The organism is Burkholderia sp. AU6039, assembly GCF_002223365.1.
Classification (GTDB): Bacteria; Pseudomonadota; Gammaproteobacteria; order Burkholderiales; family Burkholderiaceae; genus Burkholderia.
This window is the reverse complement of sequence record NZ_NKFK01000005.1, coordinates 2,398,494-2,454,833: the sequence shown is the minus strand read 5'-3', so window position 1 is coordinate 2,454,833 and position 56,340 is coordinate 2,398,494. Positions and strand designations below refer to the sequence as shown.

The 56,340-nt window shown below is 68.8% G+C and carries 52 protein-coding genes and 1 tRNA gene (2 of these 53 running past the window's edge); 24 read left to right on the top strand and 29 right to left on the bottom strand.

Going from position 1 to position 56,340, the window contains the following annotated elements; all coding sequences use genetic code 11:
• The 8 genes from CFB39_RS28755 to CFB39_RS28720 form a co-directional block, all read left to right on the top strand.
• A protein-coding gene (locus tag CFB39_RS28755; RefSeq protein ID WP_089475374.1) for a non-ribosomal peptide synthetase crosses the window boundary here: on the top strand, positions 1–3,151 show its 3' portion. The gene continues 2,324 nt to the left of window position 1, outside the view; only the last 3,151 of its 5,475 coding nucleotides appear in the window; its start codon lies beyond the left edge, outside the window; the stop codon is at positions 3,149–3,151.
• Positions 3,148–4,200: a Gfo/Idh/MocA family oxidoreductase gene (locus CFB39_RS28750; RefSeq protein ID WP_089475373.1), complete on the top strand. Its 1,053-nt coding sequence runs from the start codon at positions 3,148–3,150 to the stop codon at positions 4,198–4,200. Before CFB39_RS28755 ends, CFB39_RS28750 begins: the two co-directional genes overlap by 4 nt.
• On the top strand, positions 4,197–5,918 hold the full coding sequence (locus CFB39_RS28745) for an ABC transporter ATP-binding protein (protein WP_089475372.1): 1,722 nt from the start codon (positions 4,197–4,199) through the stop codon (positions 5,916–5,918). Before CFB39_RS28750 ends, CFB39_RS28745 begins: the two co-directional genes overlap by 4 nt.
• Complete coding sequence (locus CFB39_RS28740) at positions 5,915–7,681, top strand: ABC transporter ATP-binding protein (RefSeq protein ID WP_144030331.1); 1,767 nt, start codon at positions 5,915–5,917, stop codon at positions 7,679–7,681. The genes CFB39_RS28745 and CFB39_RS28740 overlap by 4 nt, the downstream gene beginning before the upstream one ends.
• Before the next feature lie 113 nt (positions 7,682–7,794).
• On the top strand, positions 7,795–10,032 hold the full coding sequence (locus CFB39_RS28735; protein ID WP_089475371.1) for a TonB-dependent siderophore receptor: 2,238 nt from the start codon (positions 7,795–7,797) through the stop codon (positions 10,030–10,032).
• The gene (locus tag CFB39_RS28730) at positions 10,032–10,295 is read left to right on the top strand and encodes a hypothetical protein (protein ID WP_089475370.1); all 264 of its coding nucleotides are present in this window, start codon (positions 10,032–10,034) and stop codon (positions 10,293–10,295) included. Before CFB39_RS28735 ends, CFB39_RS28730 begins: the two co-directional genes overlap by 1 nt.
• Before the next feature lies 1 nt (position 10,296).
• Positions 10,297–11,808, top strand: coding sequence for a PepSY domain-containing protein (locus tag CFB39_RS28725; protein ID WP_089475369.1), 1,512 nt, complete (start codon positions 10,297–10,299; stop codon positions 11,806–11,808).
• A 22-nt stretch (positions 11,809–11,830) separates the two neighbouring features.
• Positions 11,831–13,078 (top strand): RhtX/FptX family siderophore transporter, encoded by a 1,248-nt coding sequence (locus CFB39_RS28720; protein WP_089463504.1) that lies wholly within the window; start codon positions 11,831–11,833, stop codon positions 13,076–13,078.
• Between the two features lie 194 nt (positions 13,079–13,272).
• Here CFB39_RS28720 and CFB39_RS28715 read toward each other — a convergent pair.
• A tRNA-Leu gene (locus CFB39_RS28715) sits at positions 13,273–13,357 on the bottom strand.
• A 141-nt stretch (positions 13,358–13,498) separates the two neighbouring features.
• On the opposite strand from CFB39_RS28715, the gene CFB39_RS28710 reads away from it, so the two are divergent.
• Positions 13,499–14,824, top strand: coding sequence for a leucine-rich repeat-containing protein kinase family protein (locus tag CFB39_RS28710; RefSeq protein ID WP_089475368.1), 1,326 nt, complete (start codon positions 13,499–13,501; stop codon positions 14,822–14,824).
• 15 nt (positions 14,825–14,839) lie between these two features.
• Here the strand turns inward: CFB39_RS28710 and CFB39_RS28705 are convergent, their stop codons facing one another.
• The 8 genes from CFB39_RS28705 to CFB39_RS28675 all read right to left on the bottom strand — a co-directional run bounded on the left by CFB39_RS28705 (position 14,840) and on the right by CFB39_RS28675 (position 20,286).
• A complete protein-coding gene (locus CFB39_RS28705; protein ID WP_089475367.1) occupies positions 14,840–15,469 on the bottom strand; it encodes a LysE family translocator in 630 nt (209 codons plus the stop codon).
• A gap of 99 nt (positions 15,470–15,568) precedes the next feature.
• Positions 15,569–15,742 (bottom strand): hypothetical protein, encoded by a 174-nt coding sequence (locus CFB39_RS40380; RefSeq protein ID WP_179257740.1) that lies wholly within the window; start codon positions 15,740–15,742, stop codon positions 15,569–15,571.
• 31 nt (positions 15,743–15,773) lie between these two features.
• Positions 15,774–16,220 (bottom strand): copper chaperone PCu(A)C, encoded by a 447-nt coding sequence (locus CFB39_RS28700; RefSeq protein WP_089475366.1) that lies wholly within the window; start codon positions 16,218–16,220, stop codon positions 15,774–15,776.
• Between the two features lie 80 nt (positions 16,221–16,300).
• Complete coding sequence (gene copC, locus CFB39_RS28695) at positions 16,301–16,666, bottom strand: copper homeostasis periplasmic binding protein CopC (RefSeq protein WP_089475365.1); 366 nt, start codon at positions 16,664–16,666, stop codon at positions 16,301–16,303.
• 94 nt (positions 16,667–16,760) lie between these two features.
• A complete protein-coding gene (locus CFB39_RS28690) occupies positions 16,761–17,345 on the bottom strand; it encodes a DUF2946 domain-containing protein (protein WP_089475364.1) in 585 nt (194 codons plus the stop codon).
• Between the two features lie 92 nt (positions 17,346–17,437).
• Positions 17,438–17,932 (bottom strand): SRPBCC family protein, encoded by a 495-nt coding sequence (locus tag CFB39_RS28685; RefSeq protein ID WP_089475363.1) that lies wholly within the window; start codon positions 17,930–17,932, stop codon positions 17,438–17,440.
• 58 nt (positions 17,933–17,990) lie between these two features.
• Positions 17,991–18,293 carry a 2Fe-2S iron-sulfur cluster-binding protein gene (locus CFB39_RS28680; RefSeq protein WP_089426933.1) on the bottom strand — a complete coding sequence of 101 codons (303 nt, stop codon included), beginning with the start codon at positions 18,291–18,293 and terminating at the stop codon, positions 17,991–17,993.
• 88 nt (positions 18,294–18,381) lie between these two features.
• Positions 18,382–20,286, bottom strand: coding sequence for a sigma-54-dependent Fis family transcriptional regulator (locus CFB39_RS28675; RefSeq protein WP_089475362.1), 1,905 nt, complete (start codon positions 20,284–20,286; stop codon positions 18,382–18,384).
• 385 nt (positions 20,287–20,671) lie between these two features.
• On the opposite strand from CFB39_RS28675, the gene CFB39_RS40960 reads away from it, so the two are divergent.
• Both CFB39_RS40960 and CFB39_RS28665 read left to right on the top strand, forming a co-directional pair.
• The gene (locus CFB39_RS40960) at positions 20,672–20,947 is read left to right on the top strand and encodes a DUF2964 domain-containing protein (protein ID WP_264163869.1); all 276 of its coding nucleotides are present in this window, start codon (positions 20,672–20,674) and stop codon (positions 20,945–20,947) included.
• A gap of 240 nt (positions 20,948–21,187) precedes the next feature.
• The gene (locus CFB39_RS28665) at positions 21,188–21,475 is read left to right on the top strand and encodes a DUF1488 domain-containing protein (RefSeq protein ID WP_011354308.1); all 288 of its coding nucleotides are present in this window, start codon (positions 21,188–21,190) and stop codon (positions 21,473–21,475) included.
• Between the two features lie 249 nt (positions 21,476–21,724).
• Here the strand turns inward: CFB39_RS28665 and CFB39_RS28655 are convergent, their stop codons facing one another.
• Positions 21,725–23,026, bottom strand: a complete 1,302-nt coding sequence (locus tag CFB39_RS28655) for an NCS2 family permease (protein ID WP_089426935.1) — start codon at positions 23,024–23,026, stop codon at positions 21,725–21,727.
• Positions 23,027–23,815: 789 nt separating this feature from the next.
• Between CFB39_RS28655 and CFB39_RS28640 the strand changes: the two genes are divergently transcribed.
• Positions 23,816–24,094 carry a hypothetical protein gene (locus CFB39_RS28640; protein ID WP_011354312.1) on the top strand — a complete coding sequence of 93 codons (279 nt, stop codon included), beginning with the start codon at positions 23,816–23,818 and terminating at the stop codon, positions 24,092–24,094.
• A gap of 125 nt (positions 24,095–24,219) precedes the next feature.
• Here CFB39_RS28640 and CFB39_RS28635 read toward each other — a convergent pair whose 3' ends face one another.
• The 6 genes from CFB39_RS28635 to CFB39_RS28615 form a co-directional block, all read right to left on the bottom strand.
• On the bottom strand, positions 24,220–24,810 hold the full coding sequence (locus CFB39_RS28635) for a DsbC family protein (protein WP_089475361.1): 591 nt from the start codon (positions 24,808–24,810) through the stop codon (positions 24,220–24,222).
• 154 nt (positions 24,811–24,964) lie between these two features.
• Positions 24,965–25,123 (bottom strand): hypothetical protein, encoded by a 159-nt coding sequence (locus CFB39_RS40375; protein ID WP_175240184.1) that lies wholly within the window; start codon positions 25,121–25,123, stop codon positions 24,965–24,967.
• A 455-nt stretch (positions 25,124–25,578) separates the two neighbouring features.
• On the bottom strand, positions 25,579–25,866 hold the full coding sequence (locus CFB39_RS28630) for a hypothetical protein (RefSeq protein ID WP_089426937.1): 288 nt from the start codon (positions 25,864–25,866) through the stop codon (positions 25,579–25,581).
• Between the two features lie 78 nt (positions 25,867–25,944).
• Positions 25,945–26,850, bottom strand: coding sequence for a metal-dependent hydrolase (locus CFB39_RS28625; protein WP_089426938.1), 906 nt, complete (start codon positions 26,848–26,850; stop codon positions 25,945–25,947).
• A 30-nt stretch (positions 26,851–26,880) separates the two neighbouring features.
• A complete protein-coding gene (locus CFB39_RS28620) occupies positions 26,881–28,668 on the bottom strand; it encodes an SDR family oxidoreductase (protein ID WP_089475360.1) in 1,788 nt (595 codons plus the stop codon).
• A gap of 45 nt (positions 28,669–28,713) precedes the next feature.
• Positions 28,714–29,613 (bottom strand): M24 family metallopeptidase, encoded by a 900-nt coding sequence (locus tag CFB39_RS28615; RefSeq protein ID WP_089475359.1) that lies wholly within the window; start codon positions 29,611–29,613, stop codon positions 28,714–28,716.
• A 466-nt stretch (positions 29,614–30,079) separates the two neighbouring features.
• Here CFB39_RS28615 and CFB39_RS39710 point away from each other — a divergent pair, with 466 nt between their 5' ends.
• A complete protein-coding gene (locus CFB39_RS39710; protein WP_144030330.1) occupies positions 30,080–30,847 on the top strand; it encodes a hypothetical protein in 768 nt (255 codons plus the stop codon).
• Between the two features lie 8 nt (positions 30,848–30,855).
• Positions 30,856–31,086, top strand: a complete 231-nt coding sequence (locus CFB39_RS28605) for a hypothetical protein (RefSeq protein ID WP_244115396.1) — start codon at positions 30,856–30,858, stop codon at positions 31,084–31,086.
• Between the two features lie 34 nt (positions 31,087–31,120).
• On the opposite strand, the gene CFB39_RS28600 is transcribed toward CFB39_RS28605, so the two are convergent.
• The 3 genes from CFB39_RS28600 to CFB39_RS28590 form a co-directional block, all read right to left on the bottom strand.
• Entirely contained in the window at positions 31,121–31,894 is a 774-nt protein-coding gene (locus tag CFB39_RS28600) for a slipin family protein (RefSeq protein ID WP_089475357.1), read from the bottom strand.
• Positions 31,891–33,468, bottom strand: coding sequence for a nodulation protein NfeD (locus CFB39_RS28595; RefSeq protein WP_089475356.1), 1,578 nt, complete (start codon positions 33,466–33,468; stop codon positions 31,891–31,893). Before CFB39_RS28595 ends, CFB39_RS28600 begins: the two co-directional genes overlap by 4 nt.
• 121 nt (positions 33,469–33,589) lie before the next feature.
• On the bottom strand, positions 33,590–34,624 hold the full coding sequence (locus tag CFB39_RS28590) for an AraC family transcriptional regulator (RefSeq protein ID WP_089475355.1): 1,035 nt from the start codon (positions 34,622–34,624) through the stop codon (positions 33,590–33,592).
• 137 nt (positions 34,625–34,761) lie between these two features.
• Here CFB39_RS28590 and CFB39_RS28585 point away from each other — a divergent pair, with 137 nt between their 5' ends.
• The 6 genes from CFB39_RS28585 to CFB39_RS28560 all read left to right on the top strand — a co-directional run bounded on the left by CFB39_RS28585 (position 34,762) and on the right by CFB39_RS28560 (position 42,231).
• Positions 34,762–35,895: an acyl-CoA dehydrogenase family protein gene (locus CFB39_RS28585; protein ID WP_089429048.1), complete on the top strand. Its 1,134-nt coding sequence runs from the start codon at positions 34,762–34,764 to the stop codon at positions 35,893–35,895.
• 159 nt (positions 35,896–36,054) lie between these two features.
• Positions 36,055–37,761, top strand: coding sequence for an AMP-binding protein (locus CFB39_RS28580; RefSeq protein ID WP_089475354.1), 1,707 nt, complete (start codon positions 36,055–36,057; stop codon positions 37,759–37,761).
• Between the two features lie 110 nt (positions 37,762–37,871).
• Positions 37,872–39,386 carry a CoA-acylating methylmalonate-semialdehyde dehydrogenase gene (locus CFB39_RS28575; RefSeq protein ID WP_089433054.1) on the top strand — a complete coding sequence of 505 codons (1,515 nt, stop codon included), beginning with the start codon at positions 37,872–37,874 and terminating at the stop codon, positions 39,384–39,386.
• 18 nt (positions 39,387–39,404) lie between these two features.
• Positions 39,405–40,307: a 3-hydroxyisobutyrate dehydrogenase gene (mmsB, locus tag CFB39_RS28570; RefSeq protein ID WP_089475353.1), complete on the top strand. Its 903-nt coding sequence runs from the start codon at positions 39,405–39,407 to the stop codon at positions 40,305–40,307.
• Positions 40,304–41,095 carry an enoyl-CoA hydratase gene (locus CFB39_RS28565; protein WP_089475352.1) on the top strand — a complete coding sequence of 264 codons (792 nt, stop codon included), beginning with the start codon at positions 40,304–40,306 and terminating at the stop codon, positions 41,093–41,095. The genes mmsB and CFB39_RS28565 overlap by 4 nt, the downstream gene beginning before the upstream one ends.
• The gene (locus tag CFB39_RS28560; protein ID WP_039366432.1) at positions 41,092–42,231 is read left to right on the top strand and encodes an enoyl-CoA hydratase/isomerase family protein; all 1,140 of its coding nucleotides are present in this window, start codon (positions 41,092–41,094) and stop codon (positions 42,229–42,231) included. The genes CFB39_RS28565 and CFB39_RS28560 overlap by 4 nt, the downstream gene beginning before the upstream one ends.
• A 56-nt stretch (positions 42,232–42,287) precedes the next feature.
• On the opposite strand, the gene CFB39_RS28555 is transcribed toward CFB39_RS28560, so the two are convergent.
• A complete protein-coding gene (locus CFB39_RS28555) occupies positions 42,288–43,193 on the bottom strand; it encodes a LysR family transcriptional regulator (RefSeq protein ID WP_089475351.1) in 906 nt (301 codons plus the stop codon).
• Positions 43,194–43,364: 171 nt separating this feature from the next.
• Here CFB39_RS28555 and CFB39_RS28550 point away from each other — a divergent pair, with 171 nt between their 5' ends.
• Positions 43,365–44,903, top strand: coding sequence for an MFS transporter (locus CFB39_RS28550; RefSeq protein ID WP_089475350.1), 1,539 nt, complete (start codon positions 43,365–43,367; stop codon positions 44,901–44,903).
• A gap of 42 nt (positions 44,904–44,945) precedes the next feature.
• Here CFB39_RS28550 and CFB39_RS28545 read toward each other — a convergent pair whose 3' ends face one another.
• The 8 genes from CFB39_RS28545 to CFB39_RS28510 all read right to left on the bottom strand — a co-directional run bounded on the left by CFB39_RS28545 (position 44,946) and on the right by CFB39_RS28510 (position 52,905).
• On the bottom strand, positions 44,946–46,319 hold the full coding sequence (locus CFB39_RS28545; protein WP_089475349.1) for an efflux transporter outer membrane subunit: 1,374 nt from the start codon (positions 46,317–46,319) through the stop codon (positions 44,946–44,948).
• 13 nt (positions 46,320–46,332) lie between these two features.
• Positions 46,333–48,384: a MacB family efflux pump subunit gene (locus CFB39_RS28540; RefSeq protein WP_089475348.1), complete on the bottom strand. Its 2,052-nt coding sequence runs from the start codon at positions 48,382–48,384 to the stop codon at positions 46,333–46,335.
• 2 nt (positions 48,385–48,386) lie between these two features.
• Positions 48,387–49,580, bottom strand: a complete 1,194-nt coding sequence (locus CFB39_RS28535; protein ID WP_089475347.1) for an efflux RND transporter periplasmic adaptor subunit — start codon at positions 49,578–49,580, stop codon at positions 48,387–48,389.
• Positions 49,581–49,876: 296 nt separating this feature from the next.
• The gene (locus tag CFB39_RS28530; protein ID WP_089475346.1) at positions 49,877–50,605 is read right to left on the bottom strand and encodes a bifunctional 2-polyprenyl-6-hydroxyphenol methylase/3-demethylubiquinol 3-O-methyltransferase UbiG; all 729 of its coding nucleotides are present in this window, start codon (positions 50,603–50,605) and stop codon (positions 49,877–49,879) included.
• Positions 50,606–50,660: 55 nt separating this feature from the next.
• A complete protein-coding gene (locus CFB39_RS28525) occupies positions 50,661–51,242 on the bottom strand; it encodes an HD domain-containing protein (protein WP_089475345.1) in 582 nt (193 codons plus the stop codon).
• A 96-nt stretch (positions 51,243–51,338) separates the two neighbouring features.
• Entirely contained in the window at positions 51,339–51,665 is a 327-nt protein-coding gene (locus CFB39_RS28520) for a hypothetical protein (protein ID WP_089475344.1), read from the bottom strand.
• On the bottom strand, positions 51,666–52,232 hold the full coding sequence (locus CFB39_RS28515) for a helix-turn-helix transcriptional regulator (RefSeq protein ID WP_089475343.1): 567 nt from the start codon (positions 52,230–52,232) through the stop codon (positions 51,666–51,668).
• A gap of 34 nt (positions 52,233–52,266) precedes the next feature.
• Positions 52,267–52,905, bottom strand: a complete 639-nt coding sequence (locus CFB39_RS28510) for a hypothetical protein (RefSeq protein ID WP_089475342.1) — start codon at positions 52,903–52,905, stop codon at positions 52,267–52,269.
• A 346-nt stretch (positions 52,906–53,251) separates the two neighbouring features.
• Between CFB39_RS28510 and CFB39_RS28505 the strand changes: the two genes are divergently transcribed.
• The gene (locus tag CFB39_RS28505; protein WP_089475341.1) at positions 53,252–54,655 is read left to right on the top strand and encodes an HdeD family acid-resistance protein; all 1,404 of its coding nucleotides are present in this window, start codon (positions 53,252–53,254) and stop codon (positions 54,653–54,655) included.
• A 97-nt stretch (positions 54,656–54,752) separates the two neighbouring features.
• Positions 54,753–55,331: a hypothetical protein gene (locus CFB39_RS28500; protein ID WP_089475340.1), complete on the top strand. Its 579-nt coding sequence runs from the start codon at positions 54,753–54,755 to the stop codon at positions 55,329–55,331.
• A gap of 68 nt (positions 55,332–55,399) precedes the next feature.
• Here the strand turns inward: CFB39_RS28500 and CFB39_RS28495 are convergent, their stop codons facing one another.
• The gene (locus CFB39_RS28495; RefSeq protein ID WP_089475339.1) at positions 55,400–55,789 is read right to left on the bottom strand and encodes an OsmC family protein; all 390 of its coding nucleotides are present in this window, start codon (positions 55,787–55,789) and stop codon (positions 55,400–55,402) included.
• Between the two features lie 282 nt (positions 55,790–56,071).
• Between CFB39_RS28495 and CFB39_RS28490 the strand changes: the two genes are divergently transcribed.
• A protein-coding gene (locus tag CFB39_RS28490) for a ribonuclease T2 (RefSeq protein ID WP_089475338.1) crosses the window boundary here: on the top strand, positions 56,072–56,340 show its 5' end (the start). It continues 463 nt past the right edge of the window; 269 of the gene's 732 nt are visible here — the first part of the coding sequence; its start codon is at positions 56,072–56,074; its stop codon lies beyond the right edge, outside the window.

Below are 56,340 nucleotides of genomic sequence, written 5' to 3'. Positions count from 1 at the left end.
GGGCCCGCGCCGCGTGCTGTGGTCGGGCGACTGGATTCCGGTGACGCTACCCGCGCGCTGGTGGCGGCGCTGGCCCGACAGCGCGTTGTTCAGCCTGGGCGGCGCGACCGAGGCGTCGATCTGGTCGATCGAGCATCCGATCCGTGCGGCGGACACGCGGCTTGCCAGCATTCCGTACGGCCGTGCGCTGGCCGGGCAGACGATGGAAGTGCTCGACGCACTCGGCCGGCCGTGCCCGCCCGGCGTGCGCGGCGAGATCCATATCGGCGGGGTGGGGCTCGCGACGGGTTACGCGAACGATCCCGTGCGCACGGCCGAACGTTTCATCCGTCATCGCGACGGGCGCAGGCTGTATCGCACCGGCGATCTTGGCCGCGTGCGCGCCGACGGTTCGCTCGAATTCCTCGGGCGGCAGGACGATCAGGTGAAAATCCGCGGCTACCGGATCGAGCTGGCCGAGATCGATGCGGCGCTGACCGCGCATCCGCTCGTCGGCGCGGCTGCAACGATCGTGCTCGGCGAAGGCGCGGAGCGCCGGCTCGCGAGCTTCGCTTCGCTGCAGAGCGTGGAATCGGCACCGAACGCACAGGACGACGCGCTGCACGAGATCGTGAAGCATGTGCGTACTGTGTTCGACGCCGCGCGCTGGCCCGCGCATGCGGACGTGGTGAAGTCGGTCGCCCAGCTCGAAGCGGCCTGCGTCGCGTCGCTGGCCGCGTGGATCGTGCCGGCAGGCGAGCTGATCGAGGAGGCTGCGACGGATTTCGCGACGTTGTGTGAGCGGTTGCGCGTGCCGGCGGCGCGACAGCATCTGCTGCGTCACTGGCTCGCGATGCTCGACAAGCATGGCGTGCTGCACGCGGATGCCGAAGCAGGAGGCTGGCGTCTGCGGCCCGATACCCGTATCGCCGATGCTCACGCGTGCTGGGATGCGTTTGCGCAGCACGCATCGCCCGAACTGTGGCCGGCCGTCCTCGTCGACTACTTCCGCGACAGCGCGGGATGCCTCGACGCGCAGGTGGACGGCAGTGTGTCGCCCGCCGGCCTGATGTTCCCGGAAGGCGCATCGCATATCGCCGACGCGATGTACAGCGAAGGCGAACATGCGCACGCACTGCACGACGGGATGGCGCAGGCCGTGCGCGCGATCGTCGCACGCGAGCCGCAGCGTCCGTGGCGCATCCTAGAGATTGGCGCAGGAACGGCCGCGGCGACGCGCTCGATCGTCGACGCCCTTGCGCCGCTGGTCGAAGCCGGCGCGCGGATCGACTACCTGTTCAGCGACGTGTCGAGCTATTTCCTTGCCGCGGCGCGCGAGCGCTTCGCCGCGTATCCGTGGATGCGGTTCGTGCGGTTCGACATGAACGCGCCGTCCGACGCGCAGGGCATCGCGCCGCATTCGATCGACGTCACGATCAGCTCCGGCGCGCTGAACAATGCGCGTGACACGGTCGCGCTGGTCGCCGGGCTGCGGGCGCTGTCGTCGGCCGATGCGTGGTGGGTGATCCAGGAACTGACGACCGAGCATCCGGAGATCAGCATCAGCCAGGGGCTGATGATGGAAACGCCGAACGACGCGCGTGCCGAGTCGGCGCGATTGTTCGTGCCGCGCGTGCAGTGGCTCGAATGGCTGCAGTCGGACGGCGGCGATCGTGCGCTCGGTTGCGTGGCGCCCGGCACGCCGCTCGACGCGCTCGGCTACGACATCCTGCTTGCGCACGTGAAGCGCGGCGCGGCGCGCATCGCGCCGGACGCGCTGCTGGCGTTCGTCGCGGAGCGCGTGCCGGGCTACATGGTGCCGTCGCAACTGCGCGTGCTCGACCGTCTGCCGGTGACGTCGAACGGCAAGATCGATCGCCGTACGCTGGCCGGCATCGCCGACATCCGCGAACCGGAGCCGGCGGCCGCGCGACCCGTCCACACGCAGACCGCCGCCGATCCGTTGCTGGCCCGGTTGATCGGCTTGTGGGAAGCGGTGCTCGATACGCGTAACGTCACGCCGGATCAGGACTTCTTCGCGGCGGGCGGCGATTCGCTGCTGATCGCGCAGCTCGTGTCGCGGCTGCGTGGCGAGGAACCGCTTGCACAAGCGCATCCGTTCGACCGGCTGCTGCGCTGGGTGCTCGCGCAACCGACGCCGGCTGCGTTCGCGCAGTGCCTGCGCGATGCGGGCGAGCAGCAGGCGGCCGCGACATCGCCTGCTGTCCCGCGCACGACTCACGCGTCGGCGGTCATCCACGCACCTGCGCCACGCGTGCGTGCCGACGTACGCCCGATTCCGCTCGCACCGGGCGACGGCGTGCCGCGCGTGATCGTCCACGAAGGGCTCGGCACCGTGCATGCGTATCGTCCGGTCATGCCGGCGCTCGCGCGGCTTGGCCCGGTGCTCGGCTTCGCGGTGCGCGACGCGCAGGACTATCTCGAGGTGCCGGCGCGCCACCTGAACGCGACGCTCGGCCGGCGCTATGCCGATGCGTTGTGGCGCGCCGGCGTGCGCGAAGTCGACGTGCTCGGCTACTGCTCGGGCGGGCTGGTCGCGCTCGAAATGGCGAAGTCGCTGGTGCAGCTCGGCGTCGACGTGCGCACGCTGGACATCGTGTCGAGCTACCGGATTCCGTACCTGATCGAAGACGAACGGCTCGTGCTGTTCAACTTCGCGGCGACGCTCGGGCTGCCGCTCGACGCGCTCGGGTTTCCGGAAACGTACGTGCTGGCCGACGCGCTCGCCGACGCATTGAAGGCCGACCCCGCGCGTCTCGCGCCCGGCAGCCTGCAGGCACAGCTGGAAATCTTCGGCGATCGCTGCGAGCCGCTCGACGCGTTGCGCCGCCGCGTGCTGCGCGCGGCGGCCGGATTGTCGATGCAGGATGCGGTCGCGCATCCGCTGCTCGACGAACGCGAACGGCTGTACCGGCTCTTCATGCATTCGGTGCAGGCGAGCCACTGGGCCGGCGACGCGCCGTATGCGGGCGCGCTGCGGCTGTTCGTGCCGGAGCGCTGCAACCCGCTGATTCCGCAGCAGCGCGCGGCGCTCACCGAATACTGGACGGCGCAGGCGCTCGGCGGCATCACGGCCGTCGATATCCCCGGTGGTCATTTCGACTGCCTGAATACCGCGTTCGTCGACACCCGCCTGAAGGAGGCGCAATGAAGGTCCATCCGCTGCCGGTCGTCGTGGCCGGCTCACGCTTCGGCCAGTTCTATGCGGCGGGCCTCGCGGCGTCCAGCGCGTATCGTGTCGCGGGCATCCTGGGGCAGGGCAGCGCACGCACTGCCGCGCTGGCCGCGCGTGTCGGCGCACCCGTGTTCGATGCGCCTGAATCACTGCCCGAGGACGTGCGGGTCGCGTGCGTCGCGGTCGGCGGCGCGGCGCGCGGTGCCGACGGGGCCGGGCTCGCGTGCCGGCTGCTCGAACGCGGGATCGATGTCGTGATCGAGCATCCGCTGCTGCCCGACGAATGGAGCCGCGTGCTGCGCACCGCGTCTCGTCATGGCCGCCGTTGCCTGCTCAACAGCTTCTATCCGAACCTGCCGGTCGTCTCGCGTTTCATCGCCGTCGCGCGACGGCTGCGCGAAACGAGCGCGCCCGTGCATGCGGATGTCGTGTGCTCGGTGCAGGCCAGTTTCGCGGCGCTCGACGTGCTCGCGGCCGCGCTGCAGGGCGTGGGCCCGTGGTCGGTCGAGCCGGTCGGGCCGGCGCTGTCGTCGATGCGCGAATGCGCGATGGTGCTCGCCGAAACACCCGTGTCGCTGCGTGTGCACAACGAGATGGCGGCGGCCGACGATGGCCGGATGAGCCTGCTGTTCAGCATCACGCTGACGACGGACGCCGGCACGTGGACGCTCGCGTCGCCGCACGGCCCGCTGTGGTGGGCCCCGGCGCTGCGTGAGCCGGAGATCGACGAACACGGGCTGTTCCCGATCTTCGGCGAGACGGCGGGCAGCGACATGCCGAGCATCCAGATCTGCGACGACGCGCGCGACACGTGGGGCGCGATTCATGCGCGCAGCTGGCCGCAAGCGGCCGTGCGCGCGGTCGATCGGCTCGTGTCGGGTGAAGGGCTGCACGCGTGCAACCAGCGCAGCATCGACGTGACACGTGTCTGGCAGCAACTGACGATGCAGCTCGGGTTTCCGGAGCAGCCGCCGGGCGACGCGCGCGCGGCCACGCTCGGCATGCTGCTGGAGCGTGCCGCATGAAGGGGCCCTTGCTTTCGATGTTGCGGCCGTTCGCGGTGCCGCTCGTCGCGGCGGTCGTGTTGCAGGCGCTGGCGGGTGTCGCGTCGCTCGTGCCGTGGCTCGCGCTCGGCCGGGTCGCCGACGCATGGCGGGCAACCGCGCAGCTCGACGCGACGGCGCGCGGCTGGCTCGTCGCGGCCGTGGTGGCCGGCGTGTGCTGGCTGGGCGGCCAGACGGTCGCGCTGCATCTGACGCACCGGGTCGACGCCGATCTCGCCGACCGCTTGCGCAGGCGCCTCGCCGATCATCTGCAACGCCTGCCGCTCGGCTGGTTCGCGCGGGCAGGCAGCGATCGCGTCGCGCGTCACGTCGACCAGGACGTGCGTGCGCTGCACCAGCTCGTCGCGCACGCACCGGCCGATGTCACGCAACTCATCGTCGTGCCGTGTGCGGCGCTCGCGTGCCTGCTTTACCTGAATCCCGCGCTGCTTGCGTTCGCGCTCGTGCCGCTCGTCGCGGGCGCCGCGCTGTTTCGCTGGATGCGTTCGGCGCGGTTCGTGCCGGCCGTCGCGTCACGCAACGCGGCGCTTGAACAGCTGATGGGCGATTACGCGCAGCTCGCGCAGAACCCGGCGCTCGTGCGGCAGTATCCGGGCGCCGGCATCGAGGCGGCCGCGCTCGCGTCGACCGGGCGCTTCGAACAGGCGTTTTCGGCGTGGGTCGGCCGCGTCGGCGGGCCCGGTGCGTGCACGCAGGTGCTGCTCGGCACGCCGTTCCTGCTCGCGTGGGTCGTGTTCGGCGCGATGTGGCTCACGGCCGGCCGCTTGCCGGTCGGCGAACTGTGCGCGTTCGCGCTGCTGATCTGGGCGGTGGCCGCGCCGGTGCGCGCGCTTGGCCACGGTGCCGACGCATTGCGCGAGGCGCGCGCGGCCGCGGTACGCGTCGATGCGTTGCTCGCACTGCCGGTCTTGCCTGAACCTGCCGTTGGCGCCGCGCAGGTGCCGCGCGATGCGTCGATCGAGCTGCGCGGCGTGCGTGTCGACATCGACGGCACGCCGATCCTGCGCGACATCGACGCGACGATCGCGGCCGGCACGACCACCGCGATCGTGGGACCGTCAGGCGCGGGCAAGAGCACGCTGCTGATGCTGCTCGCCCGCTTCATGGATCCGGACCACGGCACGGTGCGGCTCGGCGGCGCCGATCTGCGGCTGCTCGCGTCGGATACGCGGCGCGAACAGATGGCGATGGTGTTCCAGCAGGCCGCCGCGCTCGACGTGTCGATGGCCGCGAACATCGCGCTTTACCGGCCCGATGCCGATCGCGACGCGATTCGCGCGGCCGCGCGTGCGGCCTGTCTCGATGAACGCATCGACGCGCTGCCGGGCGGCTACGACTGCGTGTGCGGGCGCGACGTGCGGCTGTCCGGCGGCGAACTGCAGCGGCTGGCGATCGCGCGTGCGCTGTTGTCGCCGGCGCCGCTGCTGCTGCTCGACGAACCGGCCTCGGCGCTCGATCCGCAAACCAGGCGCGCATTGCGCAATGCGCTGCGCGGCGACATGCGCACGCGCGTGATCGTCAGTCACGATCTCGACGCGGTCCGGCATGCGGACCAGATTCTCGTGATGGATCGCGGCCGCATCGTCGAGCGCGGCACGCATGCGGCGCTGCTGGCCACGCGCGGGTTGTATGCGCGGCTATGGCGCGAACGCGGTGCCGCGGGCGAGGAGGCCGCATGATGATGAAGTCGCTCAAACGTTTGCAGTGCCTGCCCGCCGAAACCCGTCGCGCGCTGTGGCGCGGCGCGGGCTGGGCGGTGGCCGCCGCATTGCTCGACGGTGCCTGCGGATTGCTGCTCGTGCCGTTGATCCGCGCATGGTTTGCCGGCGCGCAGGCGGCCGTGCTGCACTGGACGATCGCGCTCGGCGCGCTGACGCTGTGTCACGCCTTCGTGCTGTACGTCGCACAACGCGGCGGCTATCGCGCGGGCGGCGCGCTCGCGGCCGGTCTCGTCGAGCGCCTCGTGCGGCACCTGCCGCGCATCGCGTCGTGGCAGGCCGTGCGCGACAGTCATCCGGCCGGGCTGCTGCGCGGGCCGGTGATGCAGGCGATGGGGATTCCCGCGCACCTGCTCGGGCCGCTGATCGGCGCGGTCGTGACGCCGCTCGCGGTCGTCGCGGGGCTCGCGTGGATCGACTGGCGCATCGCGCTGTGCCTCGCGGCCGCGGCCGTGCTGCTGTTCGCACTGCTCGAACGCGGCGGCACGCGCACGCTCGCGTTCGAGCAATCGCGCGCGGCGGGCGATCGCGACATGGCCGTGCAGCTTCAGACCTTCGCCGCGCATCAGGGGCTGCTGCGCTTCGCGGGCCAGGAAGGCGACGCGCGCGCGGCGCTGCAGCACGCATTCGACGAGCAGCATCGCCGCACGCGTGCGCTGATGCGGCGCTCGCTGCCGATCGAGCTCGGCTTCGCGGGCGCGGTGCAGGGCGTGTTCGTCGCGATGCTGGTCGGCGGCGCGTGGGCCGTCTCCGCCGGCTGGCTCGATGCCGCGACGGCCGTGGCGGTGCTCGTGCTGCTCGTGCGCTTCATCGAGCCGCTCGCGCAGCTCACGCAGCTCGACCAGGCGCTGCGCGGCGGCTGGCGCGCGCTCGACACGGTGCTCGCGGTGCTGCATGCGCCGCTTTTCGACAGCCCCGAGCGCGGCACGCCGGTGCAAGATGCGAGCGTCGACGCGGTGCGCGTCGGCTACCGGTCGGCCGCCGGTGCGACGCTGCTCGACGGCGTCGACCTGCATTGCCCGGCGGGCGGCTTCGTCGCGATCGTCGGCCCGACGGGGGCCGGCAAGAGCACGCTGCTCGGCCTGCTCGCACGGCTCGACGATCCGGCCGCCGGGCGCGTGCTGCTCGGCCGCGCCGACGTGCGGCACCTGAGCGAGGCGACGCTCGCCGCGACGCGCAACCTCGTGTTCCAGGACAACGGGCTGTTTCGCGGCAGCCTCGCGTGGAACGTGCGAATGGGCCGCCCGGACGCGACCGATGCCGAGCTGCGCGATGCACTGGACGCGGTCGGCCTGCTGCGCGACGCCGAGCGGTTGCCTGACGGGCTCGAATCCGACGTGGGGCCGGGCGGCCAGTTGCTGTCGGGCGGGCAGCGCCAGCGCGCGTGTCTTGCGCGTGCGCTGCTGGCGCGTGCGCCGGTGCTGATGTTCGACGAGCCGACCGCGAGCCTCGACGAACTGAGCGCGCGGCGCGTGCGCGACAGCCTCGTCGCGCTGCGCGGGCAGCGCACGCGCATCGTCGTCACGCACCAGCCGGCACTCGCGGCGGCCGCCGACACGATCGTCGTGCTCGACGCGGGCCGGGTGCGGGCGACCGGCACGCATGCGCAGCTGGTCGAGACCGACGCGTGGTATGCGACGTTCGCCCGCGCGGGGCGGCCGTCCGACGTGTCGCCGACGGTCGATTTGGACGCGGAAGCCCGGCCGGCCGAATCCGAACACTGACGTGAACAATGCGATCCGGCATGCCCGGAATCGATAGGAAAAGCCCCTCGATCGAAAAATCGCCCGCCGGTTCTATTTGATAATGAGAATGATTATCAAATACGGGGGCGTGAATGCGGTACGAGGTGCTGGAACCTGAGAGATCAAGGACGAAGGGCGCGCGCGTCGCCCGTTTGGAGCGACGGCGCTGGCGTCCGTCGCTGTATCTGGGCCTGCTGATCGCCGCGCATCCGGCGGCGGCGTTCGCCGAGACGGCGCCGGCCTCTGCGCCGGCGTCCGCCGCGGAAGTCCGGAAGGAGGACACGACCGCCGCGAAGCCCGCCGCGGGCGAGCTGAAGGCGATTTCGGTGACCGCATCGCGCGGCGTGGCCGACGATCCGTCGGTGGCGACGGTCGGCAAGATGCCGCTGGCGTTGCGGGAGATTCCGCAGTCGGTCAGCGTGACGACGCGCGAGCGGATCGACCAGCAGAACCTGTTCTCGCTCGACGAGGTGATGCAGCAATCGGCGGGCGTCACCGTGCAGCCGTACGTGCTGCTTACCACCGCGTATTTCGTGCGCGGCTTCAAGGTCGACTCGTTCGAATTCGACGGCGTGCCGGTGGTGATCGGCGACATGGCGAGCGCGCCGCAGGACATCTCCGTGTACGAACGCGTGGAAATCCTGCGCGGTGCGAATGGCCTGCTGCACGGCTCGGGGAACCCGGCCGCGACGGTCAACCTCGTGCGCAAGCGGCCGCAGTACCAGTTCTCGGCGAATGCGAGCGTGAGCGTCGGCAGTTGGGACCGCTATCGCGCGGAAGCCGACATCGGCGGCCCGCTCAACGCGGCCGGCACCGTGCGTAGCCGGCTCGTCGCCGCGTACGAGGATCGCCATTTCTTCTACGACCATGCGAAGCAGGACACGCGCTCGATCTACGGGATCACGGAAGTCGACGTGACGCGCGACACGCTGCTCACGTTCGGCGCGCAGTACCAGACGACGCGATCGATACCCGACATGTCCGGCGTGCCGATGGCGCGCGACGGCTCGAACCTGGGCCTGTCGCGCTCGACGTTCCTCGACACCGCGTGGGGCCACTTCGACTGGGACACGACGCGCGCGTTCGCGTCGGTCGAGCAGAAGCTCGGCGCGGGTTGGAAGGCGAAGGTCAGCGGCGAATACCAGAGCGTGCGCTCGGACCTGAAGTACGCGGGCTCGTTCGGCGCGATCAACCCGGCGACCGGCGCGGGCGGTGCGCTCACGGGCGGAGCGTACCAGTTCAGCAGCTACAGCCGCAGCCTCGATGCGAACGTGCAGGGCCCGGTGCATGCGTTCGGGCTCACGCACGATTTGCTGTTCGGCGTGACCTACGCGAACAGCAGCAGCGGGCAGATGTCGGCGCAGTTGCAGGGCAACGTGGTCGGCACGCCGGTGAACGTGTACCGCTGGAACCCGAGCAGCGTGCCCGAGCCGGACGTCGGCCCGTACCAGCAGTCGCAGCAGAACGACATCTCGCAGAAGGGCGTGTACGGGCTCGGCCGCATCAAGCTCGCGGAACCCGTCACGCTCGTGCTCGGCGGGCGGCTGAGCTGGTGGAACCAGGACAGCCTCGGCGCGCACTACAACACCGGCCACCAGTTCACGCCGTACGGCGGGCTGATCTGGGATTTCGCGCGCGACTGGTCGTGGTACGCGAGCTATGCGGAAGTGTTCCAGCCGCAAACCAAGTCGATGTGGGGCGGCGGCATCCTGACGCCGGTGAAGGGGCGCACCTACGAGACGGGCGTGAAGGGCGAACTCGCGGGCGGCAAGCTGAACGTGTCGCTCGCGGCGTTCCGCATCGACCTCGACAACAACCCGCAGGTCGATCTCGCGCATCCGTGCGCGGGGCCGAACTGCTACTACGTGAACGGCGGCAGCGTGCGCAGCCAGGGCTTCGAATTCGAGGCGAACGGCCGCATCACGCCGTGGTGGAGCGTATGGGCGAGCTACACGTACGACACGATGCGCTATGCGGACAACCTCGCGAACGCGGGCTCGTCGTTCGCGCCGCTGCTGAACCCGCGCCACCTGTTCCGGCTGTGGACGAACTACGACCTGCCGTGGCAGGAGCGGCGCTGGAGCGTCGGCGGCGGCGTGCAGGTGCAGAGCAGTTACTCGGCGCAGGCCAACGGCGTCACGATGAGCCAGGGCGGCTACGCGCTCGCGAGCGTGCGGCTCGGCTACCGCTACGACAAGCACTGGAGCGCGGCGGTCAACGTCAACAACCTGTTCGACCGCAAGTACTACCTGAGCCTGAGCAACCCGGGCTGGAACAACCGTTACGGAGAACCGCGCAATGTGATGCTGACCGTGCGCGGGCAGTTCTGATGGCGGGCGGCTGGGGGACGCGGGCGGTGCTGGCGATCGGCGGCGTGCTGCCGGGCGCGGTCGCGCTCGCGGTCACGCTGGCCCGTCATTACCCGGCCGACGGCCTGAACCGGCTCTACGCGGCCGTGCTGCTGTCGCTTGCCGCGGGCGTCGCCGCGCTGCTGTGGGTGCTCGTCGCGCCCGGGCGGCGGCAGGCCGCGTGGCGCGCGGGCGCATGGCTCGCGGTGCTCATGCCGTGCGCGATGTGCTGGGGAGGGTGCTGACATGGACGCGTCATTGCGTTCGCGCTGGCGCGCGCTGCATCGCGGCGCCGGTGCGCTGTTCGGCGTGGTGCTGTTCGTCGTGCTGTTCAGCGGCACGTGGAGCCTCGCGACCGATTCGATGCAGGGCTGGTGGCGGCCGTCGTCGGTCGCCGTCGCGCGGCCGTCGCTTTCGCTGAATGAACTCGTCGCGCGTGCCGCGGCGCTCGGCGTGCCATTGCGCGAGGCGCGCGTCGTGCTGCCGCGACCGGACGATCCGGCGATCCGTTTCTGCGACGCGCGCCAGGCGTGCACGCTGGCGCTCGACCCGGCGACGGGCGAGCGGCTGGCCGACGGCGGACGCGCGGCGTTGCTCGTCACGCTGCACAAGACGCTGTTCGCGGGCTTTCCCGGGCGCATCTTCGTGAGCCTGTGGGGGATCGTGCTGCTCGTGCTCATCGTCGCGGGCTTGATCGTGCATCACCGGCGCTGGCCCGATGCCGCGCGCATCCGGCGCGGCAAAGGATTGCGCGCCGCGCTGTTCGACCTGCATGCGTGGATCGGCCTGTGGGGCTCGCCGTGGCTCGTGCTGTTCGCATTCACCGGCGCGATGTCGGGGCTCGGCGCGCTCGGCACGGTGTCGCTCGCGGGCGTCGCGTATCCGGGGCAGCCGCAGCGCGCGTTCGCCGAACTGCTCGGCGGGCCGCCGCCTGCAACAGCCGGCGGCGCGTGGCAACGCGCGCCCGATCTCGATGCGCTGCTGCGGCGCGACGCGGCGCGCATGCCGGATTTCCGGCCCGAAGCGGTCGTGCTGCATGGCTGGGGCGATGCGAACGCGCGCGTCGAGATCGCCGGCACGACTGCCGGCCTGCCGAGTACGGCGGTGTTCGAGCGTCACCTGTTTCGCGCGGCGGACGGGCTGTGGCTCGCGGATGCCACGTCGCGCGGCCGAGGCTTCTGGCTGCGCACCTTCATCGCGGTGCAGCCGCTGCACTTCGCGCAATACGACTGGGTGGGGGCGATGGGCGGCGTGCTGCGCGTCGTGCATTTCCTGATGGGGCTCGCCGCGTGCGCGCTGTGCGCGACGGGGCTGCATCTGTGGATCGAGCGGCGGCGCGCGCAGCAGGATCGCTCCGCGAACGTGCTGGCCGCCGCCGCCGTCGGCACCTGCGGCGGGCTCGTGCTCGCGGGCGGCGTACTGCTGTTCGCCGGGCGTGCATTACCCGCTGGCGTGCACGTCGATCATCTGCTCGCGATGCTGTTCTGGGCCGTGTGGGGCGGCGCGGTCGCGCTGGCGGCGTGCGTGGCCGATCGCGCGGCCTGGCTGCGCGGGCTGATGCGCGCGGCCGGCGCAGCGTACGGGCTGGCCGGCGTGACGCACTGCGCGATCGCGCTGCTCGGCGCGGGCGAACCCGTGTACTGGCCGATCGACACGGCACTCGTCGCATTCGGCGCGTTGCTGCTGCGTGCCGCACGTCGTCCGCGCCGGGATGCGCTGCGGCCCGCGCGCATGCCGGCCGGCGCCGAACCTTTTTAATGTTATGCAACTGGAGACTTCGATGCGCGATTTGCTCGAACATCGGCGCCTGGTCATCACGATCACGCTGCTTTACCTGTCACAGGGAATCCCGATCGGCATTGCGATGGACGCGATGCCGACCCTGCTGCGCCACGACGGCGCGCCGCTTCACGCACTGGCGTTCCTGCCGCTCGTCGGTTTGCCGTGGGTCGTGAAATTCCTGTGGGCGCCCGTCGTCGACAACCGCTGGTCGCCGCGCATCGGCCGGCGGCGCAGCTGGATGCTGCCGATGCAGACGCTCGTCGTGCTGTGCCTCGGCAGCCTCGCGCAGATCGGCATGACGGTCGCGACGGCCGGGTGGGCGGTCGGCCTGCTGGCCGTCGCGTCGCTCGCGAGCGCGACGCAGGACATCGCGAACGACGGAATGGCGGCCGAGCACTTCAGCGGCGACACGCTCGCGAAGATCAACGCGATCCAGATCGCGGGCGTGATGATCGGCTTCTTCGGCGGCGGCGCCGGCACGTTGACGCTGATCGGCCTGTTCGGGCAGCGTGCCGCGTTTCTCGCGCTGGCTGCCGTGCCGCTCGCGAGCCTCGCGTGCGTGCTGTGGGTGCTGCCGCGCGATGCGGATCGTGCACGTGTGCAAGCCGAACCCAACGCGAGCCTCGTGCGCTTCGCGAAGCGGCCGCGTTCGTGGTCGCTGCTGTCGTTGGCACTTCTGTCGGCGATGACGGCCGTGTCGGGCTTCGGCCTGTCGAAGCTGTTTCTCAACGACGCGGGCTGGTCGCTCGACGCGATCGGGAAGCTCGGGATGGCCGGCGGCATCGTGACGGTCGTGCTCGGGTGCGGCGGCGGTGCGTGGCTTGTCCGGCGGCTCGGGTTGTGGCCTGCGTTTACGGCCGGCGTGAGCTGTGCGGGCGCGGCCGCGCTGCTGTGGTTCGCGCAGGCGAGCGGATGGCTGCCGGTGGCGTCGTCGTGGGCCTGGCTGTGCACGGTGCTCGGTTCGCTGGCGACCGGGATCACGTCGGTGTCGATCATGACGGCCGGCATGCGCTTCGCGGGCGGCAGCGACCAGGCCGGCACCGACGTGACGGCCGTGCAGAGCACGCGCGATCTCGGCGAACTGATCGCGTCGTCGACGATTTTGTCGCTGACCGCGAAGGTGGGTTATACGGGCGGGTTTCTCGCCGGTGTGGCGCTGGCGGTGCTGGCCGCGTTGATCGCAATGCGGTTGCGGCGGCGGGAGGCGGCGTATGCGGTGAAGGGGGAGGATGCGCTGGCGTCGTGAGTGACGCGGCGTACACATACGCTTCCGGCTGTCCGGACGGCAGTCGGGAGCGCGCGCGAATTCGCAGCAGCATGGTGCCTGGTTGCAGCCTGATGTGGGAATCGGAAACAGCGGTGCGCGATTGCGCGGGATGATCGTCGATCGTTGCCGGAATGCGTTTGTCGCATGTCGCGCAACGATGAGAGAAGAAATCCTGGTGCCGACGGCGAGACTCGAACTCGCACAGCTTTCGCCACTACCCCCTCAAGATAGCGTGTCTACCAATTTCACCACGTCGGCACTGCAAGGGGCGCAATTCTAGCGCGACGTTGCGCGTTTGTGAAGGGGGTGTGACAAGATCGGTGAATGCACGCAGGCGATCCCGGTAGAATTCGGGCGATCGACCCGACGATCGTCGCAACCGCCACCCGTTTTCCCCGCGTGACACACACCCTCGAACAACTGCAGGCCGGCCAGCTCGCCGGCGCACGGCAACTCAAGCTCGCATGCGGGTTGACGGAATTCCCGCGCGCGATCTTCGATCTCGCCGACACGCTCGAAGTGCTCGACCTCACCGGCAATGCGCTGTCCGCACTGCCGGACGACCTGCCGCGGCTGCACCGCCTGCGCATCCTGTTCGCGTCCGGCAACCGCTTCACCGCGTTCCCCGACGTGCTCGGCGCGTGCGGGCAGCTCGACATGATCGGCTTCAAGGCGAACCGGATTCAAACGGTGCCGAGCGGGTCGCTGCCGCGCGCGCTGCGCTGGCTGATCCTCACCGACAACGCCATCGACGCATTGCCGGCCGATATCGGCGATTGCTCGCGGCTGCAGAAGCTGATGCTCGCGGGCAACCGGCTGCGCGTGCTGCCGGCGGAAATGGCCGCATGCCGCGCGCTCGAACTGGTTCGCCTGTCCGCGAACCGGCTGGACGCACTGCCCGACTGGCTGCTGCGCCTGCCGCGCCTCGCATGGCTCGCCACCGCAGGCAACCCGTTCGGCGCCGCGCCGGAAGCCGCGGCGTCGGCCGGGCCCGAGGTCGCGAACGTCGACTGGGCATCGCTGGCCTGCGAGCAGAAGCTGGGCGAGGGTGCATCGGGCGTCATTTACCGCGCGCAGTGGCGCGCGGACGGGCATTCGCCACGGGCGGTCGCGGTCAAGCTGTTCAAGGGCGCGGTGACGAGCGACGGCCTGCCCGATTGCGAAATGGCCGCGTGCCTGCACGCCGGCCGCCATCCGAGCATGATCCCGGTGATCGGCAAGGTGAGCGGGCATCCGGACGGCACGCACGGCCTCGTGATGGAACTGGTCGATCCCGCGCTCACGAACCTCGCCGGGCCACCGAGCTTCGCGACCTGCACGCGCGACGTGTATGCGGCCGACGCGAAATTCACGCCGGTGGAGGCGGTGCGGATCGCGCATGGCATCGCGTCGGTGGCGGGCCATCTGCACACCCGCGGCATCATGCATGGCGACCTGTACGCGCACAACATCCTGCACGATGGCGAAGGCGGCGCGCTGCTCGGGGATTTCGGCGCGGCGTCGCTCTATGACGTGAACGATTGCACGCGCGCTACGGCGTTCGAACGGATCGAGGTACGGGCGTTCGGCCATCTGCTCGGCGAGTTGCTCGAGCGATGCGAGCCGCGCACGTGGGCCAGCCGAAACGTGCTCGATGCGCTCGCGGTGGCCTGCCTCAATGAAGACGTCGATGCGCGGCCGTCGTTCGGCGAGATCGCGGCCGAGCTGGCCGCACACACGCGCTGACGGGCGCGCGTCGGCTTACGCCTGACGCGCGGTCAGCAGCCTGATCCCCAGCCCGACGAACAGCAGCCCGCTGGCGCGCTTGAGCGCACGCACCGCGCGGCTCATGCCGAAGCCGCGATGGAAGCGGCGCACGCCGGCCGAATAGACGCTGTGAACGATCACCACCGTGCACGCGATCGTCGCGTACATCACGACGAACTGCAGCGCGAGCGGGCGGTCGTGCACGATGAACTGCGGCATGAACGCCGACAGGAAGATCATCGTCTTCGGATTGCTGCCCGACACGAACAGCGCTTCGCGGAACAGTTTCCCGCGGTCGGGTGCGGCGAATTCCGCTTCTCCGGTCGCAGCGGCGGCCTTGCGGTCGCCGCGCAGTTGCCGGACACCGAGGAAGATCAGGTACGCGGCGCCGACCACCTTCATCGCGACGAACAGCGGCGGCATCGCGGCCAGCACCGCGCCGACGCCGAGCGCGACGAGCACCACGACCACCCCTTGCGCGACGAGGTTGCCCGCGATCGTCGCGGCCGTGCCGTGCGTGCCGTAGCGCACCGTGTTGCGGATGACGAGCAGCACGTTCGGCCCCGGCGACAGCGTCGTGGCGAGATAGGCTGCGGCAAACAGTATCCAGGTCTGAATGGACATGCGGCGCTCCGAGAGGCGGTTCCGGCGGTCGGGATGAAGCGATGATGCCACGCCAATAATGGGCGCAGGCTCGCGCCGGAACCGCGCCGTCGCGGTGCGTCAGCTGGCGTCGCGCATGCAGTACGCCGGGATCGACGGCGGCGTATCGATCGCGGCGGGGCGCGTCATCCACGCGATCCACCCGGCCCATATCCCGCAGACGATCATCACGGCGACGTTCACCGGTGTCCGGTAGCGGACGATCAGGTCGGCCAGCGGCAGGCGATGTTTCATGTGCATCTCCTTCGATCGGGGGCGGTGGACGTTACTGGCCGGCGTAGGTCGGCGCCTTGGCGTCGCAGGTCACGGACACCGTCGATCCGTCCGCGAAATGCAGCCGGAACGGCACCTTCGCGCCGGGCGCGACGGCCTGGCGCGGTTGCTCGAGCATCACGTGATAGCTCTTCGGCTTGAAGGTCAGCGTGCCGTGCGCGGGCACTTCGACGGCGTCGACATGGACCATCTTCGCGGTGCTGCCGCTCGTTTGCGTTTCATGCAGCATCGCCATCCCGTACGCCGGCGAGTCGAGGCCGGTCAGCGTGACGGGCGCGTCGCCGTCGTTCTTCAGCGTGAAGTAGCCGGACGACGGCACGGTGGCCGGCATCGCGCGAATCCAGCAGTTTTCTGCCTGCACGGCCGGCGCGGCGAACGTGGCGGGGGCTTGCAGCGCCAGCAGTGCGAACAGCAGGCCGGTCGGAATCGAGCGCTTCATGGTTGGTTCTCCTGATGGGTAGATGCAGTGGAAAAGGGGGCAACGCGGCCGGCACGGAACGCCGATGCGCATCGCGGACCTCATTTCAGCGTGAACGCGTAGTGACCTTGCGTGCGATGGCCGTCGCTGGCCACCGCGATCCACGCGACCGTGTACGTGCCGGCCGTCAGATTGGTCAGCGCGACCTGCATGCGCTTCCGGTTGCGCGCATCGACGGACGATTTCCCGTCGACGACCGATTGCCCATGGCTGTCGGTGACGGCGATCGAGCTGAAAGCGGGCTCGAGCGCTTCGCTGAAACCGATCGTGACTGCGTGCGGCGCGGTCGAAAGCGCGGCGTCGGCGGCCGGTTCCTGGGTCTTCGGGAGCGCGTGGGCGTGGGCGGCCAGGGTGATGACGAAGCCGAGTGCGGCGAGCGCGCCGCGAACGAAAGAGGGGGTAGTCATGGTCGAATGTGCGAGTGGCGAATCGGATGGCGCAACACGGATTCGACGGACGGATGCACGCGTACCCTCGCAGCAGCACCGAGGGCGGCTGGCGTCAGCGCGAGCGTGCGCGGCCGGACGTTCGCCCGCGAGCGAATGTCGGCGCGACAGTACGAACCGGAAGCCGCCAACCGCACGCACGGCACGACGCCGCGCGCAATACGGTGACACATGATCGTCCTTCGAAACGTGACAGGTCGCACACGCCGGCGGCGTGCGCGGGCCACGCGATGCTTGATGGCATCACGGGCTTTGACGACGAATCAGGACGAGAACGGAGGGGCGCGCGGTTGCGCGGCTGTGTGTGGCAGCGCGCGGCGCAGGCTGTCGAAGCGGGTCGCTTCGCGATGCTGAATGACGTGCACGTTGGCCGCAACGTCAGTTCGGGCGCGGGCAGTGCGGGTGTGTGAGCAAGCAGGCTGCAATAGCCGCATGCCTGGAGGTGGGCCGTCAGGCTCTTCTGCGACGAATCGGCGGCGCGCTCGCCGGTGGCCGGCGCGGTCGAGCAGTAGCCGGCCAGCAGCGTCTCGACGCGCTGCTGCGTCGTCAGTGCCTGTGAGATCGTCGGCGCGAGCGCCGTCATCAGGATGGCGAGCATCCCGATCAGACTGCCGATCTTCCGTAGGCGACGACTCAGCATGCGATGCGCGGTGACGTACAGGCGACGATGGAGCGGATTATGCCACGCACGTCGATGCGCATGTCGGCACGAACCTGCGGCGTGGCGGCGCGTTACGCGTGCTTCGCCAGGTATTTCGTGATCAGCGTCATCTGCGCGGCCCAGCCCTGGTCGTTCATCTCGCGCGCTTTCGCGCGGCGCGTTTCGATCAACTGGTCGAAACCCGTTTCGGTGACCGTGAGCAGCGTGCCGCCGGCCTGTGCGGCGAGCGTGAACGTGACGAGCGTCATCGGCTCGGACGCGTAATCGAAATTCGGGTCGATCGCGAACGGATGCCAGCGAAACGAGAACAGTTGCTTCGGCTCGACGCGGTCGACGACGATTTCGAACACAGTGCCCGCGTAGGGTTCTTGCGCCTTGGCGACGTCGTCGTCGACGCGTGTCGGCGTGATGCGGCCGAACAGCGGCTGGCCCGCCGTGAACGGCCCGTCGAACGTGACGCCGAACCACTGGCCGAATTCGCCGGAATTGCTGACGGCTTCCCACACGCGGTCGGGCGATGCGTTGAGCTGGGCCTGTTTTTCGATGCGATCGGTTTGCTGGGTCATGACGTTCTCCACTCCGGATCAACCTTTGCTGGATGGCATGCGCGAGCGCACGCCGCGTCTAGTCGAGCATGACCGCGTCGGGTACGTCGAGCACGAGGTCCGACGTCGCGACGGCCACGCACGGCAGCGTATAGCCGTCGGCTTTTTCCTCGCGGCTCAGCCCCGGCCATTCGATCGTGTAGCGTACGCTGCCGCTGACGATCCGGCAAAGGCAGCTTCGGCACGTGCCGTTGCGGCACGAGCGCGGCAGCGACACGTGCGCGAACGCGGCGGCTTCGAGCAGCGTCAGCGAATCGGGCGCATCGAAGGTCGCGCCGAGCGGTTCGATGCGCACGAGGGGCAGGTGTTCCGGATCGGTCATGGCGGAGGCAGAGGCGGGCGGCGGTTCGGCGGCAACGCGCCAAGCATACCCGAACGTGCTGGCGGCCGGCGCCGGCCGGCCGCCGGCGTCAGTGCCGGCGCAGGTGCCGGTACACGGTATTGCGGGCGAGACCGAGCTCGCGCGCGGCCGCCGACACGTTGCCGCCATGCCGCGCGAGCACGGCGTCGATCACCGCGGCCTGATGGCTTTGCAGTGTCGTGCCTTCGTGCGTGGCGGCCGATGCGGCCGGCGCCGCGGCGGCGGGGGCTGCCGGTGCGTCGTCGCAATCGAGCCAGAAATCGTCGGGCAAATGGGCGAGCGTGATTTCCGCTTCGTCTTCAGCGAGCATGCCGGCCGTACGCAGCACGTTGGTCATCTGGCGCAGGTTGCCGGGCCAGCGGTGGCGCGTGAACGCGTCGAGCACGTCGGCCGCGATGCGGCGCGGCATCGGTTCGCTGCGCGCGAGCCGCGCGAGAATCCGCTCGACGAGCGCGGGCAGGTCGGTGCGTGCGGCGAGCGCCGGCAGCGTGACCGCGAGCCCGTTGATCCGGTAGAACAGGTCTTCGCGGAACGTGCCTTCCGCGATCATCGCGCGCAGGTCGCGGTGGGTCGCGCAGACCACGCGCACGTCGACCGGCACCGCGCGCGCACCGCCGAGCGGCATCACCGCGCGTTCCTGCAGCACGCGCATCAGCCTGACCTGCTGCGCGAGCGGCATGTCGCCGATTTCGTCGAGAAACAGCGTGCCGCCGTCGGCCTGCACGATCTTGCCGGGGCTGCCGCGCTTGCGTGCGCCGGTGAATGCGCCGTCCTCGTAACCGAACAGCTCGGCCTCGATCAGCGAATCGGGCAGCGCCGCGCAGTTGACCGCGACGAACGGGCCGTCCGCACGCGGCGATGCCTGGTGCAGCGCACGGGCGAGCCATTCCTTGCCGGTGCCGGTCTGGCCGAGGATCAGCAGCGGCAGGTCGCGCCCGCGGATCTTCGCGACGCGTTCGAGCATGGCGGCCATGCGTGCGTCGCCCGTGTCGAGCGTCGCGAACGTGATCGTGTCGGGGTCGGGTGTGCGCACCCGTGCGGCGGGCGCGGGCGGCGTGACGGCGACGGTGGTCTTGTGCGCTTCCGCGAATTCGCAGCGCGCCAGCACGCGGACGCCGGTCGACAGCGTGAGGCGGAACATCGCGCCGGGCGCGCGCCCCGCCTGCTGCGCGAGCTGGCCGAAGCGCATGCCGAACAGCGCGTCGCTGGCCTGATGCTGCAGTGCGTCGAACGACGCGCCGAGCTGGAATTGCGCGCTGCGGTTCGCGGCGATCAGCCCGCCGTCGGGGCCGAAGGCGACGAGCCCGGCGAACAGCGAATCGACGCATTCCTCGTGTGCATGAAAGCGCAGCCGCAACGCTTCCGCGCACTGGTTCGCGAACAGGTGGTTCTCGATCAGTTGCGCGGACATCCGCACGAGCGCGAGCGTATGCGGGCTCGAGCCGCGCGGGTCGCCGCTGACGTCGAGCGTGCCGAGCGTGCGGCCGAACGGATCGAAGATCGGCGCGCACGAGCAGGTGAGGATGTGGTTGGCGCGCAGGAAGTGTTCGGAGCCATGCACGGCGACGGCCTGGCCCGATGCGAGCGCGGTGCCGATCGCGTTGGTGCCGCGTGCGCCTTCCGCCCACGACACGCCGGTACACAGCGCGACGCGGTTGGCTTTCTCGATGAAGTCAGCGTCGCCGATGCTGTGCAGGATCACGCCGTCGGCGTCGGTCAGCAGCACGAGGCTTTGCGTGTCGGCGATCTGCGCGTGGAGGTTCTCCATCACCGGGCGTGCGTGCGAGAACAGTGCGTGATTCGTGTCGAGCAGTTCGCGCAGCGCGAGGCGCGACAGCGGCGAGAAATCCGGGCGTTCGTGCGCGCGCAGGCCGACCGCGGTCGAACGCGCATGCGCCTGCGCGAGCAGGTCGGTGCGACCCGCGGTGGCGGGCAGCACGAAGGGTTGCGGCATGACTTGTCTCCTGTCGACAGCAGTTAGCGCTTTAGCGCTTACTGCTGTCCCATGCTTCGCGGTCGACAGCAGTTAGCGCTTTAGCGCTTACTGCTGTCCCATGCTTCGCGGTCGACCAGAGTTAGCGCTTTAGCGCTTACTCTGGTCCCATGCTTCGCGGTCGAACCCGGTGAGCATTTCAACACTCACTCAGGCCCCATGCTCCTCGAAATCGGCCGATCCGGCGCACGCATACGCACCGAAATCCTCTACGGATTCCCGCCTTCGCGTGCGGCGCACCATCGGTGTGCGAACGGCAACCATCCGGGTACGCATCATCATACAAGCGCCGCGTACGAAGCGCGACCGCGAACAAAATCCCCTTGCTTTTAAATGCCCGCCTGCAATGATGGAAATGGAGCACGCACGCGCCGTGTTCCGCATTGCAACATGCATGCGACGCGACATGCATCCGTTCGGGAGACGCATCATGGTTCGGACGGAACTGAGAGTCGTGCTGGCGGCCATCGCCACATTCATCATGCTGGGCGGCATCGCCGTGGCGATCCACGGGCTGCTGTTCGATCTGACCGATGCGGTGCGATACGGGGCGGCCGCGATCGCGGTGGGCGCCACGACGGCTGCCATCGCCCTCAACGTCTGGCCGAACGACCCTCACTGACGCCGGTTTCCGAAACGGTGCCGGATGCCGCGCTGATCTGATGAAAGGCGCGTCGGAACGACGCACGCCGGAAAATTTGTCTCCTGCGCGAAACCGTCTAAAGTGGAAATCAACCGGCATGCATTGTCCGCGCCTATCCCCGCGGGCGGTGCCTCCGCCGGCGAGCCCGCGTACATTTCGTCCGGCCGGTAGCGGACGACGGACGCGGTCATTCGTTTTCTACCGGTCGAGGCGGCTCCCATGCAGATCCATTTCACGAACGAGAAGCCCGAGTATTCGGGGCGCGACCTGATGCTGGCGTTCACGGCGTTGGTCAATGGCGAGCGCGTCCAATGTCAGATCACCGCCGAGGCGCTGGAAGATCACTTCGGCGCGGCGTCGCCGCGCTTCGAGGACATGGTCGGCGCGTTCGATCAGCACCGCGACCGTATCGAGGCGGCTGCACGCCGCCTGCTGTCGGAGACGCGCGCGCAATGCGTGACGCTGCGCAGCGGCTACGTCCGCTTCTACGAGGCCAACTGGCGCTGACGACACGACGCCCGTCTGGCGGCGCACGTCGCTGAACGCTGCGCATGCGAAGACGTTGCCTTGCACGCAATGCCGTTCGGCGGGGCCGGGCGGCATTTTCGTATGCGGGCCGCACCGGCTTGCCCGACCGTCGGCATGGCCGGACGTGTCGATTCGTCAGGATCGCAGAAGAATCATGCGAAAACGAAAACGCCACCCGAAGGTGGCGTTTTTTCATCGTGCATCATGCCGCGCGCCGAAGCGCCGCCGTCATTCGCTGCCGAGATAGAAGAAGCGGAACAGGAACACGGCTGCGATGAGCCACACGATCGGCTTGACCGAGCGGGCCTGGCCGGTCAGCAGCTTGAGGCCGCCGTACGCGATGAAGCCGAATGCCACGCCGTTCGCGATCGAGTACGTGAACGGCATCAGCAGGGCGGTCAGCGCGGCCGGCACGGCTTCCGTGGCATCGTCCCACGGCACCTCGACCATCTCGCGCAGCATCAGGCACGACACGTACAGCAGGGCCGGTGCCGTCGCGTAGGCCGGCACGACGCCGGCGAGCGGCGCGATGAACAGGCACGCGAGGAACAGCACCGCGACGGTGATGGCCGTCACGCCCGTGCGGCCGCCGGCCTGCACGCCCGACGCGCTTTCGATATACGCGGTGGTCGACGACGTGCCGAGCACCGAGCCCGCGACGATCGCCGTGCTGTCGGCGAGCAGCGCCTTGTTCAGGCGGTTCATCTTGCCTTCGACGAGCAGGCCCGCGCGGTTCGCGACGCCCATCAGCGTGCCCGTCGCGTCGAACAGCTCGACGAGGAAGAACACGAGGATCACGTTGATGATGCCGGTCGACAGCGCGGCGCCGATGTCGAGCTTGAACAGCGTCGCATCGATCGACGGCGGCGCGGAGAACACGCCGTGGAACTGGTTGTCACCGAAGAAGAACGACAGGATCGTGACGCCGATGATGCCGATCAGGATCGCGCCGCGCACGCGCAGGTGGTCGAGCGTGACGATCGTGAAGAAGCCGACGATCGCGAGGATCGTGTCGTGCTTGTGCAGGTCGCCCAGCGTGACGAGCGTGGCCGGGTTGCCGACGATCACGCCCGACGTCTTCAGCGAGATGATGCCGAGGAACAGGCCGATACCCGCGGTGATCGAGATCCGCAGCGATTTCGGAATGCCGTTGACGATCGCCTCTCGTACGCGGAACAGCGTGACGAGCAGGAACAGGCAGCCGGAGATGAACACCGCGCCGAGCGCGGCCTGCCACGTGAAGCCCATTCCCTTGACGACCGTGTACGCGAAATACGCGTTCAGGCCCATGCCGGGCGCGCATGCGATCGGGTAGTTCGCGTACAGCCCCATGATGAGCGACGCCAGCGCCGCGACGAGGCAGGTCGCGACGAACACGGATTCCTTCGGCATGCCGGCGTCGCCGAGGATCGCGGGGTTGACGAAGATGATGTAGGCCATCGTCAGGAACGTGGTGACGCCCGCGAGTATTTCGGTGCGGAAGTCGGTGCCGGCTTCAGCGAAGCCGAAATACCGCTTGATGGATTCCATGAAGGCGTTTCTCCGGTCGGTTGTCGTGTTGCTTGTTGTGCCGAATTGTTGTAAAGGCAGCGCGGCCGGCTTACTGTAACCAGCCACTATTGCCCGGCTATCGGCGGATTGTAATAGCGCGGATAGCTCGGACGATATAGTTGGAGGGCACGATCGAAAGATCGATCGGCTGCCTGCGCGCGAACGGTCTGGCAGCCCGGCCGCGCGACGAAGGCGCGCATTTTACCGGTTCGGGCGGAACGGGCCGGCAGAAATGGCTGAAACGGGAGCGGGATGCGCGAACGACGCCGGCCGATGCGTGCGCAACGGCAAGCAAGACGGCACGCGCGGTGGATCACGCGGCGTGGATGCGGGACGATGACATCCGACTGAAACGGAGCGCCCGCATGCTGCACGAACGCGGGGCAGGCGGCGCGTGCACGCGAACGCACGTGCGTGGCCGGTGCGGATGCCCGGCAGCGGCGTGCAGCGGCCATTCGTCAGTCCAGGCGGGTGCAGATATCGGGCTATCGTGCGCCGAAGCCGTCCCGCCCGCAACTGTCATTTCGCGAAGCGGGCGCGACTGTGGTTTCTGTGTAAAAGATTGCAAGACCCCATCGCATAAACCGGCAAGTCTTTCTAGGATAGATACACCGCGCATGCACACGCCGGCCAGTAATTGCCGACGCGGGGGAGTCGCAGTCCGTGCAGGCCGGGCGGTGAAGTGCGGTCAAGGCCGTTGCGTGTTCGGGCAGGCACGGCCGCTTGCGATTGCCCGATGCGGGTTCGTCCGTAATCACGGAGGTCAGCATGTTGAACTGGATCAGCCGTTGGGCGATGCGACACGCCCCCACGCCGGAAAAAACCGCTGCGTCGATGCTCGTGACGGCGCGCATGGAACTGTTCGCAGCCGAACAGCGCGTCATCGACGCGAAATTACAAGCGGATTACTGGCGTACACGTGTGTCATTCCTGGAGGAGGTGCAGAAGCAGGGCATCGATCCGTGGGTGACCTCGCAGGCAGCGCAACGTCCCGACCTCGAGTCCACTCCCCGAAGCACGGGCCCGCGTCTCGCCGCCAGCACCTGATGCACCTGCTGCATCCCGTCGCTGCGCACGGCGCGCGATCGGTCGCGGCACGCACCGGCGTGCCGCGTCATTGAAAGCGCACCCGCGATGCGATAGCGCGTCGCGGGTGCGTGCATTTCCTCGATTCAGTCATTCAGCAACGTTTCGATGGCGGGTGCGGAAACCGCACCGGACATCATGCGGCCGTTCGCGTTGAACAGCGTCGGCGTGCCGCGCAGGCCCAACGCAAGGCCGAGCGAGCGGATCTGTGCGAGCGGTGCGGCACACGTGCCGGCGGCAGGTTGCACGTTGTCGATCATCCACGCTTTCCACGCCGCATTCCGGTCATTCGCGCACCAGACGCCGCGCGCATGCGCGGCGGCCTGCGGATGGAGTCCCTCGAGCGGATAGAGGAAGGTGTGAATGGTCACGTTGTCGATCCGTTCCAGCGTGCGCTCCAGTCTTTTGCAATAGGAACAATCCGGATCGGAGAAGACGTAGAGCGTCCGCTTGCCGTTGCCGCGGACCGTCTGGATCGCGTGGGCGCGCGCCATCGACGCCAGAACCGCGCCGGTGTCGCGCGCCGCAATGCGGGTGCCGGGGAGCAGCGTGAGCGCGCCGGAAGACGCTGCGGGCGCGCCGTGACTTGCCGGTGCGGGCGCCGCGTTCAGGATGGAGGGGAGGCTCGCGAGCAGGCTCGAAAGCACGGTCAACCGGAGCAGCATTCGTTTTGTCATGTTGATTCGGTATGCGAATAATTTGGAAGATCCGCACACCACGTACGTACGTGACCAACGAGTGCGAGTCCGGTTCAGTGCATGGCGTGAACGCGTCGGCGATGCCCGGCCGGCCGGGCATCACGCCGGCGTGCTCGGGCAACGCGCACGGCGCTCAGTGGCCGGCGGCCTCCGCGCTTGCCTGGTCGTTCGCGTGGTCGCTGGTCTGTTGCTGGGCAGCGGGCGCGTCGTGGTCAGGATCGTCGCAGGCCACGGCGTTGCCGCTGACGGCGAATGCTGCGGCGAGAGCAAGTATCACTCGGGATGCGTTCATCAGATAATCTCCGGTTTCGATGGGTGGGAACGCCTTCTCGGGTGACACAAGGCGTTCGGGATTCGTAGTGTGTCCGCGCCGCATCGATGCGACCAACTTCCTGAAGAGAATCTCAATACGCGGGTGCTTTCGGTCCCGTGTTCCCGCCGGCGCGAGCGTCGCGGGCGGCTGACGGGCAACGTGCTTGCGCGGCCCGTCGTGTTCTCCGTTCGATTCACTGGACCGGACGGACGGCGCGCAAATTTGAAAAAAAAGCCTCGACCGTTTCCGGCGAGGCCTGGTGTGAGGTGCGGCGGTACCCATCGGCGCGCTGACGCGCCAGCGCCGTCGATGACGCACCGTTTCGTGCCTGTGCCTGGCGATGGATCGCGATGGCAATGAGCGCGAACACAGGCACGCGAGCGCGTGCGTCGCCGCGCGGCGGCGTCAATGGCAATGTTCGACGCGGGCGCGGGTCACGCGTCGCGTTGCGCGAGCCCGTTCACGAGCAGCTCGGACAGCAGGCCCGTCATCCCTTCCGGGTGCGTGGCCGCGCGGGCCTTGAGTTGTTCGACGAGGTCGGCATTGAGCTTGCAGGCGAACGGCACGAGGCCCTGTTCCTGGTCGAGCTTGCGCTGCGCGCGGCGGTCGAGCTTGGTGGCTTCTTCGGCGCCCTTGCCGAAACGCGCGGAGCTGGATTGCTTCAGCGCGTGCGTCAGCTTGAGCGCCTTGTTCTTTTCGAGATCGGTTTTCTTCATGGCCATCGCGGCACCTCCGGGAAATGAAGCCGCGATTGTACGCATTTCGGCGGGCGACGCCCGCCGAGCCCGCGGGAAACCCGTTCAGGCACCCTTCGTCGTGCCCCAGTTGCCGCCGTGCGCGGCCGCCTGCGCCGCCGGCGAGCGGGCGAGATAGGCGAGCGCCTGTTCGGTCGAGCCTTCGTGGTGCGGCGTATAGCCCGGCTTGAAATAGCGCAGCGCCGCGCCGATCACCTTCCAGAACGACGGCAGGTGCCCGCGCCGCGAGCCTTGCCACCACGCGAGCACGAAACCCGGGTAGCGGCCGGCGGCCGGGTCGCGCCGGTACATGAACTTCGCACCCGTCGTGATGTAGTAGAGCAGCAGCAGGATCACGAACGCCATGTGCACGCAGCGCTCCGGATAGGTGCCGCCCAGGTGCCGGTAGATGTCGAACGCGACCGTGCGGTGCTCGACTTCCTCGGCGCCGTGCCAGCGCAGCAGGTCGACCATCGTCGGGTCGGCCTTGCCTTCGTCGAGCCCGTGCGCGTTGAGCACCCAGTTGCCGAGATAGCCGAAGAAATGCTCGAGCGACGCGATCACCGCGAGCTGCTGGCGCAGCCAGAAGCGCGTGTGGCCGATCTTCAGCCCGAGCGGCTGTTCGCCGAGCACGCGCGTGAAGAGGCGATTGAGCTTCTGCGTGAACGGTTTCGTGTCGATTCCGTGCCGGTCGTAGTAGTGCTTGAGCACGCCGCCGTGCGAACGCGAATGCACGGCTTCCTGCCGCAGGAAGCCTTCGGCCTCGTCGCGCAGGCGCGCATCGGTGATCAGCGGCAACGCCTTGTTGTACACGCGGCAGAACCACAGCTCGCCTTCCGGGAACAGCAGGTTCAGCGTGTTGATGATGTGCGTGCTGCCCGGGTCGTTCGGCACCCAGGTAACCGGCGTGTCGCTGAAGTCGAACTTCACGTGCCGGGCCTTGATCTTGTGATAGTCGGCGGTATCGGTCATCTGTGTCTCCCTGTGCGGCGTCGTGCGCCGTCAATGCGATGCCATGCTGACGCGGGCGATCATCCGGCCGAGCCACGGCATGAAGCGGCCGACGAAGCGCATCGCGTGCGCCTCGCCGCCGACCGCGACGACGGGGCGGTTGCGCAGCACGCCGTCGACCATCGCCTGCGCGACGGTTTCGGGCTTCAGGCCGCGCATCTGGTACAGCTTCGTCGCGCGCTTGCGCAGCCGCGCTTCGTCCTGTGCGTTGGCGCCCGCGTATTGCGTCGACGCCATGATTCCGGTCTCCGCGAAGCCGGGGCACACGGCCGTCACGCCGATGCCTTGTTCCGCGAGTTCCGCGCGCATGCATTCGCTGAGCATCAGCACGGCAGCCTTCGTCGTCGCATACGCGGGCAGGTCGCGCGACGGCCCGAACGCGGCGGCCGAGGCGGTGTTGACGATGTGCCCGCCGGTGCCGCGCGCGGCCATCTGCTGCGCGAACAGCCGCGAGCCGTGGATCACGCCCCACAGGTTCACGTGCAGGATGCGCTCCCAGTGCCGCGTGCTCGTGTCGAGGATGCCGCCGGCCATGCCGATGCCCGCGTTGTTGATCACGACGTCCGCGCCGCCGAGTTCGCTGCCGACCCACGTCGCCAGCGCTTCCATGTCGTCGGCGGACCCGACGTCGACGCGCCTCGCGTGCGCGTGCGCACCGGTCAGCCCGATCAGCAGCGCGGTGCGTTCGGCGCTCGCGAGGTCGATGTCGCACGCGACGACCGTCGCGCCTTCGCGGGCGAACGCGAGCGCCGCGCAGCGGCCGATGCCGCTGCCCGCGCCGGTCACCACCGCGACCTTGCCGCTGAAGCGGCCGCTCGTGGCGCGGCGGCGCGCGTTCGCGAGCGCGGGCGGTTCGTTGCCCGATTCGACCGCGTCGATCAGTTGCCCGGCGAGCGCCGCGAAGCGTGTCGGATCGGCGAGCGGCAGCCAGTGGCCGGCCGCGACTTCACGGCGGTAGTACTGCGGCACCCAGCGCGACAGGTTCTCGGACAGCGCCGGGCTCACGTATTTGTCGCCGAGCGGCACGATCGTCTGCACCGGCGCATGCGCGTAGCGTTCGCGCGGCGCGAACAGGCAGCGGATGAAGTTCGCGCGATAGAGGCGCACGCCGCGCGCGCCGTCGTCGGCTTGCGTCGGGCGCGGCGTGGCGGGCGTTTTTTCGAGCCGGCGCAGCAGGTGGGGCCACGCGCGGCCGAGCCACAGCCGCCAGCCGAGCTCGGGGATGAACGGCAGGTGGAACAGGTACACGTACCACGACCGCACGAGCTGGCCGCCGAGCTTGCCGAGCGACGCGGGTGTCGGGTGCAGCACGCGTTCGCGCAGCCAGAAGCCGACGTGGTCGAGGCACGGCCCCGAGCACGACGTGTACGACGCGATGCGGCCGGCGAGGCGCGGATCGGTGACGAACTCCCAGCCCTGGATCGAGCCCCAGTCGTGCGCGACCAGGTGCACGGCGCGGCCGGGGCAGAGCGCGTCGATCACCGCGACGAAGTCGTCGGTCAGCTTCGCGAGGTGGTAGTCGGCCGTGCGCTTCGGCACGCCGGACAGGCCCGCGCCGCGCACGTCGTATGCGATCACGTAGTGCTTGCGCGCGAGCAGCGGCGCGACGTGCTGCCAGACGCTGCTGTCGTCGGGATAGCCGTGCACGAGCACGACCGGCGAGCGGGCCGGGTCGCCCCAGGTCTTGACCGCGAGCGTCAGGTCGCCGGAGGCGACCGCCGTTTCGCTATGAACCGATTCGAACAGGGCCAGCGGCGCTTCGTCGGAAAGAGGCTGCATCGTGAGTCCGTCGTTCAGGGAGTCGGGAGGATGGGCGCGTGCGGGTCAGGCGGCGGCCGGCACGGTCGCGGCGGCCTGCATCCGCTCGGCCTGGCGGCGCTGCCAGCGGCGCACGTGCGGCAGGTCGTCGTCGAGCCAGTACGCGTCGTCTTCGGTGATGACCAGCAGCTCTTCGAATTTCGCGCCGACGCCGGCGAAGCCGAGATGCGGCTCGACGGCCCACAGGCCCGGCACCGGCGCATGCTCGGAGCGGCGGTCGATCGACCACAGCGGCGACCAGCCTTGCTGTTTCGCCGCGCGGCCCTGGTCGAGCAGCAGGTTGCGCGTCGCGTTCAGCCCGAAGCGCGCGACGAAGCGCGGCTTCGACAGCTTGTGGATCTTCGCGACGCGATGCGCGAGCACCTTGAACGGATAGGCCTTGTGGCGCGGCTCGACACCCTGGCGGCGGCACAGCGCGTCGACTTCCTGCGCGACCTCGGCCATCGGCCGGCGTGCCTTCACGAGCCGCACGATCATGTCGCGGTGGTCCATCAGGTCGTCCTGCAGCTGTTCGAGGATCGGGTTGTGGCCGAGGCAGTGCGCGTAGCCGACGTCGGCCACGATGCCGTCGAGCACCGGCGCGACGTCGAGGATCACCGGCATGTCGGTTTCGAGCTGCCGGTTGCTCGGGAAGAACGCGAGATTGAAGCCGCCCATGTGCTTGAGGCCCGAGAAGCCTTCGAACGCGGTGCGGTCGCCGAACCACGCGAACGGCTTGTGCAGCCAGTCGTGCACGCCGTTGTCCTGCAGCCATTCGGTCAGCAGGCGCGCGGCTTCCTTTTCGGTGATGCCGGGGTAGAGCATCGCGCCGACGGTTTCGACGCAGCGGTACGCCAGCTGCTGGACCGCGCGGAATTGCGGCAGCTCGTCGAGGTGGACTTCCGGCAGCGGGGGATGGTCAGCCATGATGCGTCTCCGTTTGGGGCGCTGATCCGGAATGCGCCCGCCGGCGTCACCGTCACGGGTTATTCAGTCAGCATTTAATGTGTCATTGAGCGATGTAATGATCATAGACGGTTCCGGGGCGCGCGCCAGCCCTCAAGGGTGAGGATTTGTCCTAATGGAAGGGGGAAATGGAGGGGAGGCTCTAGAGTCGGGGTGCCGGGATCGTGGCCAGCCTGGTGCCCCACGGGATGCTCCGATGACACTTGTTGATGGTTCTGGCTCACCGCAAAAGACACTCGGCACGGGCCTGCATCCGCGCTGCCACGCTGTTTCGTGACGTCTGCCGCCATTTCACGCGTGGCGCGCGAGTCTCCAACGCCTGTTTCGTGGCCGGTCCGTCCCTACCATGCAGCCGTTGAGCGCGTGACGTCGGGGCACGATCGTGATTCCCGGATGACCTGTTGAGCGCTCTCGGCACGGAGACGCCATGTCCTTTGAACTCGAAATAGGTGTTGGCCGACATTGCACGTTGTATTCGGCCAATGAATATTGCGCGCGCTTCCCGACCGGCACACCGGGGGAAAAAACGGGAAAGGCGTTCATCGGATCCGCAGTCGCGAGCGATTTGGCGCGAAATAAGGAGCAGCTGTCGTCCCTGAGCAATTTCCTGCGCGACTGCCGTGTTGCCTCCGCCGCACATGATGTCGCCGAACCGATGCGGCTTTTGCACGGATTGCAGCGCGCCGTAACCGGTGGTGATGTGGTTGCAGTGGTTGAGCCGCTACGGTCAATCGGCGTGCCGGGGCCCAGGTCTGAGGAACGGCTGCGGCCGAGATCGATCACGCTCACGCCATCTCAACTTTTTGGGCGCGTTACCAGGGCCACGGTCGACCGATTTGCACCTGTTCTCGCGAGGCGCAAGTTGCCTGCGGAGGATGGAATCGCCGTCTGGTTTGCGAATCCGGGGGATGTGCTGCCCGATGGCACGATCGCCACGGCGCTCGGCAATGCGCAACCGTTTCCGTATGTGCCTGGCGAGGCTGTTGGCGACGCGATCGAGATCGCATCGGCCAATCGAGGAGAAATGTTCGCCTGCGATGTCATTTCCGCGGAATGCAAAGGCTCCGTATTGCGCGAATTTCCGAGCCAGTATCTTGGCGTGAAGCTGGACGATATTCAGAGCGATGCACGCAATGGGGTCAAGGACGCGCGCAAAGCACTTAAACTGCTCAACGACAACCGATTCAAGAAATAGGATCCAGCATGACTCATCCGATTTTTGACCTGCTGACGAAGCTGGACAGCGCACATGTGGCTTATGCGCTCAGTCGCCATCGTCCCGACACCATTCTCGTTTCCGTGACGGTCGTGGGACAGCGCATCGAGATCGACGTGTTCGATGACGGACACATGGAAGTTTCCCGATTCGTGGGTAACGAGGACGTCGAAGGCGGTGTTGAACTGATTGACGCAATCCTGGCATCGGCGGCCTAGGGGAGGCGATCGGCGTACGCAAGGCTGCGTGCGCTCACCCCTCCCGCTTCCCCCCCAACCGCTCCAGCAACGCCCCCAGCAAATCGACCGGCAGCGGAAACACGATCGTCGAGTTCTTGTCCGCCGCGATCGTCGTCAGCGTCTGCAGGTAGCGCAGCTGCATCGCCTGCGGCTGCAGCGCGAGCCGCTGCGCGGCCTGCAGCAGTTTCTCCGACGCCTGCAGCTCGCCTTCCGCATGAATCACCTTCGCGCGCCGCTCGCGCTCGGCCTCGGCCTGCCGCGCGATCGCGCGGATCATCGTCTCGTTCAGGTCGACGTGCTTGATCTCGACCGTCGACACCTTGATCCCCCACGCATCGGTCTGCGCGTCGAGCGTCTTCTGGATGTCGGCGTTCAGCTGCTCGCGCTCGGCAAGCAGCGCGTCGAGTTCGTGCTTGCCGAGCACCGCGCGCAGCGTCGTCTGCGCGAGCTGGCTCGTCGCCTCGAAGAAGCGCGCCACCTGGATCACGGCCTTCTCCGGATCGACCACGCGGAAATACACGACCGCATTGACCTTCACCGACACGTTGTCGCGCGTGATCACGTCCTGCGCGGGCACGTCGAACACGACGGTGCGCAGGTCGATCCGCACGACCTGCTGGACGATCGGGATGATCAGCACGAGCCCCGGCCCCTTCACTTTCCAGAACCGGCCGAGCATGAACACCACGCCGCGCTCGTACTCGCGGAAGATGCGGATCGACGACGCGATGAGCACCACGACGAAGACGATCAGGATGCTGCTGAAGCCGAACGTGAAACCGATCATGAAGGTTCTCCCTGGTGTCGTTCTCGATGGGGTTCCTGCCCCGGTACGTCGTAGAGCGGGGCGACCGTGAGCAGCAGCCCGTGGCGGCCGGTGACGCGCACGCGGCAGCCGGCGGCAAGCGGCGCGCTGCTGGCCACGCGCCAGCGCTCCCCGCGCACGCGGGCCCAGCCGGCGGCGGACGGCGCGGCGCCGGCCGCGCCGTGCGGCTGGTCGGCCAGCAGGCCGTCGTCGAGCACTTCGCCGATGCTGCCCACCATCGCCTCGGCGCCCGTCACGACCGGGCGGCGGCGCGCGCGCAGCGCGACGCTCGATACGCCCGCGACGAGCAGCCCGCCGCCGAGCGCGAGGCTCGCGATCACGGGCCACGGAATCCCGTAGCCGGGCACGTCGGTGTCGATCAGCATCAGCGCGCCGATCGTGAACGACACGATCCCGCCGAACCCGAGCACGCCGAAGGTCGGCAGGAACGCCTCGGCGACCAGGCAGCCGAGACCGAGCAGCACGAGGCCGAGGCCCGCATAGCTGATCGGCAGCAACTGCATCGCGAACAGCCCGACCAGCAGGCAGATCGTGCCGGCGACGCCCGGCAGTACGAAGCCGGGGTTCGCGAACTCGAAGAACAGGCCGTAGATGCCGATCGTCAGCAGGATCAGCGCGACGTTCGGGTCGGCGATGATCGCCAGGAAGCGGCTGCGCCAGTCGGGCTCGACCACGACGAGCGGCGCATGCGCGGTCGCGAGCCGCACCGTGCCGGCGGTGGTCGTCACTGCGTGGCCGTCGAGCTGGCGGGCGAGATCGGCCGGATCCTGCGCGATCAGGTCGACCACATGCTGCGCGCGCGCCTCGCTCGCCGACAGGCTCACGGCCTCGCGCACCGCGCGCTCGGCCCATTCGGCATTGCGCCCGCGCAGTTGCGCGAGGCCGCGGATATACGCGGAGGCGTCCTGCATCGCCTTGCGGATCTCGGTCGATTGGGTATCGGTCGGCAGCGCGGCTTGCGAAGCGGCCGCATCGGACGCGCCCGACGCGCCCGAGGTGCCGGCCGGCATCCGCGGTGCCGCAGGATTCCCGCCCGGCGGCGCGGCGCCGCCGATGCCGAACTGCACGGGCGACGCCGCGCCGAGATTGGTGCCGGGCGCCATCGCCGCGAAGTGGCTGGCATAGACGATGTAGGTGCCCGCGCTCGCCGCCCGCGCGCCGCCCGGCGCGACGAATGCGGCGACCGGCACGGGCGAGCCGAGGATGGCCTTGATGATCTGCCTCATCGACGTGTCGAGGCCGCCTGGCGTGTCGAGCTGCAGGATCGCGAGCGGCGCGTGCTGGCGGGCCGCACGATCGAGCGAGCGCACGATGAAGTCGGCGCTGGCCGGGCCGATCGCGCCGTTGATCGGGATCACGACCACCGGGCGGGCGGCGGCGGGGGCTTCGGTGGGCGGCGGCGCGGCGACCGCGGCGCATACGACGAGCAGCGCCGCGAACAGCGCGGCGCGCGCGACCCGCGCGGACAGCGGGTGACGAGGGTGGCCGCCGGGCGTGGCAGGCGCCGGAGACGGCCCGTGACGATGAAAGTGCATCGCGGCGTCCGGGCGGCGCGCGGCCGCGTGCCGTCCGGCTGGCGGAAAGGGCCTGGGCCCGATGCTTAAAGATTAGGCGGTTTCGGCACAAAGCGCGAAGCGACGGCCGTGCCGGCCGGCTTCAGCTCGCGCCGCCGCCCCGTGCGAGCACTTCGTCGCGGTAGTCGGCCGGGCTGCGCCCGCTCCATTTGCGGAACGCGCGGTAGAACGCGCTCGGTTCCGCGAATCCGGTGGCGGCCGCGACGTCGGCGATCGTGCGCCCGGGGTCGGCCAGCGCCTCGAACGCGAGATCGCGCCGTAGCGTGTCCTTGATCGACTGGTACGCGTGGCCCTCCTGGTGCAGCTTGCGGCGCAGCGTCGCCTCGGCCACGTGCAGCCGCGCGGCCATCCCGCCGGCGCCTGGCCACGCGGCGGGCGGCATCCCGCGCAGCACCGCGCGCACGCGCTGCGCGAGCGCGTTCGGGTTGCGGTACTTGACGATGAAGCTCGCCGGCGCGTTGCGCAGGAACGTCTTCAGCGTCTTCGCGTTCTGCACGACCGGCAGCGTCGCGAATTCGGGATCGAAATCGACATACGAATCGGGCTCGTTGAAACGCATGTCGTCACAGAACATCGACGGGTATTCGTGGTCGGCGGGCGGCGTGTCGCAGCGGAAGCTCGCATGCAGCAGCGGGATGCGCCGCCCGATCAGCCAGCAGGTGAGGCCATACACGATGATGAAATAGGTCGCATACGTGAACATCGCGGGCGTTGCACCGTTGTTGCGGTGCACGAAGCGCAGCCGCACGCGCTGCGGATTCGCGTCGAGCTCCGCGTGCAGGTCGTCGAGCACGCAGTGCATGAAATTCACCGCGCGCGCCATCGCGTGCAGGCCGTCGCGTGCGGACAGCGCCGCCTGGCTCATCGCGATGAAGCTGCCGCTGCGCATCGGGTGGCGATCCTGCCCGAAAAACTCGTCGTCGAGCGTGCGCGCGATCGCGTTCCACAGCGCGCCGTATTGTTGCGCGGACACCCGTGCGCGCGGCTGCCCGAGCAGCGCGGGCGCGATGCCGGCCTGCGCGAGCAGCGGCTCGGCGGCGACGCCGCGCCGGGTCGCGAGCGCGACGCTGTAAGCGACGAGGCTGATCGCGACGGTTCCCTTGTCTTCCTGCTTCATCCATGCCGCCGGTGTGGCAAAAACGCTCAGTGTAAATGAGCGACGCGAGCATCGAACAGTCGCGCCTGCTTGCCTACACTTGTTGCATCGAAACGCAAGGACGGTCGCGCCCGGCGGCCGCGGGAGACAGCAGCACCATGGACGAGCTTTACACCGAAGACCAGCGGATGATCCGCGACGCCGCGCGCGCGTTTGCCACCGAGATGCTGGCGCCGAACGCGGCGCAGTGGGACCACGATGCGCACCTGCCCGACGCGATCGTCGCGCAGCTCGGCGAACTCGGCCTGCTCGGGATGATCGTGCCGCAGGAGCTGGGCGGCTCGTATACGGACTACGTGGCCTACGCGCTGGCGATGGAAGAGGTCGCCGCCGGCGACGCCGCGTGCGCGACGATGATGAGCGTGCACAACTCGGTCGGCTGCGGGCCGATCCTCGGTTTCGGCACGCCCGCGCAGAAGGATCGCTGGCTGGCCGACATGGCGTCCGGCCGCGTGATCGGCGCGTTCTGCCTGACCGAGCCGCACGCCGGCTCCGAGGCGAACAACCTGCGCACGCGTGCGGAGCTGCGCGACGGCAAATGGGTGCTGAACGGCGCGAAGCAGTTCGTGACCAACGGCCAGCGCGCCGGCGTGGCGATCGTTTTTGCCATGACCGACCCGGAAGCCGGCAAGCGCGGCATTTCCGCGTTCCTGGTGCCGACCGACACGCCGGGCTTCATCGTCGGCAAGCCCGAGAAGAAGATGGGCATCCGCGCGTCGGATACGTGCCCGATCACGTTCGAGAACTGCGCGATTCCGGAAGAGAACCTGCTCGGCAATCGCGGCGAAGGGCTGAAGATCGCGCTGTCGAACCTCGAGGGCGGGCGCATCGGCATCGCCGCGCAGGCGCTCGGCATCGCGCGCGCCGCATTCGACAAGGCGCGCCGCTATGCGGGCGAGCGCGTGCAGTTCGGCAAGCCGATCGCCGAGCACCAGGCGATCCAGCAGAAGCTCGCCGACATGGCCGTGCAGATCAACGCCGCGCGCCTGCTCGTGCATCACGCGGCGAAGCTGCGCACCGCCGGGCTGCCGTGCCTGTCGGAAGCGTCGCAGGCGAAGCTGTTCGCGTCGGAGATGGCCGAGCGCGTGTGTTCGGACGCGATCCAGATCCACGGCGGCTACGGTTACCTGGTCGATTACGAAGTCGAGCGTCACTATCGCGACGCGCGCATCACGCAGATTTACGAAGGCACCAGCGAAGTGCAGCGGATGGTGATCGCGCGGCAGCTTTGAGCCACGACGGTTACCCCGGCGACGACATCACGCAGGGCACGAGGGCAGCGCGGCGAACGCGGCACGCAACGACGTGACCGTGCGCCGCAACAGAGGCAACCGGGCATGGGCTGCAGCGCATGCCCGGTTGACCGTGAGGCATGGAGACTGGAGGACACGATGACGGTACAGGCATTCCTGGACGCGCGCGACTTTCTGCTGCGCCATCGCACCGACTACGAGACCGCGTACCGCGCGTTCGAGTGGCCGGTGCTCGACGCATTCAACTGGGCGCTCGACTACTTCGACCCGATGGCGCGCGGCAACGACCAGCCCGCGCTGTGGATCGTCGATGCGGCGACCGGCACGGGCGATCCGTATTCGTTCGCGCAGATGTCCGAGCGCTCGTCGCGGATCGCGAACTGGCTGCGCTCGATCGGCGTCGTGCGCGGCGACCGGATCCTGCTGATGCTGCCGAACCGTGTCGAGCTGTGGGATGCGATGCTCGCCGCGATGAAGCTCGGCGCGATCGTGCTGCCGGCCACCACGCAGCTGTCGCCCGACGACGTGCGCGACCGCGTGCAGATCGGCGGCGCGAAATACGCGATCGTCGACGAGAACGAAACCGCCAAGTTCGAACAGCCGGATCTTGGCCTCGTGCAGAAGATCGTCGCCGGCGCGCCGCGCGCGGGCTGGCTCGCGATGAACGACGGCTACGCGGCGAGCGCCGAATTCGAGCCGGACGCCATCACGCACGCGAACGATCCGATGCTGCTGTACTTCACGTCGGGCACGACGTCGAAGCCGAAGCTCGTCGAGCATACGCACCGCACCTATCCGGTCGGCCATCTGTCGACGATGTACTGGGTCGGCCTGCAGCCGGGCGACATTCACTGGAACATCAGCTCGCCGGGCTGGGCGAAGCACGCGTGGAGCTGCTTCTTCGCGCCGTGGAATGCGCAGGCGTGCGTGTTCGCCTTCAACTACGCGCGTTTCGAGCCGAAGGTGGTGCTCGATGCGCTCGTCAAATACCAGGTGACGACGCTGTGCGCGCCGCCGACCGTGTGGCGCATGCTCGTGCAGCAGCCGCTCGCGTCGTTCGACGTGAAGCTGCGCGAGATCGTCGGTGCGGGCGAGCCGCTGAATCCCGAGATCATCGAGCGCGTGAAGAAGGCGTGGGGCATCGCGATCCGCGACGGCTACGGCCAGACCGAGACGACCTGCCTGATCGGCAACTCGCCGGGCCAGCCGGTCGTCGCGGGCTCGATGGGCCGGCCGCTGCCGGGCTACCGCATCGCGCTGCTCGACCCGGACGGCACGCCGGTGACCGAAGGCGAGGTCGCGCTGCCGCTCGGCGTCGACGTCGCGCGCCCGGTCGGGCTGATGAAGGGCTATGCGAACAATCCCGACGCGACGGCCTACGCGATGCGCGACGGCCACTACCGCACGTCGGACATCGCGATGCGCCGCGACGACGGTTACTACGTGTACATCGGCCGCGCGGACGACGTGTTCAAGTCGTCCGACTACCGGCTGAGCCCGTTCGAACTCGAAAGCGTGCTGATCGAGCATCCGGCGATCGCCGAGGCGGCCGTCGTGCCGAGCCCCGATCCCGTGCGGCTGTCGGTGCCGAAGACCTTCATCACGCTGCGGCAGGGTTACGAGGAGAGCCCCGAGCTCGCGCTGGACATCTTCCGCTTCTCGCGCGAGAAGCTCGCGCCGTACAAGCGCATTCGCCGCCTGCAGTTCGCGGAGCTGCCGAAGACGATCTCGGGGAAGATCCGCCGCGTCGAATTGCGTCGCCGCGAGCTCGAGCGTGGTGACGATGCCAGTGAACGGATGCCCGGCGAATACTGGGAAGAGGATTTCGCCGCCGAACTGAAGTGACGTGACCGCGGGCCGCGCGCGCCGCATTCCGCGGCCGCTGCCCGCAGCCGAATTGAACCGGCCGCGCGGCGATATCGCGCTTCGCGGCCCTCTGGAAGGAGAGAGGATCGATGAACGCGAATTCGAAAGACGTGCCGACGGTCAAGCTGCTGATCGACGGCGCCTTCGTCGAGTCCGCCACGAACGAGTGGCGTGACATCGTCAACCCGGCGACGCAGCAGGTGCTCGCGCGCGTGCCGTTCGCGACCGTCGCGGAAGTCGACGCGGCCGTGCAGGCCGCGCACACCGCCTTCGCGACGTGGAAGAACACGCCGATTGCCGCGCGCATGCGCATCATGCTGAAGTTCCAGGATCTCGTGCGCACGAACCAGCAGCGCATCGCGAAGACGCTGACGGCCGAGCAGGGCAAGACGATTCCCGATGCCGAAGGCGACATCTTCCGCGGCCTCGAGGTGGTCGAGCACGCGTGCTCGATCGGTTCGTTGCAACTCGGCGAGTTCGCGGAGAACGTCGCGGGCGGGGTGGATACCTACACGCTGCGCCAGCCGCTCGGCGTGTGCGCGGGCATCACGCCGTTCAACTTCCCCGCGATGATTCCGCTGTGGATGTTCCCGATGGCGATCGTGTGCGGCAACACGTTCGTGCTGAAGCCGTCGGAGCAGGACCCGCTGTCGACGATGGAACTCGTCGAGCTCGCCGTCGAGGCCGGCGTACCGAAAGGGGTACTGAACGTCGTGCATGGCGGCAAGGAAGTCGTCGATGCAATCTGCACGCATCCGCTCGTGAAGGCGATCTCGTTCGTCGGCTCGACGGCCGTCGGCACGCACGTGTACAACCTCGGCAGCGCGCACGGCAAGCGCGTGCAGTCGATGATGGGCGCGAAGAATCACGCCGTCGTGCTGCCCGATGCGAACCGCGAGCAGGCGATCAACGCGCTCGTCGGCGCGGGCTTCGGCGCGGCCGGCCAGCGCTGCATGGCCACGTCGGTCGCGGTGCTCGTCGGCAACGCGCGCGACTGGCTGCCGGACATCGTCGAGAAGGCGAAGGCGCTGAAGGTCAATGCGGGCGCGGAAGCCGGCACGGACGTCGGGCCGGTCGTGTCGAAGGCCGCGAAGGAACGCATCCTGTCGCTGATCGACGCGGGCGTGAAGGAAGGCGCGAAGCTCGAACTCGACGGCCGCGACGTGAAGGTGTCCGGCTACGAGCAGGGCAATTTCGTCGGCCCGACGATCTTCTCGGGCGTGAAGACGAACATGTCGGTCTACACGCATGAAATCTTCGGGCCCGTGCTGGTCGTGATGGAAGCCGACACGCTCGACGACGCGATCGCGCTCGTCAACGCGAATCCGTTCGGCAACGGCGTGGGCCTGTTCACGCAGAGCGGCGCGGCCGCACGCAAGTTCCAGAGCGAGATCGACATCGGCCAGGTCGGCATCAACATCCCGATCCCGGTGCCCGTGCCGTTCTTCAGCTTCACGGGTTCGCGCGGCTCGAAGCTCGGCGATCTCGGCCCATACGGCAAGCAGGTCGTGCAGTTCTACACGCAGACCAAGACGGTCACCGCGCGCTGGTTCGACGACGACACGACGGCCGGCCCGGTGAATACGACGATCCGGCTGCACTGAGCAGCGGAGGACACGAACATGAAAATCGGTTTTATCGGCCTCGGCCACATGGGCGCGCCGATGGCGCTGAACCTGCTGAAAGCAGGCCATGAAGTACATGCGTTCGACCTGAGCGCCGACGCATTGCGCGCGCTGCAGGACGCCGGTGCACAGGTGGCCGCATCGCCGCGCGATGCGGCCTCGGGCGCGACGTTCGTCATCACGATGCTGCCGGCCGCGCCGCACGTGCGCTCGGTGCTGTCCGGCGAGAACGGCGTGCTCGCCGGCCTCGGCGCGGGCGCGACCGTGATCGATTCGAGCACGATCGACCCGGCGAGCGCGCAGGCGTTCGGCGCACTCGTGCGCGAGCATGGCGGCGCGTTCGTCGATGCGCCCGTGTCGGGCGGCACCGGCGGCGCGGCGGCCGGCACGCTGACCTTCATGGTCGGCGGCAGCGATGCGGATTTCGAGCGCGTGAAGCCGGTGCTCGCGGGCATGGGCAAGAACATCGTCCACTGCGGCGCGACGGGGATGGGGCAGGTCGCGAAGGTCTGCAACAACCTCGTGCTCGGCATCTCGATGGCGGCCGTGTCGGAGGCGATGTCGCTCGGCGTCGCGCTCGGCATCGACCCGAAGGTGCTGGCCGGCATCGTCAACACGTCGACGGGCCGCTGCTGGAGTTCGGATACCTACAACCCGTATCCGGGCGTGATCGAGACCGCGCCGTCGTCGCGCGGCTACTCGGGCGGCTTCGGCACCGACCTGATGCTGAAGGATCTCGGCCTCGCGAACGATGCCGCAAAGCAGGCGCGCCAGCCGGTCTATCTCGGCGCGCTCGCGCAGCAGCTGTACCAGACGATGAGCAGCCGTGGCGACGGCCAGCTCGATTTCTCGGCGGTGATCCGCCTGTATCAACCGGCAACGAAGAAGGACGCCTCATGATCGAACTCGACTACGTCGACGACGGCGCGATCGCGTGCGCGACGCTCAAGCGTCCGCCCGCGAACGCCTTTACCGCCGACGGGCTGCGGCAACTGCAGGAAACCGTCGCCGAACTGAATGCGAACCCGCGCGTGCGCGCGCTGGTGATCACCGGCGACGGCCCGAAGTTCTTCAGCGCGGGTGCCGACCTCAACACGTTCGCCGACGGCGACCGCGCGGTTGCGCGCGCGATGGCGTCGCGTTTCGGCGCGGCGTTCGAGGCGCTGCACGACGCGCGCGTCGTGACGATCGCGGCGATCAACGGCTATGCGATGGGCGGCGGGCTCGAATGCGCGCTCGCGTGCGACCTGCGGATCGCGGAGACGCATGCGCAGATGGCGCTGCCCGAGCCGTCGGTCGGCCTGCTGCCGTGCGGCCTCGGCACGCAGACGCTGCCCTGGCTCGTCGGCGAAGGCTGGGCGAAGAAGATCATCCTGACCGGCGCGCGTGTCGATGCGGCCACGGCGCTCAGGATCGGCCTCGTCGAGGACGTCGTGGAGTCGGGCGCGGCACGCGATGCCGCGCTGGCGCTGGCACGCAACGTCGCACGGCAGAGCCCGCATGCGGTTGCTTACAGCAAGGAGCTGATCGGCCTCGCGCGCCGCGGCGTGCCGCGCAGCGCGGCGCTCGCGGTCGAGCGTGAGCGCTTCGTCGACCTGTTCGACACGAACGATCCGGGCGAAGGCGTGGCTGCGTTCCTCGGCAAGCGCGCGCCGCAGTGGCACAACGACGGAGAGCCGCAACGATGAGCACGCCGGTGACGAATCACGACGCGTTCGCGGAGCACGCACCGGAGGTGCTGTTTCGCGTGGTGAACCGCGTGGCGCTGATCACGCTGAACCGGCCGGCCGCGCTCAATGCGCTGTCGTACCCGATGATCGGCGAGCTGGCCGCGCTGCTCGAGCGCTGCCGTGACGACGACCAGATCGTCGCGGTCGTGCTGCGCGGCGCCGGCGAGAAGGGCTTCTGCGCGGGCGGTGACGTGCGCGCGCTGTACCGGATGGTCGCGCAGCGCGAAACCTGGTTGCCGTTCTTCGTCGACGAATACCGGCTCGACTACGCGATCCATACGTTCCCGAAGCCGGTGGTCGCGCTGATGGACGGCGTGACGATGGGCGGCGGCATGGGCCTCGCGCAGGGCGCGGCGCTGCGTGTCGCGACCGAGCGCAGCAAGATCGCGATGCCGGAGACGCGCATCGGCCTCGTGCCCGACGTCGGCGCGACGCATTTCCTGTCGCGCATGCCGGCCGAACTCGAGCTGTACGTCGGGCTGACCGGCGCGATGCTGTCGGGCGCCGACGCGCTCACGGCGAAGCTCGCGGATCTGTGCGTGCCGTCCGCGTGGCTCGACACGTTCGAGACGCGCATCGAAAGCGTCAAGTGGGAAGGCGATGCGCTGCCGTTGCTGCGCAAGGTGTTCGAGCCGCCGTGCAACGTTGTGCCGCACGCGGCGCTCGACAGCCAGATGCCGTGGATCGTGCGTCACTTCGACAAGCGCTCGACGGTTGAGCGGATCGTCGCGACGCTGACGCAGGATCTTGCGCGCGAGGAGCTGTCGCGCGAGCACCGTCAATGGCTGCAGGCGACGCTCGATGCGCTCACCGGCCATTCGCCGACGATGCTGTGCGTGACCCGCGAGGCGCTGCTGCGCGGCCGCCAGATGACGCTGGCCGAATCGTTCCGGATGGAGCTCGGCATCGTCGCGCGCGCGATCGAGGAAGGCGACTTCTGCGAAGGCGTGCGTGCGCATCTGGTCGACAAGGATCGCAAGCCGCGCTGGGCGCCCGCGTCGCTCGTCGAGCTGCGCGCCGAACGCGTGCGGCATTTCCTGACGTCGCCGTGGAAGCTGTTCGCGCATCCGCTGGCCGATCTCGGCGCCGCGTGATGCTCCGACGCGCCCCCGCGGCGCGTCGGATTCATTTCATCCCATCCCGTCTCATCTCACCGCTCGATCATCGGCGGCACCGCCTGCGCGAGCGCGTCGATCACGCAGCGCGTCTTGCGCGGCAGGTAGCGCGTCTTCGGCCAGATCGCGTGGATGTCGCCTTCGCAGACGAAGCAGCGGTCGAGCACGACCGTCATCTCGCCGCGCTTCACGTAGTGGTCGAGCAGCCAGCTCGGCAGCCACGCGATCCCGAACCCCGACGCGCCGGCCGCCGCGATCGCCTGCACGTCGTCGAAACTGAGCTGGTGCGGCATGTCGACCCGCACCGTCGAGCCGTCCAGCGCACGCAAGTCCCACGGTTGAACCACGCCCGAGCGTGAATACGCGATCGTCCGGTGGTCTTTCAGGTCGTCGAGCGTCTTCGGCATCCCGTGGCGGGCGAGATACGACGGCGCCGCGCCGAGGCTGCCGTATTGCGTGCCGAGCCGCCGCACCGCGAGGCTCGTGCTGTCCGCGAGCGTGCCGATTCGCACCGCGAGGTCGATGCCTTCCTCGACGAGATCGACGAAACGGTCGGTGATCGACACGTCGATCCGCAAATGCGGATAGGTGCGCGCGAGGTCGAGCACGATGGGCGTCACGCAGTGATGCCCGAACGCGAGCGGCACGCTCAGGCGCAGCTTGCCGCGAGGCTCGTTGCGGCCGCAGTCGAGGTCGGCCTCCGCCGCCTCCAGCTCCGCGAGCGCGCGCACGCAGCGGTCGTAGTACGCCTGGCCGTCGTCGGTCAGGCTCTGGCTGCGCGTCGTGCGCTGCAACAGCCGCGCGCCGAGCCGCTTCTCGAGTCGCGCGATCGCCTTGCCGACGGCCGAACGCGTCATGTCGAGGCGCTCCGCGGCGAGCGCGAAGCTGCCCGATTCCACTACCTGGACGAAGGTCGTCACGCCGTCGAGTCTGTCGGTCATGGGCGGGATTGAGTCCTGTGATTCCCCAGTCTGGAGAAATGCATGCGTCAATGGGGATGAAGATTCTCACTATAGTACCGATTCCTGTCCAGCGTGCGTCGCCGGCCGCACGCGGAGCATCCCTCTTACCTGGAGGCGCGCGGCCCGTTGCCGGGTCGCGGCGCAATACGCATGACGCAATCCGACTCCCGCAGGAATGCGGTCGCGCTCGCGGCCGTCTGTCTCACGTCGCTGATGTTCGGCCTCGAAATCTCGAGCGTGCCGGTGATCCTGCCGACGCTCGAACACGTGCTGCATGGCGATTTCAACGGCATGCAGTGGATCATGAACGCGTACACGATCGCGTGCACGACCGTGCTGATGGCGGCCGGCACGCTCGCCGACCGGTTCGGCCGCAAGCGCGTGTACGTGATCGGCACCGTGCTGTTCGGCGCGACGTCGCTGCTGTGCGGGCTCGCGCCGAACGTGCCGGTGCTCGTCGCGGGGCGGCTGCTGCAGGGCGCCAGCGGTGGCGCGATGCTGATCTGCCAGATTGCGGTGCTGTCGCACCAGTTCCGCGAGGGCCGCGAGCGCGGCCGTGCGTTCGGGATCTGGGGGATCGTGTTCGGCATCGGGCTCGGGTTCGGGCCGATCGTCGGCGGCGCGATCGTCGCGCTGGCAAGCTGGCCGTGGGTGTTCCTCGTCCATGCGCCGCTCGCGGCCGTCGCGCTCGTGCTGATCGGCGGCGCGGTGCAGGAGTCGCGCGATCCGCACGCGGGCAGGCTCGACGTCGCAGGCATCGTCACGCTGTCGCTCGCGGTGCTCGGCCTGGCGTTCTACATCACGCAAAGCGCGGCGCTCGGGCTGACCAGCGCGGCCGGCCTCGGCGTGCTCGGCGCGACCGTGCTGGCGCTGGCCGGCTTCTTCATCGCGGAACGCGCCAGTGCGCGGCCGATGTTCGATTTCTCGGTGTTCCGGATTCGCGCGTTCACCGGCGCGATCTTCGGTTCGATGGGGATGAACTTCAGCTTCTGGCCGTTCATGATCTACCTGCCGATCTGGTTCCAGGTCGCGCTCGGCTACGACAGCGTGACGGCCGGCCTCGCGTTGCTCGCGTACACGTTGCCGACGCTGGTCGCGCCGCCGTTCGGCGAACGGCTTGCATTGCGCTACGGGCCGGGCGTCGTGATCCCGGGCGGCCTGTTCACGATCGCCGCGGGGTTCGCGCTGATGCGGATCGGCAGCGCGGCCGACCCTGCCAGCTGGATCACGATGCTGCCCGGCTGCATGATCGCCGGCATCGGGCTCGGGCTCACGAATACCCCCGTGACCAACACGACGACGGGCGCGGTGCCGAGCTCGCGGGCGGGGATGGCGTCGGGCATCGACATGAGCGCGCGGATGATCTCGCTCGCGCTGAACATCGCGGCGATGGGCTTCGTGCTGGTCGCGGGGATCGTCGCGAGCCTGAAGGGCGGCGTCGCGGGCACGATCGGCGACGCGGCGCTGCGCCGGCTCGCGCAGGAGATTGCGTCCGGCCGGACCGACGGATTGCACGAGATCGCACCGGCGCTCGCGCAGGCCGACCCGAGCGGCGCGGCGTTGCACGCGGCGCTCGTGCACGGGTTCGGCTGGGTGATGGTGTACGGCGCGGCGGGCGTGGCCGTGCTCGCGACGGCGAGCGCGGTGGCGTTCGCGCCGGCCCGACGCAGAGCGCCCGTGTGCGAATGACAGCGTGCATGGTCGGCGCGGCCGGCCCGGTGCGCGCTTCGGTCAGGACATCCCGCCACCGAGCGCGCGGTACAGCGTCATCTGGTTGTTGAGCCGGTTCAGGCGCGTCAGCTCGTCGGCGCTTTGCGCATCGCGCAGCCGCTGCTGCTGGTCGAGCCACGGCTGCACGGCGGTCGCGCCGGCCGCGAAGCGCGCGGCGGCCAGCTGTTCGGCGCGCTGCGCCTGGGCCAGCGACAGCGCGCGCTGTTCGGCTTCGCGTTCGAGCTGCACACGCGCCGACAGCGCGTTCTCGACTTCCGCGAGCGCCGTGTAGAGCTTCTGGCGGAACCCGACGACGGCTTCCTCGTACTGCGACTTCGACACCTTGATCTGCAGCTGCATCGTGTTCCACTGGATGAACGGCAGTGCCAGGCCCAGCCCGAGCGTGCCGACCGGATTCATCAGCACGCGCTCGAGGCTCGTGCTCGACGTGCCGGCCTGCCCGGTCAGCGTGAAGGTCGGATAGAAGCTCGTGCGCGTCGCGTCGACTTGCGCCAGCGACTCGCGCAGCCGGAATTCCGCCGCGCGCAGGTCGGGACGCCGGCCGAGCAGGCTCGCGGGCAGGCCGGCCACGACTTCCGGCGGCGCCGCGACGGGCAGCGCGGCCGGCTCGGCCGCGCGCTGCTGCGGCGGCCGGTCGAACAGGATCGCGAGCGCGTGGCGATTCTCGGTGCGCTGCTGGATCAGTTGCGTTTGCGCGGCGCGTTGCGCGGCGAGGCTCTGTTCGGCCTGCGCGAGATCGAGCCCCGACACGGCGCCGGCCGTGTGCCGCGACCGCACGACCGCGAGCGTGCGGACTGCATAGGCGATGTTCGCGTCGCCGAGCGCGATCTGCCGGTTCAGATAACCGATCTGCCAGTACAGCGACGCCGTCGTGCCGATCAGCGACAGCCGCGCGGCTTCGAGATCGGCGGCCGTCGCGTCGGCTTCCCAGCGCGCGGCGTCGCGCAGCGCGGCCAGCCGGCCCCACAGGTCGATTTCATAGCTGAGCGAACCGGTCCCGCCGCTCGTCCGGCTCATCCGGTGCGTATCGAGCGTGCGCGACACGGCGCCGTTCGCGCCGACCGACACGTTCGGCGTCAGGTTCGTATCCGCGAGCCCGGCTTGCAGTTGCGCGCGGTACACGCGGATCGCCGCGATCGCGAGGTCGTTGTTGGCGCGCAGCGCATCGTCGATCAGCGCATCGAGTTGCGGATCGCCGAAGCTGCGCCACCAGTCGCGTGAGGTGGCCGGTGCGCCGGCCGCGACCGGTGCCTCCCAGTTCGCGGGCATCGCGACGGCGGGCAGCGGTTCGTGGCGCGCGCCTGCGCAGCCGGCGAGCAGCGCGGCCGCGCACGCGACTGCGCCCAGGCGGTGAAGCGGTGAGGAATGCGTCATGACAGGTCTTTCTTCAATCGCGCGCGAGCGCATCGATCGGATCGAGCCGCGATGCGTTGCGCGCGGGCATGAAGCCGAAAATCACACCGGTGAGCGTCGAGCAGACGAACGCCGTCACGATCGCGCCGGCCGAGAACACCATCTTCCACTGCGCGACGAACATCGAGAACAGCGCGCCGAGCCCGAACGACAATGCGATGCCGATCGTGCCGCCGAGCAGGCAGACGAGCACGGCCTCGACGAGAAACTGCTGCAGGATGTCGGACTGGCGCGCGCCGACCGCCATCCGGATGCCGATTTCGCGCGTACGCTCGGTGACCGACACCAGCATGATGTTCATCACACCGATCCCGCCGACGACGAGCGAGATCACCGCGATCAGCGACAGCAGCAAGGTGAGCGACTGCCCGGTCTTCTCGACGGTCTTCACCACGCTGTCCATGTTGTACGTGAAGAAGTCCTTGCGGCCGTGGCGCTGCGTCATCAGCTTTTCGAGGCTTTTCTCGGCGGCGGCGCTCGGCTGCCCGTCGCGCACGCGCACGGTGATGCTGTCGAGATAACGCTGCCCGAACAGGCGCCCGCTCGCGGTCGTGTACGGCACCCACACGTTCAGGCTCTTCACGCTGCCGAACGCGCTCTTCTTGTCGGCCGTCACGCCGATCACGACGCACGGCACGTTGTCGACCAGGATCACTTCGCCGATCGGGTTGCGCGTCGCGCCGAACAGCTTGCGGCGCGTGTTCTGGTCGATCACGGCCACCTGCACCTGGCGGCGCACCGCGTCCTCGTCGAACGCGACACCCAGCGCGAAGCGCATCCCGCGCGCCTGGAAGAAGCGGTCGCCGACGCCGCTCACGAGCGCGTTCACGTCGACGTTGCGGTAGCGCAGCAGCAGCGTGCGCGACGTTTCGGGCGTCGCGCTGTCGACGTACGGCTGCTCGGCGAGCGCGGCGACGTCGGCGGGCACGAGCGTCTGGATCGCGTCGGCGCGGCTGTCGCCCCAGTCGGTGCCCGGATAGATGTTGATCGTGTTCGTGCCGATGCTGCCGATCTCGTCGAGCATGTAGCGCTTCGCGCCTTCGCCGATCGCGACGATCGACACGACCGACGTGATGCCGATGATGATGCCGAGCATCGTCAGCAGCGTGCGCAGCCGGTGCGACACGAGTGCGATCCATGCCATCCGGCAGGCTTCGGCGAAGCGGCCGGAGCCGGCCGCGAAGCGTTGCGTGCGGGTGCCGGTATCGGCATGCGCATGGGTGTCGACGGCAGCGGGCGGCGGCATGTCGTGGTGATCACCGGCGGGCGGTGCGCCGGCTGCCGCGTCGGTTGCTTCCATGGTGTCCACGCCCGCTTCCGCGAGGGCTTCGGCGTAGTGACGATTCGGCCGGTCGGCGACGATCTCGCCGTCGCTGATCTCGATGATGCGCTTCGCATGGCGCGCGACGGCCTTGTCGTGCGTGACGATGACGAGCGTATGGCCGAGCGCGTTCAGCTCGTGCAGGATGCGGATCACGTCCTGGCCGCTTTTCGTGTCGAGCGCGCCGGTCGGTTCGTCGGCGAGGATCACCTGGCCGCCGTTCATCAGCGCACGCGCGATGCTCACGCGTTGCTGCTGTCCGCCGGACAGTTGCCCGGGGCGATGGTGCGCGCGATCCGCGAGCCCGAGGCGCGCGAGCAGTTCGCGTGCGCGTGCGTGCCGCTCGGCGCGCGGCGTGCCGGCGTAGATCGCGGGCATTTCGAGGTTCGCGACGGCGTCGACGTGCGGCAGCAGGTGATAGCGCTGGAACACGAAGCCAAAGTGTTCGCGGCGCAGTTGCGCGAGCTCGTCGCTGTCGAGCATGTGCGTGTCGCGGCCGCCGACCGTGTAGGTGCCTTCGCTCGGATGGTCGAGGCAGCCGAGGATGTTCATCAGCGTCGACTTCCCGGAGCCTGACGCGCCGACGATCGCGACGATCTCGCCCGCGTGAATCGACAGGTTGACGTTGTTCAGGACAACGACATCCTTGTCGCCGGCCGGAAAGCGTCGGGTGACGGCGGCGAGTTTCAGCAGGGGCTGGTTCATCGTCACACCACGTCCGCCAGCGGCGCGTGGTCGTCACCGGCCGCTTCGCCGATCACGACGCGTTCGCCGTCCTTCAGGCCGGCCAGGACTTCGACGCGCACGTTGTTGTTGATGCCGATGCGGATGTTGCGCGTTTCCGTGCTGCCGTCGGCGCGCAGCACGCGCACCGTGTAGGTGCCGTCCTTGCGTTTTTCGCCGAGCGCGGCGGCCGGAATGCTGAGCGCGTTGCGTGCATTGCCGAGCACGATGTTGACTTGCGCGGTCATCGAGATGCGCAGCCGATGCTCGGGGTTCGGCACTTCGAACAGCGCGTTGTAGAACACGGCCGAATTCGGCTTCGTGCCGCCGCCGGTACCGCCGCCGAGCGGGCTCTGCGCTTCCGCGTAGTTCTGCGGCGCCGGCTCGATCGCGCGCAGCTTGCCATAGTGACGCTTGTCCGGTTCGCCGAGGATCGTGAAATACGCGGTCTGGCCGGCACGCACGCGGATCACGTCGGCTTCCGACACCTGCGCCTTCACGGTCATCGTGTTGAGATCGGCGAGCTTCAGGATCACCGGCGCCTGCTGCTGTGCGATCACGGTCTGGCCTTCCTGCGTGACGACCGCGACGACCTCGCCGTCGATCGGCGCGACGATGCGCGTGTAGCCCAGGTTCGCCTGCGCGGTCTCGATCTGGATGCGGGCCGAGCGGATCTGCGCGGCGAGCGACGCGAGGGTCGCACGCTGCACGTCGAGCGTTGCGCGTGCGGCCTCGAACGATTCGCGCGAGGTCGCATCGTCGGGCAGCATCGCCTGCTGGCGCTTGAACGCGAGTTCCGCCTGCGTGAGTTGCGCGGCGGTCGATTGTTGTTGCGCGCGCAGGCTTTCTTCGCTGGCGCGCGCCTGGCGCAGCGCGTTTTCCGAGATCACGGGATCGATCTCGGCGAGCCACTGGCCCTTCGTGACCTTGTCGCCGAGCTTCACCTTCAGCGATTTCAGCTGCCCCGACACCTGCGCGCCGACGTCGACCTGCCGGAAGGCCTGTAGTGCGCCGGTTGCCAGCACAGCGTTCTCGAGATCGCCGCGCGAGACGGGCGCGGACAGGTATTGCGGATGCTTGTCGGGCGCGCACGCCTTCAGCGTGGCGCCGGCGGCGATCGCCACGACGGCAAGGGTAGCCAGCACGATGCGCCGGCGGCGATGGGTCTTCTGAGTCATGAGCGTGCGGCGAGGATCAGGCAGTGCCGGCGATGCGTGCGGCCAGGCGGGACGATCCGGTCGGCGTCGCATGTCGGGCAGGTTGCCCGCGACGGCATCCGCGTACGCATCGCGCGGGCGTGCCGAGTCGAATCAGCCGCTCATGGTAAGCGAGGACATCACGCCAAATCGTGTGGAAATTGTGCTGAATTGTGCGAACGCCGCACCGGAGCGGAGGCCGTGCGGCGTGATTGCCGCGGTCGGTGAGCGCGGCGGGCGAGGGCCCGTGTGCGTGTCGCGGCGTGTGTTGACGTGCGTTAGCGCTGCGCCGCGACGAGCGCCATCATCGGCCGGTCGCGTTCCTCGTCGAGCGCGGGCAGCGCATCGACCTGCGCCTGCGTCGGTCCCCATTCGTCCAGGTGCGTAAGCGTGAAGCCGCTGCCGATCAGCAGGTTCACGAGCGTGCCGAGCGTACGGTGCTGCTTGACGACGCCCGGCGCGAGCCAGTCGGTCACGCGTTCGCCTTCGCGCTGGTAGCCATCGAGCGGCCAGGCGCGGTTGCCCTGCGCATCGACGACGAAGCCGGGCCGGCGCGGCGCCGTATAAATGGGGTGCTCGATCGAGAACACGAGCCGCCCGCCGGGCACGAGCGCGCGATGAATCGTGCGCAGCAGCGTGTCGAGGCGCGCGACGTAGTGGAAGGCGAGCGAGCTGTATGCGAGATCGAATGCGGCGTTGGGCAATGCGAGCGTTTCGAGATCGGCGCGGCGGTACGTGATCGCGGGGTGCGCGGCGGTCGACGCCGCGCGTTCGAGCATGCGCTCGGAGACATCGATGCCGAGCACGCTTGCCGCGCCCTGATCGGCCGCCCAGCGGCTGAACCAGCCGTAGCCGCAGCCGAGGTCGAGCACGTTGCGGCCGCGCAGGTCGGGCAGCAGCGCGCGCAGCGCGGGCCATTCGGGTGCGCCGTCGAGGCCGCGAATCGAGCGGTTCAGGCGGCTGTAGCCTTCGAAGAAGGCCGGGTCGTCGTAGATGTTCTGCGTCATGCGTAGCGCCTCGTGCGGGCAGGGTGCGTGGTGCCGCACGCCCGATCCCGCGAGCTTACGCGCGCTGCCCGCCCGCGTCGATCCGGCGTTGCGTGTCGGCGTCGACGATGTCGCGGATCGCGCTGAACAGCGGCGCGGCGTCGGTGTAGCGGCGGCCGTAGCCGAGATTGAACGCGTAGTCGAAATCGGGCGGGTTGCTGCCCTGGTTGTGCTGCAGGATCGTCTCGAGCTTGTCGAGCGCCTTCGCCGCGCGTGCTTCCGGCGTCGCCGCCGCCTCGTATTCATCCCACAGCGCGACGATCTCGTCGCGCCGCGCGGGATCGAGCGATGCGGTCAGCGTCAGCAGGTCGTCGCGTTCTTGCGCGCTTTTGTCGGGGTGCGCGGCTTGTTCGATCGCGGGAATGTCGCCGTGCAGCGCCTCGCCGAGATCGTGGACGACGCACAGCTTCAGCAGCTTCAGCGTGTCGATGCCGGGCAGCGCGTCGGCGAACACGAGCGCCATCAGGCACAGCCGCCAGCTGTGTTCGGCCGTGCTTTCCGCGCGCCCGGACGACGTGTGGCCGCTGCGCAGCACATCCTTCAGGCGTTCGGCTTCGCGCAGGAAAGCGAGCCGCGCGTGGATCGTATCGGGGGTCATGGTCGGCGTCCTTGCGATGAGCCGCCTAGCGTAATGCGGGTGGGCGTGCTTCGTCCACGCATGAAATATGCGTGGCGGTGGCGCTTTGCCGGGCCGCTACTTCACGAAAAGTCCGGCCCAGCAGAACAGCGCGAAGAAGCCCGTTTGAACACCGACGATCAGGCTGAACAGCCAGGGGCTGCTGCGGCGCGCCACCCGCCTGCCGCCGGCGTTGGCCACACCCGAGCGAAGCGCAACGAACACCGCCGCGCCCGTATAGAGAATGAACGCGACGATCACGAGTTCTCGCATGACAAGCGTCGACATGTGGCATGTCCCCTGGGCGTGCTGCCATTCACGTTGGTATTTTTTGCGTGGCATGCCGGACACGTTGAAGGTTGCCGCACCGTTGCCGGCATGCGGTGCTTCATCGCGACCCGGCAATCACGCGTCCTGGAGCGTCTCCACGAGCCGCACGGCCGAGCCGTCCGACAGTGTCATCCGCGTCCACCGGCACATGCTGCCGCGGATCGGCACGACGCGCGACGCATTCGCACCGGTGTCGAATTCGACGCTCGGCGGCCCCGCGTGGTCATGCCAGCCGAGCGTGTCGAGCGCGGTTTCCATGCGGACGATCTGCGGTGTCGCGTAGCGCCACAGCGACGTGCCGAGCAACATCGAGAGCGGTTGCGAGAATTCGGCCGCGCGCGCCGGAGAAGACGCGAGCAGGCGGTGCGTGAGGTCGCACACGAGATGCATGCGGCCCGCGCTGCCCGCGACGAGCCGCGCGAGCGCGTGATCGCCGGCCGAATCGAGGCGCGCGGCGAGCAACCGCTCGGCGGTCGCGCGCTCGTCGGGCGACATCTGCTGGCGGCCGGCCTCCCAGCGCGAGATCGTCGATTGCGCGACGCCGAACAGCTCGGCCGCATGGTTTTGCTTGACGCGATGCAGCGCGCGCCAGCGCTTGAGTTGCGGGCCGAGCGGCGGGGCGTGAAGCGGTGAGGCGGTCATGGTGGTGCTCCTGTTGCGCTCGTACCGCACGCCTTTACATGATCCGGATGCCGCCGTTCGCGTTGATCGCAATTGCCGCGAACGGCAAGAGCACGATGCCGCCCAGCACGAGCACGCCGTCGGCGGCAACCGTGACCGGCGTGGCGAGAATCCGCAGCCCCATGCCGAGCGCGGACGGTGATTGCCTGATATAGACCGAGTACGGCCGGTTGAACGGCTGCGTGCTCGTCTTGTACTTTTCGACGAACCCTTCCGTCGAATAGCGCTTGCCGCTGATGTCGCCTTCGAGCACGAGGCCGGCCTGCGCGGCGGTGAAGCCGTCGGCAGCGGCCGCCTGCCGATCGTCGTCCGACGCGTCCTTCGGCAGCAAGATACGGTATTGGCCCGTGATGCTGCCGCCGCTCGCATGAAAGGCGGCGAACGTCGTGCGCAGCGATTTACGGTAACTGGACATCAAGACCGGCCGCAACTGCGCCGGCAGATCGAAGATGTAATGGTAGTCCGTGCCCAGGACGACGAGCTTCTTGCCGTCCTCGGTCATCATGAATCCGGACACGTGCTCGCTGTATCCGTCTTCCTTGTACAGCTTCGGCGTGAAGCAGCCCGACAGCGAGAGGCTGCTGGCGGCCACGCCGGCGGCCAGCAGGCGCCGGCGCGTGATCGATACGTTCATTGTTGTTGTCCCGTCTGTGCGGTTCAGTTCAGTTCAGTGGCTTTCGCCCTCGGAAGCCGGATTCTCGCGTATCTGCCGCGCGTTGTCGAACGGGAAATCTGCCGTGGCAGCGGTCGATGGCCTCTGTCCGTGCCGTGCCGACAACGTTGTCGCCGCCGCTTTCAACCGTCTCCTGCATATCTTATTATTCGGCCAGTGTGGAGGGATACCGGCCACCCACGGTCATGTCGAGGCATGACGCGCCGGTACGAATTACCGCCTTTCGGCCGCACTCTGCACGAGGCACGGTCGAAACGACAGGAAACGCGTGACCCGCGCGTATCCCAAAAAATGACGAGAGAGCGCGATGGTACGACTGGTCTTGCTGCTGCTGGGCATCGAATACTTGCGCACCCGCTGGCGCGGGCTGACCGTGCTCGGCTGGGTGTGGGTCGTCGCGGGCGTCGTGATCTTCGTCGATGCGCTCGACGGCGCGCTGCATTTCCCGATCCAGATCTTTGCGTGGCTGTTCCTGATCGAGGGGCTCGCGACGCTTGCCGTGGCCGGCAGCGGCGTCGGCGGGCAGCGCATCCTGCGCTATGTGAAGGGGATCGCGGTGGTGGTCGCCGCCGGGCTCGTGTTCGCGGGGCATCACCATGGCCATTTCCTGCTGTCGATGATCTTCGGCACGCTGTTCCTCGTCGACGGGCTGCTGCAGTGCACTGCAGCGTGGATGGTGCGGTATCGCCGCTGGAACGTGGCATTCGCCTGGGGCGTCGTCGAGATCCTGCTGGCCATCTTCTTCTATCAGCCGTACCCGACGCACTACGTGGGCACCGTGCCGTACTGCCTCGGGCTGCTGCTGATGTTCGGCGGGATGCACATGCTGAGCCTCGCCGCGCGCGTGCGGCGGCTGACGCGCAATCCGGCGTTCGCGACGTCGCCGGCGCCGGCGCTCGCGCCGGATCTCGACGATGCGCGCGACCGGCCGCATTTCGCGCAATCCGAATGGGACGGCCCGCCGGCCGACGGCGAGCATGCGCTCACCGTGCACGTGTGGACGCCGACCGGCACGTCGAAGGCCGAGGCGCAGCGCTATCCGGTGATCGACCGCTATATCGCGGCGGTGGACGTCAATGGCGTGATCTCGACCGGGCACGCGGCGCTGGAGTCGCCCGAGGGCATCTATATCAGCCTGTATCCGGGCGTCGAAATCGATCGTTCTCCGGACGAATTCACGCGCATCCTGCGTGCGACACGCGAAAACGACGTGCCGGGCCTGTTCCAGCCCGACTACGCGACCGAGTCGAAGGCGTGGTGCCCGTCGACCGTGCGCGTGCGGATCCGCAACTATGATCCGTCGAAGCTGGATGCCTTCTGGACGTCGTACCGGCAGAACCTGACGTACAACCTCACGCATCGCAATTGCTCGAGCACGGTGTCGAACGCGCTCGAAGCCGCACTCGACGGCGCGGTGTGGCGGCTGAAGGGCGCGCGGGCCGGGTGGGGCGCGTTCGTGCGGCTGCTGCTCACGCCCGAGCTGTGGGTCGCCGCGCAGATCCGCAAGCGCGCGGTGACGATGGCGTGGACGCCCGGGCTCACGCTCGACTATGCGCGCGCGCTCAGCATGCTCGCCGACCCGCGGCCGTTCGCGTGGTGGAAGGTCGCGCGCTCGGCCGTGAAGGCGATCATGGCGTCGCGCCGCACGTGGCGCGAGCAGGACCACGCGGCGCTGTCGCCCGGCGGATCGGAGGCTGCGTCGATGAAGTGATCGCGTGCCGCCGGACGCGGGCCCGGCGTCACTGCGGTCGCTACCGCGCGGCCGCGCGAGGTTGCCCGCCACGAGACCCCCCCCTACGCAAACAACAATGAACAAGACGAGAGCTTTCCGCATCCTGATTCCGGCCGCGCTGGCGCTGACGAGCGCCGGCTTCGCGCAGGCGAGCGCGGACGAGGTGCCGCGCATGAGCAACGACGTGTACCGCATGTCGGTGTCGTTCTGCTCGAACGTCGCGGCCGCCGAGAAGATCGAGTGCCAGGGCGACATGATCGCCGCGGGCAGCCGGATCGTCGCGGCGATCGGCGGCCTGCCGCCGGCGTCCGCCACGTCGATCGACGAAGGCGCGCGCAACAAGCTGCCGGCGGCGGAGCGCAAGGGGCTCGCGCCGGTCGAGCCGGGCGCGATCGACAAGGACGACGACCTTGCCGGTCTCGCCGGCATGGTGCGTCTGTGCGACGTCTACGAATCCGGGCCGGCGTCGCGCGCGCGGCATCATGCGGCGCTGAAGCAGCAGGCGCCGGACGCCGCACCGCGCGTCGAGGCGTTGCTGACCGATGCGTCGACGGCGGCGCGCCAGCGCGTCAGCATCGGCGTGTGGCAGATCCTCGCGCTCGAAGGCCCCGAATCGATCACTCGCGCGTGCACGCAGCTGGGCGCCGGGTCGTGACGGGCGGCGTGCCGTGCGCGTGTGCGAGCCGGCGTCGATAGTGCCGTGTACGCGACGATGCCGGACGATCAGTCGCTCGCGATTGCGGCCGGCCTGACCCGCACCGGCTTGCCCAGCGTGCGGGCGACCGGCGAAGCCTGCGTCGCGTCGCGCACAAGGGCTTGCTGCGCGCGCGACAGCGGTGCCGCGAAGCGCAGCGCGATGTCGAAGCCGGTTTCGTGATCGAGGCGATCGATGGCCACGTCCACCGTGCAGGCCGGCAGCGTCATGCCCGTGCGTTCCGCGGCCATATCGATCGACATGCAGACGCAAGCGGCGAGGGCGCTTTCGAGCAACTCGTGCGGCCGCATGCCAGCGTCGCCGCCTTTGCCTGCCTTGTGCGTATCCGCGCGCACGACGCTGCGCCCGTTCCCGATTTCGACGCAGTATCGCTTGCCCAGCCGGGTCGCAGTCACCATGGCGATGATCCGTTACGGGATGAAAGTAGCGACAGCGTACGCGGGCGTTGTTTGCCGGGGAAGGCAAGCGCCGGTACCGGTACCGTTCGTAACAGGCTTGGCGGCACGCGGCGATCCTGGCGACGGTGGTCGTTTCAGCGCATGGCGTGCATCTGCGCCGCACCGCGAATTATTTCGTCCACCTTCACATTCGTGCCACGTTGCGTCGGCAACAATCGCGGACAGACATTCGACAACCTTGCGGCGCATCCCGCGACCGCAAGCCTTTTCCGAGGAAACGCCATGCTCAAGACGCTCGCCCGCGCCGCTGCCGCACTCGCCGTCGCTTCCGCTTCACTGCACGCCACCGCGCAGACCAGCTACGACTACCTGTTGCTCGCCGCGTCGTGGGAGCCCGGCTTCTGCGCGTCGCACGACACGCCCGAATGCACGAACCTCGCCGGCACGTACGCGGCGACGAGCCTGTCTCTGCATGGCCTGTGGCCGAACAACTACGACGGCAACCAGCCGTTCTACTGCGGCGTGCCGCAGAACGACATCGACCTCGACAA

Coding starts and splice junctions, on each gene's coding strand:
- CFB39_RS28750 (WP_089475373.1), top strand. CDS start 3,148: ATGAAGGTCCATCCGCTGCCGGTCGTCGTGGCCGGCTCACGCTTCGGC.
- CFB39_RS28745 (WP_089475372.1), top strand. CDS start 4,197: ATGAAGGGGCCCTTGCTTTCGATGTTGCGGCCGTTCGCGGTGCCGCTC.
- CFB39_RS28740 (WP_144030331.1), top strand. CDS start 5,915: ATGATGATGAAGTCGCTCAAACGTTTGCAGTGCCTGCCCGCCGAAACC.
- CFB39_RS28735 (WP_089475371.1), top strand. CDS start 7,795: ATGCGGTACGAGGTGCTGGAACCTGAGAGATCAAGGACGAAGGGCGCG.
- CFB39_RS28730 (WP_089475370.1), top strand. CDS start 10,032: ATGGCGGGCGGCTGGGGGACGCGGGCGGTGCTGGCGATCGGCGGCGTG.
- CFB39_RS28725 (WP_089475369.1), top strand. CDS start 10,297: ATGGACGCGTCATTGCGTTCGCGCTGGCGCGCGCTGCATCGCGGCGCC.
- CFB39_RS28720 (WP_089463504.1), top strand. CDS start 11,831: ATGCGCGATTTGCTCGAACATCGGCGCCTGGTCATCACGATCACGCTG.
- CFB39_RS28705 (WP_089475367.1), bottom strand. CDS start 15,469: ATGTCCATTCAGACCTGGATACTGTTTGCCGCAGCCTATCTCGCCACG.
- CFB39_RS40380 (WP_179257740.1), bottom strand. CDS start 15,742: ATGAAACATCGCCTGCCGCTGGCCGACCTGATCGTCCGCTACCGGACA.
- CFB39_RS28700 (WP_089475366.1), bottom strand. CDS start 16,220: ATGAAGCGCTCGATTCCGACCGGCCTGCTGTTCGCACTGCTGGCGCTG.
- copC (WP_089475365.1), bottom strand. CDS start 16,666: ATGACTACCCCCTCTTTCGTTCGCGGCGCGCTCGCCGCACTCGGCTTC.
- CFB39_RS28690 (WP_089475364.1), bottom strand. CDS start 17,345: ATGCTGAGTCGTCGCCTACGGAAGATCGGCAGTCTGATCGGGATGCTC.
- CFB39_RS28685 (WP_089475363.1), bottom strand. CDS start 17,932: ATGACCCAGCAAACCGATCGCATCGAAAAACAGGCCCAGCTCAACGCA.
- CFB39_RS28680 (WP_089426933.1), bottom strand. CDS start 18,293: ATGACCGATCCGGAACACCTGCCCCTCGTGCGCATCGAACCGCTCGGC.
- CFB39_RS28675 (WP_089475362.1), bottom strand. CDS start 20,286: ATGCCGCAACCCTTCGTGCTGCCCGCCACCGCGGGTCGCACCGACCTG.
- CFB39_RS40960 (WP_264163869.1), top strand. CDS start 20,672: ATGATGGAAATGGAGCACGCACGCGCCGTGTTCCGCATTGCAACATGC.
- CFB39_RS28665 (WP_011354308.1), top strand. CDS start 21,188: ATGCAGATCCATTTCACGAACGAGAAGCCCGAGTATTCGGGGCGCGAC.
- CFB39_RS28655 (WP_089426935.1), bottom strand. CDS start 23,026: ATGGAATCCATCAAGCGGTATTTCGGCTTCGCTGAAGCCGGCACCGAC.
- CFB39_RS28640 (WP_011354312.1), top strand. CDS start 23,816: ATGTTGAACTGGATCAGCCGTTGGGCGATGCGACACGCCCCCACGCCG.
- CFB39_RS28635 (WP_089475361.1), bottom strand. CDS start 24,810: ATGACAAAACGAATGCTGCTCCGGTTGACCGTGCTTTCGAGCCTGCTC.
- CFB39_RS40375 (WP_175240184.1), bottom strand. CDS start 25,123: ATGAACGCATCCCGAGTGATACTTGCTCTCGCCGCAGCATTCGCCGTC.
- CFB39_RS28630 (WP_089426937.1), bottom strand. CDS start 25,866: ATGGCCATGAAGAAAACCGATCTCGAAAAGAACAAGGCGCTCAAGCTG.
- CFB39_RS28625 (WP_089426938.1), bottom strand. CDS start 26,850: ATGACCGATACCGCCGACTATCACAAGATCAAGGCCCGGCACGTGAAG.
- CFB39_RS28620 (WP_089475360.1), bottom strand. CDS start 28,668: ATGCAGCCTCTTTCCGACGAAGCGCCGCTGGCCCTGTTCGAATCGGTT.
- CFB39_RS28615 (WP_089475359.1), bottom strand. CDS start 29,613: ATGGCTGACCATCCCCCGCTGCCGGAAGTCCACCTCGACGAGCTGCCG.
- CFB39_RS39710 (WP_144030330.1), top strand. CDS start 30,080: ATGTCCTTTGAACTCGAAATAGGTGTTGGCCGACATTGCACGTTGTAT.
- CFB39_RS28605 (WP_244115396.1), top strand. CDS start 30,856: ATGACTCATCCGATTTTTGACCTGCTGACGAAGCTGGACAGCGCACAT.
- CFB39_RS28600 (WP_089475357.1), bottom strand. CDS start 31,894: ATGATCGGTTTCACGTTCGGCTTCAGCAGCATCCTGATCGTCTTCGTC.
- CFB39_RS28595 (WP_089475356.1), bottom strand. CDS start 33,468: ATGCACTTTCATCGTCACGGGCCGTCTCCGGCGCCTGCCACGCCCGGC.
- CFB39_RS28590 (WP_089475355.1), bottom strand. CDS start 34,624: ATGAAGCAGGAAGACAAGGGAACCGTCGCGATCAGCCTCGTCGCTTAC.
- CFB39_RS28585 (WP_089429048.1), top strand. CDS start 34,762: ATGGACGAGCTTTACACCGAAGACCAGCGGATGATCCGCGACGCCGCG.
- CFB39_RS28580 (WP_089475354.1), top strand. CDS start 36,055: ATGACGGTACAGGCATTCCTGGACGCGCGCGACTTTCTGCTGCGCCAT.
- CFB39_RS28575 (WP_089433054.1), top strand. CDS start 37,872: ATGAACGCGAATTCGAAAGACGTGCCGACGGTCAAGCTGCTGATCGAC.
- mmsB (WP_089475353.1), top strand. CDS start 39,405: ATGAAAATCGGTTTTATCGGCCTCGGCCACATGGGCGCGCCGATGGCG.
- CFB39_RS28565 (WP_089475352.1), top strand. CDS start 40,304: ATGATCGAACTCGACTACGTCGACGACGGCGCGATCGCGTGCGCGACG.
- CFB39_RS28560 (WP_039366432.1), top strand. CDS start 41,092: ATGAGCACGCCGGTGACGAATCACGACGCGTTCGCGGAGCACGCACCG.
- CFB39_RS28555 (WP_089475351.1), bottom strand. CDS start 43,193: ATGACCGACAGACTCGACGGCGTGACGACCTTCGTCCAGGTAGTGGAA.
- CFB39_RS28550 (WP_089475350.1), top strand. CDS start 43,365: ATGACGCAATCCGACTCCCGCAGGAATGCGGTCGCGCTCGCGGCCGTC.
- CFB39_RS28545 (WP_089475349.1), bottom strand. CDS start 46,319: ATGACGCATTCCTCACCGCTTCACCGCCTGGGCGCAGTCGCGTGCGCG.
- CFB39_RS28540 (WP_089475348.1), bottom strand. CDS start 48,384: ATGAACCAGCCCCTGCTGAAACTCGCCGCCGTCACCCGACGCTTTCCG.
- CFB39_RS28535 (WP_089475347.1), bottom strand. CDS start 49,580: ATGACTCAGAAGACCCATCGCCGCCGGCGCATCGTGCTGGCTACCCTT.
- CFB39_RS28530 (WP_089475346.1), bottom strand. CDS start 50,605: ATGACGCAGAACATCTACGACGACCCGGCCTTCTTCGAAGGCTACAGC.
- CFB39_RS28525 (WP_089475345.1), bottom strand. CDS start 51,242: ATGACCCCCGATACGATCCACGCGCGGCTCGCTTTCCTGCGCGAAGCC.
- CFB39_RS28515 (WP_089475343.1), bottom strand. CDS start 52,232: ATGACCGCCTCACCGCTTCACGCCCCGCCGCTCGGCCCGCAACTCAAG.
- CFB39_RS28510 (WP_089475342.1), bottom strand. CDS start 52,905: ATGAACGTATCGATCACGCGCCGGCGCCTGCTGGCCGCCGGCGTGGCC.
- CFB39_RS28505 (WP_089475341.1), top strand. CDS start 53,252: ATGGTACGACTGGTCTTGCTGCTGCTGGGCATCGAATACTTGCGCACC.
- CFB39_RS28500 (WP_089475340.1), top strand. CDS start 54,753: ATGAACAAGACGAGAGCTTTCCGCATCCTGATTCCGGCCGCGCTGGCG.
- CFB39_RS28495 (WP_089475339.1), bottom strand. CDS start 55,789: ATGGTGACTGCGACCCGGCTGGGCAAGCGATACTGCGTCGAAATCGGG.